General features: G+C 68.9%; 59 protein-coding genes and 3 tRNA genes (2 of these 62 running past the window's edge). 40 read left to right on the top strand and 22 right to left on the bottom strand.

Annotated features, from left to right (window positions below; genetic code table 11):
* A protein-coding gene (locus tag ACVBD7_RS10225; RefSeq protein WP_458097377.1) for a fumarylacetoacetate hydrolase family protein crosses the window boundary here: on the top strand, positions 1-668 show its 3' portion. Its footprint begins 157 nt before the window's first position; only the last 668 of its 825 coding nucleotides appear in the window; its start codon lies off the left edge, out of view; it ends in the stop codon at positions 666-668.
* A gap of 112 nt (positions 669-780) precedes the next feature.
* Here ACVBD7_RS10225 and ACVBD7_RS10220 read toward each other — a convergent pair whose 3' ends face one another.
* The gene (locus ACVBD7_RS10220) at positions 781-2,373 is read right to left on the bottom strand and encodes an MFS transporter (protein ID WP_458097376.1); all 1,593 of its coding nucleotides are present in this window, start codon (positions 2,371-2,373) and stop codon (positions 781-783) included.
* Between the two features lie 119 nt (positions 2,374-2,492).
* Here ACVBD7_RS10220 and ACVBD7_RS10215 point away from each other — a divergent pair, with 119 nt between their 5' ends.
* Entirely contained in the window at positions 2,493-4,220 is a 1,728-nt protein-coding gene (locus ACVBD7_RS10215) for an ABC transporter ATP-binding protein (RefSeq protein WP_458097375.1), read from the top strand.
* A gap of 34 nt (positions 4,221-4,254) precedes the next feature.
* A complete protein-coding gene (locus ACVBD7_RS10210) occupies positions 4,255-4,584 on the top strand; it encodes an Mpo1-like protein (protein ID WP_458097374.1) in 330 nt (109 codons plus the stop codon).
* A gap of 21 nt (positions 4,585-4,605) precedes the next feature.
* Here the strand turns inward: ACVBD7_RS10210 and ACVBD7_RS10205 are convergent, their stop codons facing one another.
* Positions 4,606-5,994: an NCS2 family permease gene (locus tag ACVBD7_RS10205; RefSeq protein ID WP_458097373.1), complete on the bottom strand. Its 1,389-nt coding sequence runs from the start codon at positions 5,992-5,994 to the stop codon at positions 4,606-4,608.
* 49 nt (positions 5,995-6,043) lie between these two features.
* Between ACVBD7_RS10205 and araD the strand changes: the two genes are divergently transcribed.
* The 3 genes from araD to ACVBD7_RS10190 all read left to right on the top strand — a co-directional run bounded on the left by araD (position 6,044) and on the right by ACVBD7_RS10190 (position 9,310).
* Entirely contained in the window at positions 6,044-7,849 is a 1,806-nt protein-coding gene (gene araD / locus ACVBD7_RS10200) for an L-arabinonate dehydratase (RefSeq protein ID WP_458097372.1), read from the top strand.
* Between the two features lie 11 nt (positions 7,850-7,860).
* A complete protein-coding gene (locus ACVBD7_RS10195; protein ID WP_458097371.1) occupies positions 7,861-8,577 on the top strand; it encodes a ribonuclease activity regulator RraA in 717 nt (238 codons plus the stop codon).
* Positions 8,578-8,698: 121 nt separating this feature from the next.
* Positions 8,699-9,310: a cysteine hydrolase family protein gene (locus ACVBD7_RS10190; RefSeq protein ID WP_458097370.1), complete on the top strand. Its 612-nt coding sequence runs from the start codon at positions 8,699-8,701 to the stop codon at positions 9,308-9,310.
* Positions 9,311-9,412: 102 nt separating this feature from the next.
* Here ACVBD7_RS10190 and ACVBD7_RS10185 read toward each other — a convergent pair whose 3' ends face one another.
* Complete coding sequence (locus tag ACVBD7_RS10185; protein WP_458097369.1) at positions 9,413-10,963, bottom strand: glycosyltransferase family 4 protein; 1,551 nt, start codon at positions 10,961-10,963, stop codon at positions 9,413-9,415.
* A 199-nt stretch (positions 10,964-11,162) separates the two neighbouring features.
* On the opposite strand from ACVBD7_RS10185, the gene ACVBD7_RS10180 reads away from it, so the two are divergent.
* The 7 genes from ACVBD7_RS10180 (at position 11,163) to ACVBD7_RS10150 (ending at position 14,110) form a co-directional block, all read left to right on the top strand.
* Complete coding sequence (locus tag ACVBD7_RS10180) at positions 11,163-11,495, top strand: hypothetical protein (protein ID WP_458097368.1); 333 nt, start codon at positions 11,163-11,165, stop codon at positions 11,493-11,495.
* A gap of 115 nt (positions 11,496-11,610) precedes the next feature.
* Entirely contained in the window at positions 11,611-11,820 is a 210-nt protein-coding gene (locus ACVBD7_RS10175; RefSeq protein ID WP_458097367.1) for a hypothetical protein, read from the top strand.
* Positions 11,821-12,157: 337 nt separating this feature from the next.
* Entirely contained in the window at positions 12,158-12,430 is a 273-nt protein-coding gene (locus ACVBD7_RS10170; protein ID WP_458097366.1) for a hypothetical protein, read from the top strand.
* Positions 12,431-12,815: 385 nt separating this feature from the next.
* Complete coding sequence (locus tag ACVBD7_RS10165) at positions 12,816-13,061, top strand: hypothetical protein (protein WP_458097365.1); 246 nt, start codon at positions 12,816-12,818, stop codon at positions 13,059-13,061.
* 88 nt (positions 13,062-13,149) lie between these two features.
* The gene (locus ACVBD7_RS10160) at positions 13,150-13,344 is read left to right on the top strand and encodes a hypothetical protein (RefSeq protein WP_458097364.1); all 195 of its coding nucleotides are present in this window, start codon (positions 13,150-13,152) and stop codon (positions 13,342-13,344) included.
* 329 nt (positions 13,345-13,673) lie between these two features.
* On the top strand, positions 13,674-13,889 hold the full coding sequence (locus ACVBD7_RS10155) for a hypothetical protein (RefSeq protein WP_458097363.1): 216 nt from the start codon (positions 13,674-13,676) through the stop codon (positions 13,887-13,889).
* Positions 13,886-14,110, top strand: coding sequence for a nuclease (locus ACVBD7_RS10150; RefSeq protein WP_458097362.1), 225 nt, complete (start codon positions 13,886-13,888; stop codon positions 14,108-14,110). The genes ACVBD7_RS10155 and ACVBD7_RS10150 overlap by 4 nt, the downstream gene beginning before the upstream one ends.
* A gap of 42 nt (positions 14,111-14,152) precedes the next feature.
* Here ACVBD7_RS10150 and ACVBD7_RS10145 read toward each other — a convergent pair whose 3' ends face one another.
* Positions 14,153-14,431: a hypothetical protein gene (locus ACVBD7_RS10145; RefSeq protein WP_458097361.1), complete on the bottom strand. Its 279-nt coding sequence runs from the start codon at positions 14,429-14,431 to the stop codon at positions 14,153-14,155.
* Positions 14,432-14,520: 89 nt separating this feature from the next.
* On the opposite strand from ACVBD7_RS10145, the gene ACVBD7_RS10140 reads away from it, so the two are divergent.
* The 3 genes from ACVBD7_RS10140 to ACVBD7_RS10130 all read left to right on the top strand — a co-directional run bounded on the left by ACVBD7_RS10140 (position 14,521) and on the right by ACVBD7_RS10130 (position 17,424).
* Positions 14,521-15,294: a CatB-related O-acetyltransferase gene (locus ACVBD7_RS10140; protein ID WP_458097360.1), complete on the top strand. Its 774-nt coding sequence runs from the start codon at positions 14,521-14,523 to the stop codon at positions 15,292-15,294.
* 238 nt (positions 15,295-15,532) lie between these two features.
* Positions 15,533-16,123, top strand: a complete 591-nt coding sequence (locus ACVBD7_RS10135) for a GDSL-type esterase/lipase family protein (RefSeq protein WP_458097359.1) — start codon at positions 15,533-15,535, stop codon at positions 16,121-16,123.
* Between the two features lie 239 nt (positions 16,124-16,362).
* A complete protein-coding gene (locus ACVBD7_RS10130) occupies positions 16,363-17,424 on the top strand; it encodes a sialidase family protein (protein ID WP_458097358.1) in 1,062 nt (353 codons plus the stop codon).
* 32 nt (positions 17,425-17,456) lie between these two features.
* Here the strand turns inward: ACVBD7_RS10130 and ACVBD7_RS10125 are convergent, their stop codons facing one another.
* Together ACVBD7_RS10125 and ACVBD7_RS10120 are read right to left on the bottom strand one after the other, a co-directional pair.
* Positions 17,457-17,912, bottom strand: coding sequence for an HD domain-containing protein (locus tag ACVBD7_RS10125; RefSeq protein WP_458097357.1), 456 nt, complete (start codon positions 17,910-17,912; stop codon positions 17,457-17,459).
* 123 nt (positions 17,913-18,035) lie between these two features.
* A complete protein-coding gene (locus ACVBD7_RS10120; protein WP_458097356.1) occupies positions 18,036-18,182 on the bottom strand; it encodes an excalibur calcium-binding domain-containing protein in 147 nt (48 codons plus the stop codon).
* 495 nt (positions 18,183-18,677) lie between these two features.
* Between ACVBD7_RS10120 and ACVBD7_RS10115 the strand changes: the two genes are divergently transcribed.
* Together ACVBD7_RS10115 and ACVBD7_RS10110 are read left to right on the top strand one after the other, a co-directional pair.
* Positions 18,678-18,866 (top strand): type II toxin-antitoxin system HicA family toxin, encoded by a 189-nt coding sequence (locus ACVBD7_RS10115; protein ID WP_458097355.1) that lies wholly within the window; start codon positions 18,678-18,680, stop codon positions 18,864-18,866.
* A 78-nt stretch (positions 18,867-18,944) separates the two neighbouring features.
* A complete protein-coding gene (locus ACVBD7_RS10110) occupies positions 18,945-19,532 on the top strand; it encodes a type II toxin-antitoxin system HicB family antitoxin (protein WP_458097354.1) in 588 nt (195 codons plus the stop codon).
* Positions 19,533-19,536: 4 nt separating this feature from the next.
* Here the strand turns inward: ACVBD7_RS10110 and ACVBD7_RS10105 are convergent, their stop codons facing one another.
* Both ACVBD7_RS10105 and ACVBD7_RS10100 read right to left on the bottom strand, forming a co-directional pair.
* Entirely contained in the window at positions 19,537-19,914 is a 378-nt protein-coding gene (locus tag ACVBD7_RS10105) for a glycoside hydrolase family protein (RefSeq protein ID WP_458097353.1), read from the bottom strand.
* A 182-nt stretch (positions 19,915-20,096) separates the two neighbouring features.
* On the bottom strand, positions 20,097-20,753 hold the full coding sequence (locus tag ACVBD7_RS10100) for a calcium-binding protein (RefSeq protein WP_458097352.1): 657 nt from the start codon (positions 20,751-20,753) through the stop codon (positions 20,097-20,099).
* A 125-nt stretch (positions 20,754-20,878) separates the two neighbouring features.
* Between ACVBD7_RS10100 and ACVBD7_RS10095 the strand changes: the two genes are divergently transcribed.
* Both ACVBD7_RS10095 and ACVBD7_RS10090 read left to right on the top strand, forming a co-directional pair.
* On the top strand, positions 20,879-21,391 hold the full coding sequence (locus tag ACVBD7_RS10095) for a hypothetical protein (RefSeq protein ID WP_458097351.1): 513 nt from the start codon (positions 20,879-20,881) through the stop codon (positions 21,389-21,391).
* Positions 21,388-21,753 (top strand): helix-turn-helix transcriptional regulator, encoded by a 366-nt coding sequence (locus ACVBD7_RS10090; protein WP_458097350.1) that lies wholly within the window; start codon positions 21,388-21,390, stop codon positions 21,751-21,753. Before ACVBD7_RS10095 ends, ACVBD7_RS10090 begins: the two co-directional genes overlap by 4 nt.
* On the opposite strand, the gene ACVBD7_RS10085 is transcribed toward ACVBD7_RS10090, so the two are convergent.
* The 5 genes from ACVBD7_RS10085 to ACVBD7_RS10065 all read right to left on the bottom strand — a co-directional run bounded on the left by ACVBD7_RS10085 (position 21,730) and on the right by ACVBD7_RS10065 (position 25,681).
* Positions 21,730-22,950, bottom strand: coding sequence for a tyrosine-type recombinase/integrase (locus ACVBD7_RS10085; RefSeq protein WP_458097349.1), 1,221 nt, complete (start codon positions 22,948-22,950; stop codon positions 21,730-21,732). The two genes, ACVBD7_RS10090 and ACVBD7_RS10085, sit on opposite strands and share 24 nt — an antisense overlap.
* A 167-nt stretch (positions 22,951-23,117) precedes the next feature.
* A tRNA-Ser gene (locus tag ACVBD7_RS10080) sits at positions 23,118-23,208 on the bottom strand.
* Between the two features lie 46 nt (positions 23,209-23,254).
* Positions 23,255-23,818 (bottom strand): nucleoside 2-deoxyribosyltransferase, encoded by a 564-nt coding sequence (locus ACVBD7_RS10075; protein WP_458097348.1) that lies wholly within the window; start codon positions 23,816-23,818, stop codon positions 23,255-23,257.
* Positions 23,819-24,077: 259 nt separating this feature from the next.
* Positions 24,078-24,734, bottom strand: a complete 657-nt coding sequence (locus ACVBD7_RS10070; RefSeq protein ID WP_458097347.1) for a flavin reductase family protein — start codon at positions 24,732-24,734, stop codon at positions 24,078-24,080.
* 11 nt (positions 24,735-24,745) lie between these two features.
* Positions 24,746-25,681: a 2-hydroxyacid dehydrogenase gene (locus ACVBD7_RS10065; RefSeq protein WP_458097346.1), complete on the bottom strand. Its 936-nt coding sequence runs from the start codon at positions 25,679-25,681 to the stop codon at positions 24,746-24,748.
* Positions 25,682-25,904: 223 nt separating this feature from the next.
* On the opposite strand from ACVBD7_RS10065, the gene ACVBD7_RS10060 reads away from it, so the two are divergent.
* The 5 genes from ACVBD7_RS10060 to ACVBD7_RS10040 all read left to right on the top strand — a co-directional run bounded on the left by ACVBD7_RS10060 (position 25,905) and on the right by ACVBD7_RS10040 (position 31,930).
* Entirely contained in the window at positions 25,905-26,693 is a 789-nt protein-coding gene (locus ACVBD7_RS10060; protein WP_458097345.1) for an SDR family oxidoreductase, read from the top strand.
* Between the two features lie 18 nt (positions 26,694-26,711).
* Positions 26,712-28,790 carry a hydantoinase/oxoprolinase family protein gene (locus ACVBD7_RS10055; RefSeq protein WP_458097344.1) on the top strand — a complete coding sequence of 693 codons (2,079 nt, stop codon included), beginning with the start codon at positions 26,712-26,714 and terminating at the stop codon, positions 28,788-28,790.
* Complete coding sequence (locus tag ACVBD7_RS10050) at positions 28,787-30,406, top strand: hydantoinase B/oxoprolinase family protein (protein WP_458097343.1); 1,620 nt, start codon at positions 28,787-28,789, stop codon at positions 30,404-30,406. Before ACVBD7_RS10055 ends, ACVBD7_RS10050 begins: the two co-directional genes overlap by 4 nt.
* A 17-nt stretch (positions 30,407-30,423) precedes the next feature.
* Positions 30,424-30,900 carry a YaiI/YqxD family protein gene (locus tag ACVBD7_RS10045; RefSeq protein ID WP_458097342.1) on the top strand — a complete coding sequence of 159 codons (477 nt, stop codon included), beginning with the start codon at positions 30,424-30,426 and terminating at the stop codon, positions 30,898-30,900.
* Positions 30,901-30,964: 64 nt separating this feature from the next.
* Positions 30,965-31,930, top strand: coding sequence for a Bug family tripartite tricarboxylate transporter substrate binding protein (locus tag ACVBD7_RS10040; RefSeq protein ID WP_458097341.1), 966 nt, complete (start codon positions 30,965-30,967; stop codon positions 31,928-31,930).
* On the opposite strand, the gene ACVBD7_RS10035 is transcribed toward ACVBD7_RS10040, so the two are convergent.
* Together ACVBD7_RS10035 and ACVBD7_RS10030 are read right to left on the bottom strand one after the other, a co-directional pair.
* Positions 31,927-33,093, bottom strand: coding sequence for an SMP-30/gluconolactonase/LRE family protein (locus tag ACVBD7_RS10035; RefSeq protein WP_458097340.1), 1,167 nt, complete (start codon positions 33,091-33,093; stop codon positions 31,927-31,929). The two genes, ACVBD7_RS10040 and ACVBD7_RS10035, sit on opposite strands and share 4 nt — an antisense overlap.
* 61 nt (positions 33,094-33,154) lie before the next feature.
* On the bottom strand, positions 33,155-33,721 hold the full coding sequence (locus ACVBD7_RS10030) for an FUSC family protein (protein WP_458097339.1): 567 nt from the start codon (positions 33,719-33,721) through the stop codon (positions 33,155-33,157).
* 129 nt (positions 33,722-33,850) lie between these two features.
* Here ACVBD7_RS10030 and ACVBD7_RS10025 point away from each other — a divergent pair, with 129 nt between their 5' ends.
* Positions 33,851-34,816 carry a Bug family tripartite tricarboxylate transporter substrate binding protein gene (locus ACVBD7_RS10025; protein ID WP_458097338.1) on the top strand — a complete coding sequence of 322 codons (966 nt, stop codon included), beginning with the start codon at positions 33,851-33,853 and terminating at the stop codon, positions 34,814-34,816.
* Between the two features lie 65 nt (positions 34,817-34,881).
* Complete coding sequence (locus ACVBD7_RS10020; protein ID WP_458097337.1) at positions 34,882-36,333, top strand: N-acyl-D-amino-acid deacylase family protein; 1,452 nt, start codon at positions 34,882-34,884, stop codon at positions 36,331-36,333.
* A 12-nt stretch (positions 36,334-36,345) separates the two neighbouring features.
* Here ACVBD7_RS10020 and ACVBD7_RS10015 read toward each other — a convergent pair whose 3' ends face one another.
* From ACVBD7_RS10015 to ACVBD7_RS10005, 3 genes are all read right to left on the bottom strand, one after another.
* Positions 36,346-37,671, bottom strand: a complete 1,326-nt coding sequence (locus ACVBD7_RS10015; RefSeq protein ID WP_458097336.1) for a cytochrome P450 — start codon at positions 37,669-37,671, stop codon at positions 36,346-36,348.
* Positions 37,672-37,758: 87 nt separating this feature from the next.
* Entirely contained in the window at positions 37,759-38,598 is an 840-nt protein-coding gene (locus tag ACVBD7_RS10010) for a transglycosylase SLT domain-containing protein (RefSeq protein ID WP_458097335.1), read from the bottom strand.
* Between the two features lie 269 nt (positions 38,599-38,867).
* The gene (locus ACVBD7_RS10005) at positions 38,868-39,746 is read right to left on the bottom strand and encodes an N-formylglutamate amidohydrolase (RefSeq protein WP_458097334.1); all 879 of its coding nucleotides are present in this window, start codon (positions 39,744-39,746) and stop codon (positions 38,868-38,870) included.
* A 191-nt stretch (positions 39,747-39,937) separates the two neighbouring features.
* Between ACVBD7_RS10005 and ACVBD7_RS10000 the strand changes: the two genes are divergently transcribed.
* Together ACVBD7_RS10000 and ACVBD7_RS09995 are read left to right on the top strand one after the other, a co-directional pair.
* Positions 39,938-40,012: transfer RNA gene (locus ACVBD7_RS10000), tRNA-Val, on the top strand.
* Between the two features lie 91 nt (positions 40,013-40,103).
* Positions 40,104-41,075, top strand: a complete 972-nt coding sequence (locus ACVBD7_RS09995) for an SAM-dependent methyltransferase (protein WP_458097333.1) — start codon at positions 40,104-40,106, stop codon at positions 41,073-41,075.
* Here ACVBD7_RS09995 and tyrS read toward each other — a convergent pair.
* Entirely contained in the window at positions 41,072-42,307 is a 1,236-nt protein-coding gene (gene tyrS, locus ACVBD7_RS09990; RefSeq protein WP_458097332.1) for a tyrosine--tRNA ligase, read from the bottom strand. The two genes, ACVBD7_RS09995 and tyrS, sit on opposite strands and share 4 nt — an antisense overlap.
* A gap of 53 nt (positions 42,308-42,360) precedes the next feature.
* Between tyrS and ACVBD7_RS09985 the strand changes: the two genes are divergently transcribed.
* On the top strand, positions 42,361-43,467 hold the full coding sequence (locus ACVBD7_RS09985) for an anhydro-N-acetylmuramic acid kinase (protein ID WP_458097674.1): 1,107 nt from the start codon (positions 42,361-42,363) through the stop codon (positions 43,465-43,467).
* On the opposite strand, the gene glsA is transcribed toward ACVBD7_RS09985, so the two are convergent.
* Both glsA and ACVBD7_RS09975 read right to left on the bottom strand, forming a co-directional pair.
* A complete protein-coding gene (glsA, locus tag ACVBD7_RS09980; RefSeq protein ID WP_458097331.1) occupies positions 43,464-44,447 on the bottom strand; it encodes a glutaminase A in 984 nt (327 codons plus the stop codon). The two genes, ACVBD7_RS09985 and glsA, sit on opposite strands and share 4 nt — an antisense overlap.
* A gap of 146 nt (positions 44,448-44,593) precedes the next feature.
* Positions 44,594-45,262: an alpha/beta hydrolase gene (locus ACVBD7_RS09975; RefSeq protein WP_458097330.1), complete on the bottom strand. Its 669-nt coding sequence runs from the start codon at positions 45,260-45,262 to the stop codon at positions 44,594-44,596.
* Positions 45,263-45,699: 437 nt separating this feature from the next.
* Between ACVBD7_RS09975 and ACVBD7_RS09970 the strand changes: the two genes are divergently transcribed.
* The 7 genes from ACVBD7_RS09970 (at position 45,700) to ACVBD7_RS09940 (ending at position 50,771) form a co-directional block, all read left to right on the top strand.
* Complete coding sequence (locus ACVBD7_RS09970) at positions 45,700-46,158, top strand: Rrf2 family transcriptional regulator (protein WP_458097329.1); 459 nt, start codon at positions 45,700-45,702, stop codon at positions 46,156-46,158.
* Positions 46,155-47,240, top strand: a complete 1,086-nt coding sequence (locus tag ACVBD7_RS09965; protein WP_458097328.1) for a cysteine desulfurase family protein — start codon at positions 46,155-46,157, stop codon at positions 47,238-47,240. Before ACVBD7_RS09970 ends, ACVBD7_RS09965 begins: the two co-directional genes overlap by 4 nt.
* An 82-nt stretch (positions 47,241-47,322) precedes the next feature.
* Complete coding sequence (locus tag ACVBD7_RS09960; protein WP_458097327.1) at positions 47,323-48,507, top strand: cysteine desulfurase family protein; 1,185 nt, start codon at positions 47,323-47,325, stop codon at positions 48,505-48,507.
* Between the two features lie 30 nt (positions 48,508-48,537).
* Positions 48,538-48,864, top strand: a complete 327-nt coding sequence (locus ACVBD7_RS09955) for a ferredoxin family 2Fe-2S iron-sulfur cluster binding protein (RefSeq protein ID WP_458097326.1) — start codon at positions 48,538-48,540, stop codon at positions 48,862-48,864.
* Complete coding sequence (gene tenA / locus ACVBD7_RS09950) at positions 48,861-49,568, top strand: thiaminase II (RefSeq protein WP_458097325.1); 708 nt, start codon at positions 48,861-48,863, stop codon at positions 49,566-49,568. Before ACVBD7_RS09955 ends, tenA begins: the two co-directional genes overlap by 4 nt.
* The gene (gene mnmA / locus ACVBD7_RS09945) at positions 49,565-50,665 is read left to right on the top strand and encodes a tRNA 2-thiouridine(34) synthase MnmA (RefSeq protein WP_458097324.1); all 1,101 of its coding nucleotides are present in this window, start codon (positions 49,565-49,567) and stop codon (positions 50,663-50,665) included. Before tenA ends, mnmA begins: the two co-directional genes overlap by 4 nt.
* Positions 50,666-50,694: 29 nt before the next feature.
* Positions 50,695-50,771: transfer RNA gene (locus tag ACVBD7_RS09940), tRNA-Met, on the top strand.
* A 263-nt stretch (positions 50,772-51,034) separates the two neighbouring features.
* On the opposite strand, the gene ACVBD7_RS09935 is transcribed toward ACVBD7_RS09940, so the two are convergent.
* The gene (locus tag ACVBD7_RS09935) at positions 51,035-51,244 is read right to left on the bottom strand and encodes a hypothetical protein (RefSeq protein ID WP_458097323.1); all 210 of its coding nucleotides are present in this window, start codon (positions 51,242-51,244) and stop codon (positions 51,035-51,037) included.
* A gap of 135 nt (positions 51,245-51,379) precedes the next feature.
* Here ACVBD7_RS09935 and ACVBD7_RS09930 point away from each other — a divergent pair, with 135 nt between their 5' ends.
* The 3 genes from ACVBD7_RS09930 to ACVBD7_RS09920 form a co-directional block, all read left to right on the top strand.
* Positions 51,380-52,636, top strand: coding sequence for a D-amino acid dehydrogenase (locus ACVBD7_RS09930; RefSeq protein ID WP_458097322.1), 1,257 nt, complete (start codon positions 51,380-51,382; stop codon positions 52,634-52,636).
* A gap of 155 nt (positions 52,637-52,791) precedes the next feature.
* Positions 52,792-53,430: a peroxiredoxin gene (locus ACVBD7_RS09925; RefSeq protein ID WP_458097321.1), complete on the top strand. Its 639-nt coding sequence runs from the start codon at positions 52,792-52,794 to the stop codon at positions 53,428-53,430.
* Positions 53,431-53,436: 6 nt separating this feature from the next.
* On the top strand, positions 53,437-53,497 hold the 5' end (the start) of the coding sequence (locus ACVBD7_RS09920; protein WP_458097320.1) for a cysteine synthase A. 935 nt of this gene lie beyond the right edge of the window; the window shows 61 of its 996 coding nt (coding positions 1-61); it begins with the start codon at positions 53,437-53,439; the stop codon falls past the right edge of the window.

Genomic DNA, 53,497 nt, shown 5'->3' with positions numbered 1-53,497 from the left:
TGGTGGGCAGCGAGGCCGGCTTTCCCGTGCGCCGGGTCTACTGCATCGGCCGCAACTACGCCGCCCATGCCCGCGAGATGGGGTCGGACCCTACGCGCGAGCCGCCCTTCTTCTTCCAGAAGCCGGCTGACGCCATCCAGTTCGTCGCGCCCGGCACCGTGGCGGACCACCCCTATCCCTCGCTCACCCGCAACTACCACTATGAAGTGGAGCTGGTTGCCGCGCTGAAGTCCGGCGGCCGCAACATCCCGACCGACCGCGCGCTCGAGCACGTCCACTCCTACGCCGTCGGCCTCGACATGACGCGTCGCGACCTGCAGCGCGGCATGGGCGACCAGAAGAAGCCCTGGGAGATCGGGAAGAGCTTCGACATGTCCGCTCCCATCGGCCCGCTGCACCCCGCGGAGCGCACCGGCGCCTTCACCAAGGGCGCCATCTCCCTCGCCGTGAACGGCCAGGTAAAGCAGAACGCGGATCTCTCCCAGATGATCTGGAGCGTGGCCGAGCAGATCTCGAAGCTCTCGGAGGCCTTCGAGCTGAAGGCCGGCGACATCATCTATTCCGGCACGCCCGAGAATGTCGGGCCGGTGGTGCCGGGCGATGTCCTCCTCTGCAAGATCGAGGGCCTGCCGGACCTCTCCGTGCGGATCACGCCCGCGCAGACCTGAGACGGCGCGGATGGCCTCGGGAGGACTGCCTCCCGAGGCCCGTCGCTGCGGACCCGGCATGGCTCGGGACTAAGAAAGTCACCCTCCCTCCCGGGGCCACGCCTTCCGCGTCTCAGACCGGAAGCTGCATGAACCGCTCCGCCTCCGGTGCGGATCCCGGCATTTGAAAACTCGCTGCCGCGGCCAGGATGGCGTGATCCGTCTCTGACATCCGCGCCTGTTCGCGCAGGTGGTCGGTCCAGGACCGGACCGCCCAAAGCTCGATGTAGCGCTCGGGGTGGGCGACATCCTCGTAGAGCCGCCAAACCACCGCGCCCGACCGCAGCCGCACACCGCGCACTTCCGCCATTGCCAGCAGGAACGCAGCACGGGAGGGGGCGGGCACAGCGTAGCGCACGGTTTCCAGCAGCCGCGCATCGTCGTTCCGCAAAGTGGCGAGAAGTTCCGGCGCGGGGGCGTCGGGCACCGGCTCGGCCGGCAGGGGCGCGAGCGGGGCAGGGGAGGTGGCCTCCATCGGCAGGCGCCGCGTGGCGAAGGCGAGGGCGATGCTAGCCAACCCGAAGGCGACGAGCGTGTGCGGAACGCCAAAGGCCGCGCCGCCCACGCCGCCGAGGGCGGAGCCGAGCACCATCGCCCCGAAGGTCGCCACCTGGAACAGCCCGATCGCCCGCGCCCGCACCCAGGGCCGCGCGCCGAGCTGGGCCGAGGCCGAGAGGGTGGAGGTCATCCCCAGCCAGCAGGCGCCGTAGCACAGCATAGCGATCCCGGCCGGCGCCCAATGGGTGGAAAGCCCCAGCAGCACCATCGAGACGCCGACGCCGCTGGAGCAGAGCACGACGGTAGCCGAGCGCGAGAGGCGGGACCGCAGCGCCGGCAGGAAGAAGCCCGCCGCAACCGCGCCGGCTCCCATGGCCCCCAGCATCAACCCGAAGGCGCCGGGGCCAAGGCCCAGCCGGTAGCGCACCAGCACCGGCAGCAGCCCCCAGACCGCCGTGCCCGCGAAGAAGCAGGCGGTGGCGCGCAGGATGATGCCGCGCATGACCGGGCTGGCCAGCACGAAGCGCAGCCCGCTTCCCATCGCATCCAGGAAGCCCTCGCGCGGGGTGGTTTCCTCTGCGGGCGTGCGGCGCCACAGCAGCAGCGCGACGATGAGGATGAGGAAGCAAACCGCGTTCAGCCCGAAGGCCACCTCCGCCCCCGCCCAGCCCAGCACCAGCCCGCCGACCGCGGGGCCGATGGCGCGTGCCAGGTTGAAACCCATGGCGTTCAGCACGATCGCCTGCACCAGGTCCTCGCGCCGGACCAGCTCGGGCGTGGTGGCGCCGAAGGCTGGGAAGTTCGCGGCCGCCCCCATGCCGATGCAGAAGGTCAGCGCCAGCAGCCCCCAGGGCCCGAGCGCGCCTGCGGCGGTGAGGGCGCAGAGGATGAGCGCCGTGGCGAGGATCCAGAGCTGGGTGAGCAGCAGGAAGCGCCGCCGGTCCATGATGTCCGCCAGCGCCCCGGCCGGCAGCGCCAGCAGGAAGACCGGCAGCATGGAGGCCACCTGCACCAGGCTGACCATGACCGGGGAAGGGGAGAGGGAGGTCATCAGCCATCCGGCCCCGGTGGCCTGCACCCATCCCCCGATATTGCTGAAGAGGGTTCCGATCCAGAGCATCCGGAAGGCAGGGTTCCGGAAGGGGAGGAAGGCGGCGGGAGCGGGCATAGGGTGGTGAAAGAACCGGATGAAGGTGGCGGTTTCGTGGTTCGGCGGAACCGCGGCCGTGGCGTGAACGCCGTGTTGTGCGGTGCGAAGCGCGCGCCAGGGTGGTAGAGGCCGGGGCCATGCTCAAGCGCTTCTTCGCCTATTACCGCCCGCACCGGCGGCTTTTCGTACTCGACTTCGGCTGCGCGGTGCTCTCCGGGCTGCTGGAACTCGGCTTTCCGCTCGCCGTGAAGGCCTTCGTGGACCGGCTGCTGCCGGGGCAGGACTGGGGGCTGATCGGGCTGGCCGCGGCCGGGCTGCTGGCGATCTACCTGCTGAATGCCGGGCTCATGGCCGTGGTCACCTATTGGGGTCACATGCTCGGCATCAACATCGAGACGGAGATGCGCCGCCGTGCCTTCGCGCATCTCCAAAAGCTGTCCTTCTCCTATTTCGACAACCACAAGACTGGCCATCTCGTCGGCCGCCTGACCAAGGACCTGGAGGAGATCGGGGAGGTGGCCCATCACGGGCCGGAGGACCTGTTCATCGCGGTGATGACTTTCCTCGGCGCCTTCCTGCTGATGTTCTCGGTCAATGCCGAGCTGGCGCTGATCACGGCGGCCATCGTCCCGCTCACCGGCTGGATCACCGCGCGCTTCGGCGGGCGGATGACGCGCAACTGGCACGCCATCTTCGGGCGCGTGGGCGGCTTCAATGCGCGGATTGAGGAGAATGTCGGCGGCATCCGCGTGGTGCAGGCCTTCGCCAACGAGGAGCACGAGCGCCAGCTCTTCGCCCGCGACAACGAGGGCTACCGCACCACCAAGCTGGAAGCCTACCGCCTGATGGCGGCCAGCGGCTCGCTCTCCTACCTCTCGATGCGGCTGACGCAGATGGTGGTGATGGTGGCTGGCAGCTGGTTCGTGCTGCATGACCAGCTCACCGCCGGCGGCTTCATCGGCTTCCTGCTGCTCGTCGGCGTGTTCTTCCGCCCCGTCGAGAAGATCAATTCAGTCATCGAGACCTACCCCAAGGGCATCGCCGGCTTCCGCCGCTACACCGAGCTGATGGACACCGCGCCCGACATCGCGGACCGCCCGGATGCGCGCCCCGCGCCGGCGCTCCGGGGCGTAATCCGCTACGAGGAGGTGCGCTTCGGCTATGCCGCCCCCGGCATGGAAGCCCGCCCCGTGCTGGACGGCATCGACCTCCATATCCGCCCCGGCGAGACGGTCGCCTTCGTCGGCCCCTCAGGTGCCGGCAAGACCACCCTCTGCTCCCTCCTGCCGCGCTTCTACGAGGTGACCGGCGGGCGCATCACCATCGACGGCATCGACATCCGCGACATGACCCTCGCCTCGCTGCGGGGCCAGATCGGCATCGTGCAGCAGGACGTGTTCCTGTTCGGCGGCACCATCCGCGAGAACATCGCTTATGGCCGCCTGGGCGCCAGCGAGTCCGAAATCGCGGAAGCCGCCCGCCGCGCCCGGCTGGACGGCGTGATTGCCGCCCTGCCAGAGGGGCTGGACACCGTGATCGGCGAGCGCGGCGTGAAGCTCTCCGGCGGGCAGAAGCAGCGCCTGGCCATTGCACGCATCTTTCTGAAGAACCCGCCCATCCTCATCCTGGACGAAGCCACCTCCGCGCTGGATACGGAGACGGAGCGCGCCATCCAGGCCTCCCTGCAGGAGCTGTCGGAAGGCCGCACCAGCCTCGTCATCGCCCACCGCCTCGCCACCATCCGGGATGCCGACCGCATCGTCGTTGTGGAGGACGGCCGTGTGGTGGAACAGGGCCGGCACGGGGAGCTGCTCGGCCAGGGCGGCGTCTATTCCCGGCTGGCGGCGGTTCAACGCGCCAGTTGATCCCGCCCCGCCCGGTTCTGCTACGCTCCCCCCCATGGCGCAGCGCTTCACCACCTATGCCGAGTTCTGGCCCCACTACCTCCGCGAACACGCGGATCCGCTGACGCGGCGCGTGCATGTGCTTGGTACGCTGATCGGGATTGGGCTGTTCCTCGCCGGCCTCCTCACCGGCCGCTGGTGGCTGCTGCTGGCCGGGCTGGTCAGTGGCTACCTCTTTGCCTGGGTCAGCCACATGACCATCGAGCGCAACCGCCCGGCCACCTTCACCCACCCGCTCTGGTCCCTCGGCTCGGACCTGCGAATGGCCTGGCTGTTCCTCACCGGGCGGCTGAAGGCAGAGTTGCGGCGCGCCGGGGTCCGCTAGCTCTTCACCGCATCGTGCCACTCAGGACAGTGCGAGCTGCAGCGCCGAGAGCACGGCCAGCACCCACACCGCCCCATGCACCTCCCGCACCCGCCCCGCGCCCAGCTTGATCAGCGCATAGGCGGTGAAGGCGATCCCGATCCCGGTCCCAATCGAGAAGGTGAAGGGCATTGCCAGCGCGCCGAGGATGGCCGGCAAGTATTCGGTCACATCCTCCCAATCTAGGTCGCGCAGGGACTCCGCCATCAAGCAGGCGACGAAGATAAGGGCAGGGGCGGTGGCGAAACCCGGGATGGCGGTAGCGACCGGGGAGAAGAACAAGGCGAGCAGGAACAGCACTCCGACCGTCAGCGCCGTCAGCCCCGTACGCCCGCCGGCCTGGATGCCCGCCGCACTCTCGATGTAGCTGACGGCCGGCGAGGTCCCCAGCGCCGCGCCGATCATCGCAGCGCCGCTATCCGCGACCAGCGCCCGGCCGAGCCGCGGCACGGAGCCATCCGGGCGCATCAGCCCGGCGCGGCGCGTGGTGCCGATCAGCGTGCCCGCATTGTTCAGCAGGTCGGCGACGAAAAAGGTGAAGACGATGCTCGCCGTGGCCAGTGTGAAGGCACCGGCCAAGTCCATTTGCAGGAAGGTGGGCCCGATGGAGGGCGGCGCGGAGACCACACCCTCGAAGCGCGTCAGCCCGAGCGGAATGCCCGCCAGCGCCGTCGCCAGCACGCCCAGGATGATCGCCCCCGGCACGCGCCGGGCCGAGAGCGCCGCAATCAGGATGAACCCCGCCGACCCCAGCAGCACCGGCGCCGAACCGAGCTTTCCGAGGGTGACGAGGGTGGCCGGATGGTCCACCACCAGCCCGAGATTCTGCATCCCGATCAGCCCGAGCAGCAGCCCGATCCCCGCCGCGATGCCAAGCTTAAGCGAGAGCGGGATGCCGTTGATCAACCATTCTCGGAAGCCCGCGAGCGAGACGATCAGGAAGATCACGCCCGACAGGAACACCGCCCCCAGCGCCACCTGCCAGGACACACCCATCTCGCCCACCACGGAGAAGGCGAAATAGGCGTTCACCCCCATCCCCGGCGCGAGCGCGATCGGAAAGTTGGCCAGCAGCGCCATCAGCGCGCAGCCGATGGCGGCCGCGAGGCAGGTGGCGACAAAGGCCGCCCCGGGGTCGATCCCGGCCGCCGCCAGCACCCGCGGGTTGACGACGATGATGTAGGCCATGGCGAGAAAGGTGGTCAGCCCTGCCACCATCTCCCGCCGCGGGGTGGTCCCGTTCTCCGAAAGCCTGAACAGCCTTTCCAGCAACGCCCCGTTCCCCTGATCCTCGCGGACAGGGAAACAGGCATTGTGCACTGCCGCAACGGCCCTCTCGCCAAAAAGCCCGGCGCGCATGGACTTCCGCACCGCCGCCGATCTGCTATGTCAGGTGGAAGACCACTCCGGAGGATGCGCCATGGCCGATCCGAACCTGCCGCCCCAGCCCCTGAACGCCGAGGCGCTGGAGCCCGGCGACACGAGGGCGGGCCCGGTGCGCAAGACCGCCGCCGAGCTCCGCTCCGCCCGCTGGTTCGGCCCCGCCGACCTCCGCAGCTTCGGCCACCGCTCGCGCGCCATGCAGATGGGCTACAGCCCCGAGGAATGGACGGGCAAGCCGGTCATCGCGATCGTCAACACCTGGTCCGACCTCAATCCCTGCCATGTCCACTTCAAGCAGCGGGTGGAGGATGTGAAGCGCGGCATCCTGATGGCAGGCGGGTTCCCAGTGGAGCTGCCGGCGATCTCGGTGAGCGAGAGCTTCGTCAAGCCGACGACGATGATGTACCGCAACTTCCTGGCCATGGAGACGGAGGAGCTGCTGCGCTCCCACCCAGTGGACGGCGCGGTGCTGATGGGCGGCTGCGACAAGACCACGCCGGGCCTGCTGCTGGGAGCCACCAGCATGAACATCCCCGCCATCTTCCTGCCCGCCGGCCCCATGCTGCGCGGCAACTGGCAGGGCAAGGTGCTCGGCTCCGGCTCTGATTCCTGGAAGTACTGGGACGAGCTGCGCGCCGGCAAGATCACCGACCAGGACTGGCTGGGTGTGGAGGGCGGCATCGCCCGCTCCTACGGCACCTGCATGACCATGGGCACGGCCAGCACCATGACCGCCATCGCGGAATCGGTGGGCATGGTGCTGCCCGGCGGCTCCTCCATCCCGGCCGCCGATGCCGGCCATATTCGCCTGGCCAGCGAGAGCGGGCGCCGGATCGTGGAGATGGTTTGGGAAGATCTCACCCCGCACAAGATCCAGACCAAGCCGGCCTTCGAGAACGCCATCGCGGTTGCGATGGCCATGGGCTGCTCCACCAACGCCATCATCCATTTGATCGCCATGGCGCGCCGCGCGGGCCAGGAGATCGGCCTCGAGGATTTCGAGCGCTACTCCCGCCGCGTGCCGGTCATCGGCAACGTCCGCCCCTCCGGCAACGCCTATCTGATGGAGGACTTCTTCTACGCCGGCGGCATCCGCGGGTTGATGAACAACATCCGCGAGCATCTCGATCTCTCCTGCGTCACCGTCACCGGCAAGACGCTGGGCGAGAACATCGAGGGTGCGAAGGTCTATAACGACGACGTTATCCGCGGCACCGCGAACGCCATCTACGGCGAAGGTTCGCTGGCCGTGCTGAAGGGCAACCTCGCCCCCGATGGCTGCGTCATCAAGCCCGCCGCCATGGACCAGAAGTTCCTCAAGCATTCCGGCCCCGCCGTGGTGTTCGACGACTATCCCTCCATGAAGAAGGCCGTCGAGGACGAGAGCTACCCCTTCACCCCCGACACGGTAATGGTGCTGCGCAATGCCGGCCCCCAGGGGGGGCCTGGCATGCCGGAATGGGGCATGCTGCCCATGCCGAAGAAGCTGCTGAAGATGGGCCTGCGCGACATGATGCGCATGTCGGATGCCCGCATGTCCGGCACCTCCTACGGCGCCTGCGTGCTGCACGTCTCGCCGGAATCCTACATCGGCGGCCCGCTCGCCCTGCTGCGAAACGGCGACATCGTCACGGTGGACGTGGATGCCCGCACCATCAACATGGAAGTGTCCGAGGAGGAGCTCGCCCGCCGCCGCGCCGAGTGGAAGGCGCCCGAGCCGCGCTTCGAGCGGGGCTACGGCTACATGTTCTCCAAGCACATCCAGCAGGCGAATGAGGGCTGCGACTTCGACTTCCTGCGCACCGAGTTCGGCGCGCCGGTCTCCGAACCCGTGATCTACTGAGGAACCCGTCCATGGCCCTGTCCAACGAGACGCGCGACAAGCTGAAGGGCGTCTCCACCGCCACCCTCGCCACCGCCCTGTTCAAGCGCGGGCTGCGCAGCCAGTTCATCCAGAATGTGCACCCGCTGCGCGTGCGCCAGGAAAGCATGGTCGGCGAGGCCTTCACGCTGCGCTACATCCCGGCGCGCGAGGATCTGAACGGCATCGAGGTGTTCAAGGATCCCAACCATCCGCAGCGCAAGGGCGTGGAATCCTGCCCGCCCGGTGCCGTGCTGGTGATGGACAGCCGCAAGGACGCGCGCGCCGCCTCCGCCGGCTCCATCCTCGTCACGCGGCTGATGGTGCGCGGCGTTGCCGGCGTGGTCACCGATGGCGGCTTCCGTGACGCGGTGGAGATCGCGGCGATGGACATCCCCACCTACCACTCCCGCCCCTCCGCGCCGACGAACCTGACGCTGAACCACGCCATCGACCTCAACGTGCCGATCGGCTGCGGCGACGCGCCGGTCTTCCCGGGCGACGTAATCGTGGGCGATGGCGACGGCGTCATCGTCATCCCTGCCGGCATCGCCGAGGAGATCGCGAACGAGGCGGTGGAGATGACCGCCTATGAGGACTTCGTCACCGAGCGCGTGCGCGGCGGCCAGCCCATCATCGGCCTCTACCCCGCTACCGACCCGAAAAATCTCGAGGTCTTCGCCAACTGGCGCAAGGAAAAGGGGCGCTGATCCGCGCCACCACCAAGACAGGTTAAGGCGCGATCGCGCCCGCCGCGCTTTACGGTCGCTCCGGGTCTGACCCCGGCGCGGCCGGAGCGTTCCTGCCGAACGATTTCGGAGGAACCGCCCGATGTCCGATGAGAACGGGCTGCGCTTCGGCCCGCTGACCGAGACCTGCGCGCATCTCTGCATCGACATGCAGAACCTCTTCGCCGAGGGCACCGACTGGCACACGCCCTGGATGAAGCGGGTACTGCCCATGGTCACCCGCATCGCCGAGGCCCATCCCGACCGCACCATCTTCACCCGCTTCATCCCTGCCGAACGTTCGGGGGTAGGGGAGGGCACATGGCGCCACTACTGGGAGCGCTGGAAGAGCATGACGCAGGAAGTGCTGCATCCCTCCATGCTCGAACTGCTGCCGCCACTCGCTCATCTGGCGCCTCCAGCCCTGGTGCTCGACAAGCCGGTCTATTCGCCCTGGCTGGCACCGGATCTCGGCCGCGTGCTGACCGAGCGCGGGATCGACACGCTGGTGATCAGTGGCGCCGAGACGGATGTATGCGTGCTGGCCGCCGTAATCGGCGCCGTGGACCGCGGTTACCGCGTCGTCATTCCGACCGACGCCCTCTGCTCCTCCTCAGACCGCACGCATGACGCGCTTCTCACCCTGTATCGCGAGCGCTACGGACAGCAGGTAGAGACGGTGACCACGGATCAGCTGCTGGAAGCCTGGCGCTAACCGGCCCAGGACCATCACCGCGCTGCCGCCTCAGCGAACCGCCGGCGATGTCCGGCCAGCCTCAAGCTCCCCGGGTGAGGGCTTCAGGGGAGGCGGCCACCCTCAAGAGGTAGGCGCATCCGCGGCTTCGCCCGCCGGCGTCGCCCCCTCGAGCGCTCGTAGCACCGCTGCCGCGGCCGCGTCCCAGGGCACCGACCGGAAGTCGCGCGCCACGCGGGCCTGCCAGTCCCGCAGGCCGTCCGGGTCCTCTACCACCGCGCGGATCACGCGATAGGCCTCGGTCGTGTTCTCCGGGTCGAAGTAACGGGCGAGCGACCCGCCGGCCTCGGGCAGGGAGGTGGTGTTGGAGATGACGGGCGGCTTGCCAAAGGCAAGGCTCTCCGTCACCGGCAGGCCCCAGCCCTCGTAGAAGGAGGGGAAGAGGGTGAACTGCGCGCCCTGGTAGAGGGTGGTCAGCTCGCCATCGGTCGGGTCGCGGAACAGCACGAGCTTGCCGCCGAGATGGTCGGCGTTCTTCAGCTGCTGCATCAGGTCGGACACCATCCAGCCCACACGCCCGGCGAAGACGAGGGCCGGCACCTTCTCCAGCGGCATCTCCTCCAGCATCCGACGCCACACGCGGAACAGCAGCACGTGGTTCTTCCGCGCCTCGATGGTCGAGACGATGAGTGCGTAGCTTCCCGCCGGCGGGTAATCCCGCCCGGGCAGGCGCTGGGCCGGCGCAGGGCTGCCGAAGCCGGTGCCCATGGGAATGGCGATCGGGCGGGACCTCAGCTTCCAATCATGCTCGCGGCCATAGGCGTCCACATCCGCGGCGCTGGCCTCGGATATGGCCATCAGCAGGTCCGCATGGGGCAGCACGGTGCGCAGCCAGTGGCCGAAGATCTCGACCAGCCCCTGGTCGCACCACTCCGGCCGCCGCAGCGGGATGATGTCGTAGAGGAGGACACCGAAGCGAATGCCCTTCTCGGCCTTCGCCTTCGCGATCAGATCCGCATAGCCGCGGTGGAACCAGGGCGAGCCGAGGACGAGAAGGGTGTCACCGGGCCGGGCGGTGTCGAAATCTAGAACCGGCACAGGCACGGCCGCGGCCGAGGCTTCCGCCCCCTCGGAAGATTCCTCGGCGGAAGCGGCCGTCGCGGGAAGGGGCTGCGGCCTGGACAGGGACGGCGCCGGGCGCCGGGGGAGGTAGGTCTCGAGGGCGATGCGGCCTGCATGCGCCGCGCTCTGCACCGCGCTGATCTGATACAGCACCGCATTGCCGAGCGGCTGGCGCAGGTGCTGCGGGAACCGGCGCGCCATCCAGCTGAGCATCCGCCGCCGCAGGCGCCGGCGGGGCGGGGCCGGCATGTCCGGCACGGAGGGCGTCAGCGTCCCGGCCGCAGGCGCCAGGCGGGCCTCGGCACGGGCGGCCGGCGCCTCAGGGGGCGGCGGGGCGTTAAGGCGGACGAACAGCTCCTCTACCGAGGACCAGGGCACGGCGAAGAAGGACATCCCGCCCGGCGCGTGGCGCAGAAAGCGCACCCGTTGCTCGCCCGCTGCAGCCACGAGGCAGCGACAGATCTCGAACTCGACGCGCTGGATCCCGCTCGGGCGGGGATTGGCCCGCGCGTAGTCGAAAAGGTCCTCCACATCGATCCAAATCGTCGTCATGCGTGGGCTTTCTCCGGGCAGTTGACGGTCGTCCCACGACGCGGCCGCAAAAGCTCGGCCGCGCGTCGTCCTGCAGGGGCTGGTCGCTGAAAAACCTCCGCAGATCAAGGCCGCACGCTATGGAACACGCCGGGAACATCACCTAGATTAGGGTGGCCCCCCGGCGATCCTTCCCCGGTCACGGCACCGAGGAGCCACCATGTCCCAGAAATCCCGCCAGTCCCCCGTCCAGCTGGCCTTCAAACGCATCCTGGAAATCCTGGCCCGCGGCGCCGGCCCGGATCGGATGGGCCGCGAGGCAGATGCCATCGTGGCGCAGCTGCGCGAGCAGGGCGATGCCGAGCAGGTGCAGACTTGGCTTGAGGAGCTGCGCGACGGCTTCGCCGAGAATGCCGAGGCTGCCTTCGAGGCGATTGATGAGATCGAGAGCACGCAGAAGGCCGAGCGGCGGCACGCCGAGAACGCGGCGAACGCGATGGTCGCGTGCCGCGATGCCTTCGGCAGCCATCTCCGGGCGCCCGCCCTCACCTGAGAGGACGGCCCGCTCCATGGGGCGGGCCCGCCGGCGCGACACGTCGCCCTCCGGCAGCGTGGATTCGCCAGAAGGGCGATTGTGCGGCGCACAGCCTGCGCCCAAGCTGGGCGGCATGCGCAGACTGTCGCACGGCCAGGTCAAGATCATCAGCGTCCAGAGCATGCTCGACCCCTGGACGGGCGAGCAGCAGGTTGCCGTGCTCTACGAGGATGTTGAGGGCGGCTGTGTCGTGATGCTGAGCGAGGAGCGCTGCGAGGAGCTCGATCTGCGCCGGGCCGCACGTGAGGGCCGTGCCATCCCGACACCACGCTGGCGGAAGTAGCAGCCAGCCCTGTCGGAAATCGGTCCGGCAGCAGGTTCAGGCAAGATAATGGCGGACAGGTTGTCCGGATAAAAAGCGGCATAAGCATTTGCAGACGCGCGCCTTTTTCTGGGTAGACGCGCTGGATACCCCCAAGGATACCCGCACGAAACATCGTTCGTAAATTATCTCTGATAGCTGAGAGGGAAGGGGGCCCGCCCGAACCTTCCAAATGCAGTAGAACATAAATGGAACGTCGGGTTAAGTTCTTCACCGATTAGCGAAGGACTCGACGGTTGCTAAGACGCCCGCCCGCCCCTCCGTTCAGCAGGAGGTCTCAACCCGTATCACCCGGCTCATGCAGAAGGAGCCGTCCCCTGCCCGCTGCGTGCTGGAGGTGGAGACCATCGTGGTCGGCCTACGCCGCGACGGAGACGTCGAGCAAGTTCAGGGCTGGCTAGAGGAACTGCGCGACGGCTTCGCCGAATCGGTCGAGCAGGCCGCCGAGGCAGTGGACGAGGTCGAGACCAGCCAGAAGGCCGAGCGACGCAAGGCTGAGAACGCCGTGCACTGCCTGCACGCGATCAGCCAAGCGTTTGGCCAGGCAATGGCCCTTCCCGCCCTGACATGAGCCGCTGGCCATCCTTCTGGTCCAGCGCCGTCCGTGAGGCGGTCGGCCGGGCCTACCGCGACGCAGGCGGTCGCGGAGCGGATGAGGACGGCCGGCTCGCCGCAGGTGTCGAAGCCTTCCTGTATGCTGGCGGCGTGGCCGCAGTGCCGCGCGAGACGGTCGAGGCCATCATCCGCGATCTCTCCCGCAATCGCCTGGATTGGCTGCTCGCGCCGGCTGAGGCCTGGGCGCTCCGGCAGCACCGCCGGTACCAGGACGGACGCCTGCGCTGGCGGCGCCGGTTCCGGTGGGAGAACACAGACGTGGGGATGCTGCAGGCAGCCGATCGGTCGCAGTCGGAGGCAGGTGAAAGACGGAGGATCCGCTCACTCCCGCCGACCCGAAGATGCTGCAGCACGCGGTGCTCTACGCCCTGCGCTTCAGCGAGCGCGGCAAGAACCATGGCGTGCGCATGCGCGATGACCCGGAGATGATGGCCGCGGCTGCGGTGAAGCACCTGGCGCAGTCGGGATACAGGATCTTCAAGGGGCCGCCGCTGGGCGCGCACTCGGCGCCATCGTTCCGGCATACCGAGGCCCCCGCCCCGGGGGGTGGGACGGAGGGTACTCTGGGATCGGAATTGCGCGAATAACCCGGCGCGGATGCAACTTAAGATAGGTTCGGCGGGGACGGCAATGCGCTGTGGATGCCGTTGTGAATAACCTGTGGAGGGCCTGAGGATGGATGTGGATGACGTGGCGCGCGGGGATGCGTACCTGGGCCACCGCATCAACGAGAAGGTCGAGGAGCTGAACGATCTCCTCCGCCAGGCGAGCAAGCGGAAGCTGTTCACCCAGGTCGACGTGACCGATCAGGACATGCACGGCGACGAGCCGCCGATCCGCATTGTCGAGGTGCGGCTGGAGAAGGCCTGACCCGGTGCACACCCGCAGGATCATATTGCCGTCGCCCAGGCGCCCCCATTGCGCCACCTGCCGGAAGCCCCTGCGCAACTGGATGGACGGCTTCGGGCTCGAAGGAGAGGGCCGGTTCTGTACTGTCCGGTGCGCCGTGGTGTGGGGCCAGAAGGACGGGCGGGCGTTGCAAGCGGCGAACGAGGAGGCTGGACTTAATTGACACAGCCGACCCAGCGCGCCGAACTATTCCGCGCTCTCATTCGTTTTGCCCTTGACCATCGGCCTGTAATTCCGCATATTGCGGATATGGCGAGGGGTTGGCCCCGCCAGTTCGAGTGGAGACACCGATGAGCGCTTCGACCCTTTCCTCCCTGGACCTGCAAGAGCAGGTGGCTCGCATCGAGCGTGCGCAGGAAGAGACCCGCAAGTTCGCTGCTGAGCAGCACAAGCTGACCGCCGAGGCGGCCAAGCTGAACCGGGACCGCTTCTGGGTTCCCATCCTGGCCATCGCCTCCGCCATCGCGGCGTGCCTCAGTCTTCTGAAGAGCTCGGGGGTCTTATGACCCCCACCCGGCTTCGGGAATGCCTTGCCCTGCTGCGCTGGTCACAGCGGGGGCTGGCCGATGCGCTCGGCATGGATGAGGCACGGGTGCGAAAGATGGCTCGCGGCACGTCTGAAGTGCCAGTCGATCTGGCAGCGTGGCTGGAGCGGCGCGCGGTTGCGATGGCGGACGATCCGCCGCCCGCAATAGTAGACGGGCGGCGCCGCGCAGAGGCGGCCTGAACGCAGGAGGGGTGGCCAGTGGGCCTCCCTGCCGGCCGTCCCTTACGGCCTCGGTTTCGCCAACACATACGGCAGCGGCAGCTTTCCGTGATCGAGCCAGATGTCGAGCACGTAAATGATGTGATCCACGCTCCCGATCTCGCCCCAAAGCCCAGGCATGTCCGGCGGGCCGTTGAACAGGCCGTGCAGGGTGCGCTGCTTGTTCGAGTGGATTGTCGCGCCCCGGTAGGAAAATGACGGGCCGCCGTGCAGGCCGGGGTCGGCGGTGACGCGCAGCTCGTGGCGGGTGGAAGCGAGCGTCGGTGGCAGGAGGTCGGGCATTGGGTCGCCTTGGAAGGTAGCCAGGGAACAGATTGGCCGCGTTAAAATCGCGTAATACAGTGGCGGGAACGGCTTTGCGGGAGCAGTGCGTGATCGTCACAGAGGAACTGATCAAAGTGTTCGGCGAGGCGCGAATTTTCCTGTCAGTAAACGGCCAGCAGCGGCTTAGGACGGGCTCGCCTCTGTTTGTCAGTCCCGGCGCGCAGGTAGAATGCTACTCGTCAATTTTGAACGGCGGCACAATTCCGAAGGCCTTCGGCTCCTTCTCTTACACCTGGTCGCCCCTGAAGCAGTATATGACCGTCGGCCGCTACTGCTCTTTGGCGGGAGGCATTTCCTTCATGGGAGCTGACCACCCGCACCATTGGGTTAGCACCTCCCCCTTCGCCTTTCAGCCGGGACCGGCGGTGAACGCGGCCTATAGGGATCATGGCTTCGACATCGCGAGCAGGAAGTCCCCCCCTTACAATGGGAGGAAGAACAAGCTGATCATCGGCAATGATGTCTGGATCGGCGGTAGTGTGCTGCTTCGCGACGGCATCACTATTGGGGACGGTGCGGTTGTCGCTGGCGGGTCGGTGGTAACAAAAGACGTGGCGCCCTACGAGATCGTCGGCGGGGCGCCCGCCAAGCATATCCGCTTCCGCTTCCCTGAACCGATCGTGGAGCGCCTGCGCGCCTCGCGCTGGTGGCGCTTTCATCCCGCCGTGCTGAACAGCATGCAACCGCACAAGGTAGAAGCATTTTTGGAGCGGATCGAAGACGCCTTAGCGCAAGGCACAATCTCCCCCTTCGTCACAGGGCACCTTGTCTTTCCGTCCGCCTCCGGGCTGCCTGAGTACCGCCCGCCGGCTGGCGTCTGAGGTGCTGCGCCTCGAAGCAGGGAATGTCGGCAACGCGTATCCTGTCGGCACAATGTGTTGTTTGTAACGGGGCCACGACTTGCCCAGAGATCCCCGGAGGCAACATAGCGACCTCCGTCTAAGGGTAAACCGAGTGAGACTGCAGATCATCGCAGCCGTAGCCCTCCTGGCATCAGGAGCTGCTGAGGCGTGTGAGCCTCTTGCCGCCGAGGCGCGCCGGTCTGGGTATAGCTCCCGCATGGTCGGCCTAATGGAGCGGCTGGGAGAGGATCGGACCCCCACCATTTTCATGGGGGACAGCCTGGTCGCAGGCTGGCCCGAGGCTGCCCGGCAGCTCGTGTTTCCAAGCGGCTCCATCAACTTCGGGGCGAACGGCGACCGCACCGCTAACCTACTCTGGCGCATCCAACAGGCCATCCCCGACGGTGCGCAGTTCGAGAACGTTGTGCTTCTCGTCGGCACGAATGACCTCGGGGGCAAAACCTCAGAGCAGATTGTGTGTGCGATCGAGAGCCTTGTCCGTGAAGTGCAGCGGCGCTCATCCGGCGCCCGCATCTTCGTCCTGGAAATCCCGCCACGCGGCCCCGGCTTGGCTCGCTTCAGCGAGCGGATCGAGCTGATTAACCGAGCGCTTCCATCTCGACTTGGAGCGCTGGGGGCTAAAGTCGTTCCCATCCATGCCGAGTTGCTCCGCAGGAGCGCCGCCGAGGGGTCAGAGGCTTTCTTCCGGGATCGCCTACATTTCACCCCTGCCGGCTACGATGTGCTTACGCAGGCGCTGCGGGACGCGGTCCAGGCAAGTAAGACTTTAAGTCCATCACCCGGCTGATAAGCCGTCGCATGCGCGCAAACAGGCTACCCCGAAAGTAACTAGCGCGGTACTAGACACGCCGAACTACCAGTCAAGCGTCGAGGACAGGTGAGTGGATGCTGGGTGATAGCTTAACGGACCGGGCCGCCACTCTTGAGCAGCCGGCCGCGCTCCTGCCCCGTCCACTCAACGCCACCCCGCGCCGCGGAGGGACAGAGCCGCCGCTCCTCTCTGCGGATCCTCACTATGCGACCTACGTGTCGCACCAAATCCAAAGCATCGCCCGGGTCGGTCAGCGCATGTGGCGGGCCAACTACGGCCAGAACCACCTCCGGGTCGGCGCCGGCGGCGAAGGAATTGGCGCGTTCGTTCGCGTGCAATACAGCGACCTCCGCCCGGACGGGACGCTCGGGCCTTGGGTCTTTGCCTTCGCCTGCGTGCCGCGCGCGGGCACCAGGTTCAGCGTAATCGACCCCCACCTCTGCGCTATGCCGGATGGCCGGCTGCTCATAACCATGCCGACCTCCGGCGTCGGGCGGGCAGCCTGGGCCTGCGTGCTCGACAACCCGCTGGACGATGCTGAATGGAGGGTCGGCCCCTTCTGCTTCCTAGGGATCGGCTTCGTCGGACGCCCACGGGTCATCGACTTCCGCGTCTACATGACGGTGAACGAGCCGGTAAACGGTATCAAGCCGGTCGATGTTTGGCAGGGCGCCCGCGTTTTCCGGCTCCGCTTCGACGGCGAGATAGTCGTGCCCGAGCACCTCTCCACCATCCCGCCGGTCGAACCCCGCGCTGAGACGAGCACCTTCCAGGAGACGAGCCTCGTCCCGCTGGGCGGGCGTGGCTTCATGGCCTTCTTCCGCACGAAGAAGGGCCAGTTCGTCAGCAAGGACGAGCGCGGCGACGGGGCTTGGAGCGAACCCGAGAGGCTTCCCTTCCGCACCATCCCCTCGCGCTACGACGCCGCGAAAAGCCCGAGTGGTCGCATCGTGTATGCGGGCAATGGTCCGAAATCCCGCGGCCGCGACAACATGTCCGTGCGGCTTTCCGACGATGAGGCCCGTACTTGGCCGGAGAGGAAGGCCAACGTCTTTTTCAAAAGTGTGTGCTCCTATGCCTCGATCGAGTTCGGTGCGGACGCCCGGGGCCTTTACAACGGGCTTATCTATGTGGCCTTCGACCACGGGCGCGGGACAATCAAAGACCCGCGCAACCCGGAACGCTACCTCAACGGGCTGATCACAGCCGTGTTCCGAGAGGAGGAGTTGGCGGCCGGCAAGGCGGAGCCAATCCAGCTCGACAGAGTGAACACTTAAGCAGCGCGTCGCGACGCTCGCGCCCCACGTGCTCAGCCCATCTCCGTCTCACACAGCGTCCGCTCAGCCGCCTCCAGCCGCTCGCGAGCGGGCGCATAGCGCCGAGCCACCATCTCTGGAATAGCTCGGCCATCTGCGGAGTTGTGGGCGTTGTCAGCCATTTTCACCCGGATGGCCCAGAGATCACCCGAGGCGGCCAGAAACGCGATCCAGTCGAGATACACTGCCCCGGGCGGTTTGGTGAGCCGCTCCACCATCTGAACGGCACAGCCCGAGACACCGGCCGCGAGCAACCCTGCAGATGTGGCGGTGGTATCCTCCAGCACATCGTGCAGCCACGCTGCTTCCTCCGCATGGTCAGGCGCATCGGGCCACCGTTCCCGGAGGATCGTAACCACCGCAGTGAGGTGGTCGATGTAAGGCTCCCCGCGCTTGTCAGTCTGCCCAGCGTGAAGCTGGCACGCGAGGGTAGCTGCGGTGATCGTCATAGCAGAGGGGGCCTCCACCATTAACCTATGATGAGGCCGCCGGATGTCTACAGCTCCATTCACCCAGGGCACGCTCTCCCCTCCGACGCTTCACCAGTCCCGGCAGTACAAGTCCGCCGGCTGTCACCCACTGAGGGCGGCCGGCATCGTCCTCGTTGAAGGCCCGGCATACCGACACAGCGCCTCGCACGGCACACCATCACCATCCCCGTCCAGCCGCGCGAACCCGCACTGGCTGGGGTGGGACTGCGCCTCTGCGCACCTTGTCATCTCCCGGCAGTCGCGCTTAGCGCCTAAGCGCCAAGAATACAGTCCCGCAGGAAGACGTAGGAACCTGGGTAAGGGACGGTGTTGATGCAGAGCCGCTGCTGGCTGACGGGCAGACTGCTCCACCCAGCACGCAAGCTGTCGTAGGCCTCCTCCTCCCCATCCATGCACAACCGTCGCTCCGCCATTGTCCCGCCAGCTTGCTCGCAGCCAAGTGCCGGCAGAAAGACCGGGAAAACAGGGCGGGCTTCCGATGCACGCTGGCTAGCTCGGCGCGGCGGTTGGCTTCTCGATGTTGGTGCCCTGCTGGCCTCTACGCGAGGAGACTTTGGGCTGAAATGCCTCGGCGGGGGAGCTTGGACGCATGCCGCGACCGCCAAGGCGCAAAGGGGGAGGTATCGGCGCATGAGACTGACGCTAACCATGAGCGCTTAGCCGCGCCAGCCTTCTAGGGATCCGGCAGCATGGGCGGCGTCCTATCGGCAGAGATCCAGCCTCATGTCGCAGCCTTGCTCAATCGCCGCCATCGAAGCGGACGGGTGGTTCGAGGTAGCTCAGGCAGGCAGCCACAAGCAGTTCAGACACTCAACCAAACCCGGACGAGCCACCGTCTACCATCCAACGAAGGAGCTAGCGATCGGAACCATCAAGAGCATTGAACGACAGACAGGTGTGAAGCTCCGGTGAGAACCGGGGCTTTCACCCTACCGAAGCCGACCGAGGGCAGAACTCTCGATGACACGCTGGACAAGGAGGTCCAAAGTCATGGCCACGCGATACTACACCGCGCTTTTGGAGCGGGTACCGGGCGGGTTCTCCGTCTCCTTCCCTGACCTCGACGGGTGCGTGTCTCACGGCATCACCACCGAGGATGCGGCCCGCCAGGCCGAGCAGGCTCTCGCCCTGCACCTGCGCGGCATGATCGAGGACGGCGATGCCATCCCTGAGCCCACGCCCCTGGAGCAGGTCGAGCGCGACCCCGAGGTGGAGGAGCTTGCCCGTATTCTAGTGCGTGCCGAGCTGCCCGGCCGCGCGGTGCGGGTGAACATCACCATGGAGGAGGGGCTGCTCGCGGCGGTGGACGCCACCGCGCAGCAGCAAGGCAAAGAACCGCTCGGCGTTCCTTGCGGACGCTGCGTGGGCAGCTATTCAGGGAGTGCGGGCAGCATGACCGAGGAGGAGAAGGCGAGCCTTCTATTTCGCCGCCGGCCTGGGCCAACGCAGGCAGAACTAGAGCAGCAGATCCTGGAACTACTCAAAGCTTCCAAAGAAGACGACAGTCCCCGGCCTCTTGAGCCTGGAGAGAAGGCGAGGCGACAGGCGTGGTTTAGAGAAGCGTACGGCCAGGACTAGTGCACTACCGGTCCTGCAATCCCGTCTCACACAGCGCCCGCTCCGCCGCTCGACGCTTTACCAGCCCGGGTAGCACCCAACCGCCTGCCGTCACCCACTGCGGGCGGCCGGTGTCGTCCTCGTTGAAGGCCCGGCACCCGCCCCGCCAGTCGCCGGAATTAAAGCGGCGAGCCGCGGTGGAACGGCAAAATGCACCTGTGCCGATGTTGTACGCGAAGGACACGGCCGCCGCGGTCTGGTTCGTCCGCCCCGCCAGCCCCGCCAGCCCCGGCACGCAGGCCAGCACGGGCGCGGCATGCGCGACCAGCTGCGTCTCGAGCGAGGCTTGGCACTCCGCCTCCGTGTAGCGGTAGCCGACGACGACGTTGGTGGTTTCGCCCATGCACTTCGTCGGGGTGCCGATCGGATCGAGGTAGCCGACCAGCCGCGTGCCTTCAAACTGCGGGACGATGACGACGAGGATCTCCCGCGAGGGGTGGGGGTATGGCGGGCCGTTGCGCGAAGTCGAGGCTGGCGCGCCATCGCTCGCTCAGGAGAAAGCCCATGGCTGACCGACGATCTACCTCACCAAGACGTATGAGGAACGGGCGCCCATTCGACCAAGCAAATTTGCTCGACCTCGGAGAAACGCATCGTCTCGCCCGCGACGTTGAGCGAGCCGCCGAAACTGGCCGCGTTGCCGGCCGCGTCGGTGAAGGACACGACGTTGTCGCTGACGCTCATCGTCAGGCCGCTGCTCTCCGCGTCCAACGCCAGCGAGCTCGCCAGCGTATCGATGCTCATCCCGCCGATGAGCAGGGCGTCATTTCCCGGGCCACCTTGGAAATGGTCGTTCCCGTCCCCGGGCTGCCATCTGTAGCTGTCATCCCCGTCGCCACCACGGGCCGCGTCGGGAGTAGCATCACTCACCCCACCGGTGAGTTCATCGTTCCCCGCTCCGCCCTCGATACTGTCTGCGCCCCATCCGCCGCAGATGACGTCATTCCCGCTCCCACCAAATGCGGTGTCGTTGCCCCCACCGGTGTGGATGCTATCCGACCCGTCCCCGCCATAAACAAGGTCGGCGCCCATGCCAGTGCTGACATGGTCGTCGCCACCCAAGGCGGAGACCACGTCGTTCTCGGAAGTCCCTTGAAGGTGATCGTCGCCCTGAGTTCCTTGCACGAGGACGCCAGCGACGACCTTGTCGAGCGCATCCATGGCGAGGGGCTTGGGAGGCATGGCGGCAATCCAGGCTTGGGTTGGTTCCGGGACCATACCGGAGTGTCAGCCGCTCAGACGAGTCCGTTCATACCTGTTCCTGCCATCGGCAGGGCCTATCGCCATCTGCCGCCGGGACGTGTGGCATGAGCGGGCTCACCACCCTTGCGAAGGCCGACCTCTACGGCCTCCGCCGCCTCGCTATCGCGCAAGCTCGCACCCAAGACGCCTGGGCGAAGGGTGTTGGCGTGTCGGCCAGCTACGTGTCCGAGGTTCAGGCCGCCCGGAAGCCCTTCTCGCCCCGCATGCTGGCCGCGCTTGGCGTTGAGCGGGTGACCATCTACCGGCTCCTGGATCCGGCGACGCAGCCCGGCGATGCCGCTGCCATCACCCGAGGCATGAGCGCGGCGGACCGGCGCACCCTCCTCTGGCTGCCTGCGGATGGCTCACCGCGGAAGCGTCTGGACGCGGTGGCGGGCGATTGGCGGCGGCTGCTTGAGAACCTGAAGCGGCTGCGCGGCATGCGCCTGGCCGAGGAGATCATGGTGGAGAAGGTGTCGCAGGGCTGGGCCGCCACCGAGGCCGGGCTGGTTGCACGCGACGCTCTGCGGGACGCGCTGCATGGGCGAGTGACCGAGCAGGAGGGCGAGACGCGATGAGCAGCATCGGCAACCGGGCAGGTCTCGTCCCAGGCGACACGATGATGTCGCCCATAGCAGGCAGCGTCATCTCGGAGGATGATGTCCTCCTCCGAATCGGGGAGGTGGAGGAGCGGGCCGGCCTCAGCCGCAGCACGATCTACAAGCGAATGGGGGAGGGCACCTTCCCGGCCGCGGTCCAGCTCGGGGGTGGCGTGGTGCGCTGGCGTCGGTCCGAGATCCGCGCCTGGCAGCAAGCGCTCCCTGCCCGGGAAGCTGCGCCGCCGGCTCCCGCGGCGATGCTGCCCGAGGCATCCGCCGGCCCGGCGGTGCGCCGGCGGGGCCGGCCGCGGAAGCCTTTAGCGGCGGGGCATGTTCAGTAGGGAGAGGGCAGGGGGCTTCCCTGCCATCAGGATGTCGCCCCACTCCTGCGCCAGCTCGCGGCGCCACTCCATGTGGAGCGCTTGGTTATAGGCAGCCTCCACCTTGTCCTTCGGGGCATGCGCCAGCATCAGGTCGATGACCGCCCGGTCCTGGCGATGCCGCTCGTTCATGATCGAGGAGAAGGCAGCTCGCCACCCGTGAGGAACGTGCTTGTCCGCGTAGCCGGAGCGCTGGAGCAGCTTGTTGAGCGAGGCCTCGGACATGGGCCGGTGCGCCGACCGGACGTTGTTGAACACGAAGGGGTATCGGCCGGTGAGCGGCCGAATCGCCCTCAGGGTCTCCACCGCCTGACGCGAGAGAGGCACCTGGTGAGGAGCCTTCATTTTCATCCGCTCGGGGGGAATGTCCCAGAGCGGCACGCCGCCATCGAGATCTCGGAACTCAGACCACTGGGCGCCCCGCAGCTCGCCCGGGCGTACCGATGTCAGAGCCAGGAAGCGCAAGGCGAGCTTGGTGGTCGGTTGGGCGGGGATGGACTCGGCGTCGGCCAGAATGCTCCGCGCACCGTCCAGGGTAATGATCGCGGGCTGCCGGCCCCGGTCCACCGGCTGCAGAGCCGCTTTCATCACCGCGGCCGGGTTCTCGGTGCAGATGCCCTCAGCCATGGCATGCAGGAAGATCGCCTCTAGGCGCTGGCGCACCCGGTGGGCCGTCTCGACCGCCGGCCGGGCCTCGATTGTCCGGAGGACGCGCAGCAGGACCGGGGCCGATACCTCGCTGATCGGCAGCGCGCCGATGACCGGGAAGACGTGTCCCTCCAGGCTCCGCATCACGTCCTTCACATGGTGAGGCGTCCAGTGCGGTGACTGCAGCGCGTGCCAGGCTCGCGCCACTGCTTCGAGGGTGTTTGCAGCGCCGGCCGCGCCGCGGACCTTGCGGAGGCGCTTCTCGATGCTGGGATCTCGACCTTCGCGGAGCAGTGCGCGCGCACGGTCGCGCTCCTCGCGGGCAGCCGCGAGTGATATCTCCGGGTAGGCGCCGATCGCCAGCAGCTTTTCGCCACCGCCGAATCGGTAGCGAAAGCGCCAGAGTTTGGCCCCGGTGGTGGAGACCATGAGGTGCAGCCCGTTGGCATCGGGCAGCTTCACGGGCTTCTCGCCCTTCTTGGCTTCCTTGACCTTGCGATCCGTCAGCATGGAGGCCTCCGATACCCGCACTCACCGACGCCGAAACCCGCAAGGATACCCGCGAAAGCCGCCGATTTGCGAAGTGAGAACCGGACTGCTTCGGAAAATGGGATGCCCGCCCGAGCCCGCCAATTCAAGGCGTTTCGGTGTTCTTCGGCGGTTCTCGGAAGGCGATATGGCGGACAGGGTGGGATTCGAACCCACGATAGGCTTTTGACCTATACGCACTTTCCAGGCGCGCGCCTTCGACCGCTCGGCCACCTGTCCCGCGGCGGCGGGATATACGGGGACCCCGCCCGGGCCGCAAGACGGGTCAGGCAGATTCCATCAATGCCCGCACCGCGGCCTCGAAGGCGGTCAGGTCGCGCCAGCGATCCTTGGGCAGCACCTCCCGCGTCACGAAGGCCCCGCCGGCCGATCGCAGGCCGCCATCGATCATCAGGTTGTCGTGCAGGCCATGGGCTTCGAGGTGCAGCCCCTCCGCATCCTCCCAGCCGCCCTCGGCCCGCAGCCGTGCCCCATCGCCGAGAAAGGCAAGGGTGCGCTCGGTGAAGGCAACCGTGCTGTTGGAGTAGGCTGCAACCGGCCGGCCGAGGGCGCGCATGAAGCCCAGCTCATAGATCGTGCCCGCATCGGCCGATGGCCCGCGGAACGGGGTCAGGTTGGCGATCAACGCGTCCGAGGCGCGGATATGCGCCTCGTTGCGCAGGTAGATGGCCAGCCAGGTCTCCGGGCAGGCGTCAGCCTCCGGGCAGTGGATGGGATCGGTCGGGAAAATCCCCGTGGCGCCGTGGCGCGCGCAGACCGCGCGCTTGGCGTCGGCCAGCACGCCAGCATCCGGCAGGAAGACCTCCGGGCCCGCAAGATAGATACGCATGCAACGAATATAGGAAACGGTGCCCCGGCTGACACCATTCCGTCGGCATATCCTGTTCCGCGCGGCGCCACGCCCGGCGTGGCTCGCCGCCGCGGCCCCGAACTGCTGACGCGGACGGCAAGCCCTCGGCCTAGGGGAGGGCTCCTTGGCCCTGCAGGAGACAGGCCATCACGGCTGCCAGGGTCAGGGCCAGTGCAGTACCTGTCCCCTCGGCCTGGCGCCGCCCAGCAAAACGCCGCTTACCCCACTGCGCTGCAAACTACTCCGGCCGCTTGATGCCTGCCACCACCTGCTCCGGCGTCACGCGCGGCATGTCGAACCGATCCGTGGTGCGGGAATACCAGCCCCCGCCATGCATGCGCCCCACCAGCCCCAGCTTCGGCGTGTCCACATACAGGCGCGCCGCGTCCAGCATGCAGTCGTCCCGCACATGCACCGCCAGCACCTCGCCCAGTACCAGCCGGTGCGTGCCGATCGGCACGATCTGGAACACCCGGCATTCGAGTGCCACAGGGCTCTCCGCGATGCGCGGCACCCGAATGCGGGCCGAAGGGGCGGTGGTCAGCCCGGCCTGTGCGATCTCGTCCACCCCCGGCGGGAAATCGGCGCCGGTGACGTTCATCGCATCGGCGAGCTCCTCGCTCACCATGCAGACGGTGAACTCGCCCACGGCCTCGATATTGGCCATCGTGTCCTTGAACTCGTCCCGCTCCTCGCCGCCCATCCCGCGCGCACCGACGCCGATCCCCACCACCACGGGGTCGTTGCTGAACACGTTAAAGAAGGAGAAGGGCGCGGCGTTGGTGCGCCCCTGCAGGTCCTGGGTCACCATCCAGGCGATCGGCCGCGGCACGATGGTGGAGACCACCAGCTTGTACCGGTCCTTCTTAGCCAGGGCCTCGAAGTCGAACAGCATGGCGGGTTCCTTCAGGCCGCCCGATGCGGCGGCTCGGTTCCTTGGACCAAGAGGGCATCGAGGTTGTCGAGGCAGCGATACCCCATCGCGTCGCGGGTCTCGATCGTGGCGCTGCCGAGATGCGGCAGCAGCGTGACGTTCGGGGCGGAGTGATACCCTTCGAAGATCGCCGGCTCGCCCGTGAACACGTCCAGCCCCGCCGCGCGCAGATGCCCGGCATGCAGCGCGTCGCACAGCGCCTGATCGTCCACCGTGGTACCGCGTCCTGTGTTCACCACGATGGCGCCCTTCGGCAAGGCGGCGATGCGTGCCGCGTTCAGCCAGCCCTTCGTCGCCGCGCCGCCGGGGATGTGCATCGACAGCACGTCGCAGGAGGCGAGGAAGCCGTCGTCCTCCCCGTGGAAGGTCGCGCCCTCCTCCTCGGCCGGGGAGAGGCGCGCGCGGTTCCGGTAATGGATCACCATGCCCATTCCGCGCGCCATTCGTGCCAGCTCCCGCCCGATGCGCCCCATGCCGAGGATGCCCAGACGCTTGCCCTCCAGCGTCACGCCCATGAGCTGGGTGGGCGCCCAGCCCGTCCATTCCCGCGCCCGCAGCAGCCGCTCCGCCTCGCTTGCCCGGCGCGCGCACATGAGGATAAGCAGCATCGCGATCTCGGCGGTGGCCACGCTCAGCACGTCCGGCGTGTTCGTCACCGCGATCCCGCGCGCCTTCGCGGCATCGAGTGCGATGTGGTCCGTGCCGACGCTGAAGGTGGCGATGATCTTCACGCTGCCGGGCAGGCGCCCGATCGTCTCCGCGTCCAGCGCATCGCCCGCCGCGCACAGGATTCCGTCGCACCCCTCGGCGGCTGCCAGCAGGGCGGCGGAATCGAGCGTCCTGTCCGGCCCCTCCGGCCGGCGGATAGCGTAGTCGCGCGCCGCGCGCGCCTCCACGGCCTGGGGCAAGGTCCGGGTTTGCAGAAGCGTGGGTCGATGCATAGCGGCGAGGATGCCCAACCCCCGCCCGCTTGCCAAACCCCGCTGACCGGAGATGAGACAGGGAACCCGGGCCGGCCCCGATCTTGCCAGCCACTCGGCAGGGGCCTGATCTTGCAACCGCGAGGGCCCCGGTCCAGGGTCCGGCCGCATTTTTGCCGATTCATCTCGATCGGTTCAGGGAGGGTTTGCGATGGAACTCGGTCTTCGCGGCAAGCGCGCGCTCGTCATGGGCGCTTCCAAGGGCCTCGGCCGGGCCATTGCCGAGGCGCTGGCCGCCGATGGCGCCGCGCTCGCCATCTCCGGCCGCGAGGTCGAGCGCCTGCAGCCGGTCTGCGAGGCCCTGAAGGGCATGGGCGCCACCGCCGCCCACCCCTTCGCCGCCGACGTCGCCAAGGGCGAGGACATGGACGCCCTGGCCGCGGGCGCCATTGCCGCGCTCGGCGGGATCGACATCCTCGTCCTCAACCATGGCGGCCCCCCTGCCGGCACCGCCGCCGACCTGACCGAGGAGGCGCTGGAGACCTGGTTCCGCCGCATCGTCCTTTCGCCCATCCGCATGGCGAACAAGGTCCTGCCCGCGATGCGCGCCCAGGGTTACGGCCGCATCATCGCGGTGGGCAGCACGGGCATGGTGCAGCCCCTGCCGAACCTCGCGCTCTCCAACGTGCTGCGCGCCAACATCGTCGGCTGGATGAAGACCCTGGCCGACGAGGTCGGCCCGGACGGCGTGACGGTAAACGTCATCGCGCCCGGCGCCATCCGCACGGACCGCAGCATCGAGCTGGCCGGCGCCGCCGCCACCAAGCAGAACAAGACGCCCGAGCAGATCATCGCCGAGCGCGAGAAGACCATCCCGATGCGCCGCTACGGCACCGCGGAGGAATTCGGCAAGGCCGCCGCCTTCCTGGCCTCGGACGCCGGCTCCTACATCACCGGCACCATCCTGCGCGTCGATGGCGGCGTGGTCCGCGGTTTCTGAGAAGGACTGACTGAACGGATGACTGGCCTGCGGCTGGCCGCCGATATCGGCGGCACCTTCACCGACCTCGCGCTCGAGCGCGCCGACGAGCACCGCGGGTTCGAGCGCTGGACGGCCAAGGTGCTCACCACGCCATCCGCACCCGAACGGGGCGTGCTGGAGGGGATCCGCACCGTGCTGGCGAAAGCCGGCAAGGGCCCCTCCGACATCGCCCTCTTCATCCACGGCACCACCCTGGCCACCAACGCCGTCATCGAGCGCAAGGGCGCGCGCACGGCGCTGCTGACCACCGAGGGCTTCCGAGACGTCCTCGCGCTGGGCAACGAGAGCCGCTACGACCAGTACGACCTAAACATCACCCTGCCGCAGCCCCTCGTCCCCCGCCGCTGGCGCCTGCCGGTGCCGGAGCGCCTGGACAACGAGGGAGTGATGCTGCTGCCGCTCGACGAGGGCGCGGTGCGCGAAGCCGTTGTCTTCATGCGCGCCGAGGGCATCGAAAGCCTCGCCATCGGCTTCCTGCATTCCTTCGTGAACCCCGCGCATGAGCGTCGCGCCGCCGAGATCGTGCGGGAGGAATGGCCGGAACTCCCGGTCTCGCTCTCGAGCGAGGTGAGCCCGGAAATGCGCGAGTGGGAGCGCTTCTCCACCACCGCCGCCAACGCCTATGTCCAGCCGCTGATGATGGGCTACCTGCACCGCCTCAAGGCCGGGCTGGCGGAGGCGGGCTTCACCTGCCCGCTTTATCTGATGCTGTCCGGCGGCGGCCTCACCACCCTCGAAACCGCCGCCCGTTTCCCCATCCGCCTCGTGGAAAGCGGCCCCGCCGGCGGTGCCATCTTCTCCGCCTTCGTCGCCCGCCAGAAGGGCTGGGACCGCGTGCTGTCCTTCGACATGGGCGGCACCACCGCGAAGGTCTGCCTCATCGACAGCTACGCGCCGCAGACCGCCCGCACCTTCGAGGTGGCCCGCATCGGCCGGTTCAAGAAGGGCTCCGGCATGCCGCTGCGCATCCCGGTGATCGAGATGGTGGAGATCGGCGCGGGCGGCGGCTCCATAGCCTCCGTGGACGCGCTCGGCCGCATTCAGGTCGGCCCCGAAAGCGCGGGCGCCGATCCCGGCCCCGCCTGCTACGGCCGCGGCGGCGCCAAGCCCGCCGTCACCGACGCCAACCTCCTCCTGGGCCGCTACGACCCCGCGACCTTCGCCGGCGGCGCCATGACGCTGCACCCGGATGCCTCCGCCGCCGCTATGGGCGCCTCCCTCGGCGCCCTCGGCCTGGAACCCGCCATGGCCGCCCTCGGCGTGGTCGAGGTGGTGGACGAGAACATGGCCAATGCCGCGCGCGTCCACGCCATCGAGAGCGGCAAGGGCTATGACGGCCGCGCCGTGATCGCCTTCGGCGGCGGCGGTCCCGTCCACGGCTACCGCGTGGCCGAGAAGATCGGAGTGAACCGCCTCCTCGTGCCCTCGGGCGCCGGCGTCGGCTCCGCCATCGGCTTCCTGCGCGCGCCGGTCGGCTACGAGGTGGTCCGCAGCCTTTACCAGCGCTTCCGGACCTTCGACGCCGCGGCCGTGAACGCCCTCCTCGCCGACATGTCCGCCGAAGCCCGCCGCGTGGTCTCGGACGGTGCCTTCGGCGCCGCCCTGGTCGAGCGCCGCATCGCCTATATGCGCTATGTCGGCCAGGGCCACGAGATTGCGGTGGAACTGCCCGTGCACGCGCTGGACGACGCCGACGTTGCCACCATCCGCGCCGCCTATGACACCGAATACGCCGGGTACTACGACCGCCCCGTCCCCGGCAGCGACGTGGAAATTCTCTCCTTCGCCGTGACGGTCGCGACCGAAGTGGATGCGCCACCGCCGATCGCCGAGGTGGACACAGCACCCGCGCCCGAGCCCATCCGCCACCTCGCCGTGCGCGACACCGCGAAGGGCGAGGTCTCCGACTGGCCCGTCTATGACCGCGCCGGCTTCGCCCCCGGCGCCCAGGTTCCCGGCCCTTGCATCGTCGCAGAGGCCGAAACCAGCACCCTCGTCGGGCCGGGCTGGACCTGCCGCATGGACGGCCTCGGCTATCTGGAGCTGACACGATGAGCGAAGCCCTCGCCGCCATCCAGCGGCAGATTCAGTGGAACCGCCTGATCGCCGTGGTGGAGGAGCAGGCGCAGATCATGATCCGCACAGCCTTCAGCACCACGGTGCGCGAGGCGGGCGATCTTTCTGCCGGCATCTTCGACCTGCGCGGCCGCATGCTCGCTCAGGCCGTCACCGGCACCCCCGGCCACGTCAATTCCATGATGGAGAGCGTCGGCCACTTCATCGCGAAGTTCCCACCGCAGACGATGAAGCCCGGTGACCACTACATCACAAATGATCCCTGGCTCGGCACCGGCCACCTGCACGACCTCACCGTCGTCACCCCCGCCTTCCGCAACGGAAAGATTGTCGGCCTCTTCGCGAACACCGCCCATGTCATCGATGTCGGCGGCCTCGGCATGGGTCCCGAGGGCCGCTCGGTTTTCGAGGAAGGCCTCTACATCCCCATCGTGAAGTGCTTCAGCGAAGGGGTCGCGAACGACACCTTCTTCGACATCCTCCGCGCCGGCACCCGCACGCCCGCGGAACTTGAAGGTGACGTGTACTCCCTTTGCGCCTGCAACGACGCCGGCGCTCGACGTCTTGTCGAGATGATGGACGAGTTCGACATGGACTCGCTCGACGATCTCGCGGAATCCATCTTCGAAGCCTCCTCCCGCGCCACCCTTGCCGAGATCGCGAAGCTCCCGCGCGGCGAATACGCGGCCCAGATCAGCTCGGACGGCTACGAGGCCCCTGTCACCCTGCGCGCGCGGATGACGATCGCGGAGGACACCATCACGGTGGACTACGCCGGCACCTCGGGCGTCTCCGGCCGCGGCATCAACGTCCCCGCCGCCTACACCCGCGCCTATGCCTGCTTCGGCATCAAATGCGTCGTCGCGCCCGAGGTCCCGAACAACTGGGCCTCGCTGCTGCCCTTCCACATGCAGATCCCCGAGGGCTGCATCCTCAACGCCCCGCGCCCCTTCGCCGTCGCCGTGCGCCACGTCGTCGGCCAGCTCCTGCCGGACCTGATGATGGGCTGCCTGCACCAGGCCGTCCCCGACCGCGTCACGGCGGAGGGCTCCTCCTGCCTCTGGAACCCGCCTCTCCGCGGCGGCGCCCAGGTCAGCGGCGGCGAGGCCGAGCTGCCCGATTTCGAGGTCATCACCTTCAACTCCGGCGGCACCGGCGCCCGCCCGACGCAGGATGGTCTGGACGGCACCGCGTTCCCTTCCGGCGTCCGCACCATGCCCGTTGAGGCCACCGAAAACGTCGCCCCCGTCATCTTCTGGAAGAAGGAACTCCGCCCCGGTTCCGGCGGCCCCGGCCGCACCCGCGGCGGCCTCGGCCAGATCATGGAGATCGGCGCGAAGGGCGACGCCGAATTCGCCGTCAACGCCATCTTCGACCGCGTGGCGAACGCGCCGAAAGGCCGCGACGGCGGCGGGGAAGGGGCCCCCGGCTGGGTCGGCCTCACCGACGGCACCACCCTCCGCACCAAGGGCTACCAGGTCATCCCCCGGGGCAAGCGCCTCCGCCTGATGCTCCCCGGCGGCGGCGGCATGGGAAACCCCGCGCAACGCGACCCCGCGCTGGTCGAGCGCGACATCGCGGACGGCCTGGTCTGACCGCCCCCCACATCTACGTGGACGGCGACGCCTGCCCCGTCCGCGACGAGGTCTTCCGCGTCGCCGAGCGCCACGGATTGCCGGTCACCGTCGTCTCCAACGGCTCCCGCGGCGTGCGCCTGCCCGATGGCGTGCGCCGCGTGATCGTCGCCGAAGGCCCCGACGCCGCCGACGACTGGATCGCGGACTCGATCAGGCCCCACGACATCTGCGTCACCGCCGACATCCCGCTCGCCTCGCGCTGCCTCGCCAATGGCGGCTACGCCGTCGCCCCCAGCGGCAAGACCTGGGACAGCACGAATATCGGCGCCGCCCTCGCCGGCCGCGAAATCTCCCGCCACATGCGGGAGGTAACCGGCGGGCAGACCCGCAACAGCAGCTTCACATCAGACAACCGCTCCCGCTTCCTCCAGGCCCTGGAAGTCGTCGTGCAGCGCGCGATGCGCGGCCCCGAGCCGCCCCCGCCCGCCATGCCGGACTTCTTCTCGGATTAACTCCCAGGACTTGCCTTCCCGCCGCCCGGGCGCTTGAAGGCAAGGAGGACGGAGGAACATCCGAATGAATCGCCGCACCCTGCTCGCCGCCGGCGCCGCCATGGCCGCCTTCCCGGCTGTCGGCCAGTCCGCCTATCCCAGCCGCCCCATTCGCATGCTCGTCGGCTTCCCGCCGGGCGGCGGCGTGGACCTCACCGCCCGCCCGCTGCTGCCGCATCTTCAGCCCCGCCTTGGCCAGCCCGTGGTGGTGGAGAACCGCCCGGGCGCCAACGGCAACCTGGCCGTGGAAGCCGCCTGCAAGGCCCCGCCGGATGGCTACTCCCTCCTCGTCGGCAACACCGGCCCGATGGCCGCCAACCACGCGCTCTACCAGAACCTGCCCTTCGACACGCAGCGGGACCTAACGCCCGTCGCCCAGCTCATCTCCACCCCGCTCGTGCTGGTGGTCCCGCCCTCCCTCGGCGTGAACACCCTGCAGGAACTCCTGGCCATGGCCCGCGCCAAGCCGGGCGACCTCAACATGGGCACGGGGGGCAATGGCGGCTCCCCGCATCTCTGCCTGGAAGCCATCAAGCAGCGCGAACATCTGGACATCGTCCACGTCCCCTATCGCGGCTCCGCCCCCGCCCTGCAGGATCTCATCGGCGGCCGCATCCAGATGATGATCGACACCTACAACCTCTTCCGCGGCTCGCATGAGGCCGGGCAGGTGAAGGTGCTGGCCATCAGCAGCTTGGAGCGTCACCCCTCGCTGCCCGATGTGCCGACCATGAACGAGGCGGGCCTGCCCGGCTTCGAATCCGTCGGCTGGGTCGGCATCTTCGCACCCGCCGCCACGCCCGCGCCCGTGCTGGACAAGCTGCAATCCGCCATCCAGGGCGCGATGACGGAAACCGACCTCCCGGCCACCTATCTCGCCCAGGGTGGCCTGCCCACCTACCGGGACCGCGATGCGTTCCGGAAAGTCGTCACCGAGGACCGCGAGCGCCTTGGCGCCCTGATCCGCTCTGTCGGCGTGCGCCTCGACTAGCGGGCCCTGATCCGCCAGAGGCTGGAGGGCGTCACCGTCGCACCGGGCTTGAACCAGGGGCTGTCCTGGATGCCCGAGCCCGTCACGTAAAGCGTGCCATCCGGCCCCTGGGCGAAACTGTCCGGCCAGCGCAGCCGCTCGTTCCGCACCAGCTCTGACAGGGCCTGCCCGGGCGCCAGGGCCATGTCCACGCCGCCCGTCTCCGGGTTGGTCACGAACAACCGGCCATCGGCGTCCATCCACAGCCCATCCGCCACATGGGTCTGGCCAATACGGCGCATTCCCGCCGCCAGCCGCTCGGCGGAAAGCGTGGCGTCGCGCAGCGCCGCGGTCGGAATGCTGTAGAGCGTCCGCCCCGTCAGCGCTTGCCAGTACAGCGTGCCGCCATCGGGTGAGATGGCGATCCCATCCGCCCCCGTTCGCATCGTGCTCCCATCCGCCCGACGCAGAGGATGCCCGTCCGCCGCCGGCACCACCTCCGGCTCGGGCTGGGTGGAGGGATGTCCATCCAGAACCCGGCGTGCCGTGCCGCTCGCTGTATCCACCACCACCAACGCCCCGCGCCGGCCGCTATCGGTGATGTAGGCGGTCCGTCCGTCCGGGCTGAATCGAACGTCGTTCAGATAGCTGCCGAGCGGCGCGACATCGGGTCCGAAGGCGATCACCTTCTTGATCGTATTCGTATCGAGGTCGATCTGCACGAGCTTCGGCCCGCCCGGCACCGGCCCACCCATGCCCGGCCCTGCGGGATCAAGCACCCAAAGGTCGTCCTGGGCGTCCATCACCACGCTCTGCACGCAGACAAAGCGGCGCCCGGGCTCCTCGGGGCTCGCATTCCGCCACCCGTTCCATGCCTCATCCGGATATGCGCGCAGCTGCCCATCCACCAGCTCCGCCACCGAGACCGGCACATCCTGCGTCCAGCGCGGCAGGTTCACGAAGACCCGCCCGGTGCGGGAGACGGCAACGCCCGTGATCTGCCGATCCGGAAACGCCGCCACCAGCTCCAGCTCCGCTCCGCGGCTGAAATCGGCTGATGGTGGTTTCAAGCTGGAGGGCGCGGGCATGCGCGACTGCGCGGCGCCACGGTCCGGGGTCAGTGCAATGCGGCCGAGGGTGATCGCGGCGGCGGAAACCAGCAGGAAACGGCGATGGGGATTCAAGGACGGCGCTCGTGTGGGTGTCGGCAGACGGAACGGCCCTTCCCGGCGGCAGGTTTCCCGCTCACCTCCGCAACAGCCGCTCCCGCAGCCAGACCAGGCCGACTGCCACCGTCACGCCCCACCCCACCTCGCCGACGCGGGAGACCAGCATGTGCCCGGACGTTCCCGTATGCGGCACGAGAAGAATGATGGTGGCGGTGATCCCCGCCAGCCGGCTGGCCGAGGCGATGTTCAGCGCCCAGCAGACCAGCATTGAGAGCACCACCGCCACCACATAGCCCGCCAGCCTCTGCCCCGCTGCCAGCGCCACCGCCACCCCGACCACCCCGCCGATGGCGGCCCCGGCGAACTGGTCCCGCGCGTTGTTGCGCGTCGCCCCCAGCTCGGTCTGCGTCACCGCGATGGCTGTGATCGCACCCCAGAACCCCTCGCGCAGCCCCAGGGCCTGCGTCGGCAGATACGCCACCAGCGGCGCCAGCACCGAGGTTACGCCCTGTGAAAGCCCGCCCAATAACCGCTGCCCGAGCGGCATCGCTTTGCCGAGCGCGGCGAGCCGGGCGCGCAGCCGCTCCATCCGCCCCTTCAGCCCTGCGGCGTGCCGCACCTCGCCGCCAATGGTATTCGTCATGCCAACAGGCTGCGCCGCGCCACCCGCCCCGGTCCATCGCCTGGGTTGTTGCACCGCCGGGCCGGTGCTCTCCTGCCCGGGAGAAGACATCCGGCCGCATGAGGACCGGATGCGAAACGGGAAACGTCAATGAGCAAGATCGCGCTTCTGGCTGTGGCCGCGCTGGCAACTCTGGCCGCATTCTCGCCGGCCGACGCACAGACACGGCCGCGCGGCACCATCCGCCTCATCGTCCCCTACGCGCCGGGCGGAGTTACGGACGTGCTCTCGCGCCTCATTGCCCCCGCGCTCGGGGAGGGGATGGGGCAGAACGTGGTGGTGGAGAACCGCCCGGGCGGCAACAGCATCATCGGCACGGAAGCCGTGGCGCGCGCCGCACCGGACGGCCAGACGATCGGCATGATCGACCTCGCCTTCCTCGTGAATCCCGCGATGTTCCAGCTGCCCTACGACACGCAGCGGGACTTCACGCCGATCGCGCTGGTGGCTACCGCGCCGCTTGTGATGATGGTGAACCCCCGCACCCCCGTTCGCACCGCGCAGCAGCTGCGGGACTATGTCACGGCCCGCCCCGGCCAGTTCTCCCACGGCTCCGGCGGCGTCGGCACCGCCGTGCATATCGCCGGCGAGCAGCTGGCGATCGCCCTCGGCACGCCGCTGCTGCACGTCTCCTACCGGGGCGGCGCCTTGCCCATCAACGCGGTGGTCGGCGGCGAGGTGAACTCGGCCTTCATCAGCTACATCCAGGCCCGCCCGCTGGTGGAGACGGGCCAGGTGATCGGCTTCGGCATCACCGGCCCGCAGCGCGCCCCCTCCATGCCCGATGTGCCCACCTTCGCCGAGATGGGCCTGCCCGGCGTGGATGCCGGAACCATCAACGGCCTTGTCGCCCCCGCCGGCACCCCGCGCGAGATCGTGGACCGCATGGCCACGCTGGTGGGCGAGGCGCTGCGCCGGCCGGAAATGCGCGCCCGCATGGCCGAGGTCTGCTGCGATCCCGCGGAGAGCAGCCCGGACCACTTCCGCAGCTGGATCGGCACCGAGCTGACGAAATGGGCGGCGCTCGTCCGCACCGCCAACATCAAGCCCGAGTAAGCCGGGCCCTGGATCGCCGGGCCGGGGAGGGGCAGGATAAGCCCCTCTCCGGAAAGGCTGCACTCATGGCCCTGCGCTGCGACACCATCATCCGCGACGCCACCCTGTTCGACGGTACCGGCACCGCCCGCCGCGTCGGCGATATCGGCCTTCGCGGCGACCGGATCGCGGGCATCGGCGACCTCGGCGGCGCGACCGCGGACCGCGAGGTGATCGCGACGGGCAAGGCCGTGGCCCCCGGCTTCATCGACAGCCACACGCATGATGACCGCGCCGTGCTCTGCGGCCCCGCCTGCACCACCTGCAAGACCAGCCAGGGCGTGACCACCGTCGTCGTCGGCAATTGCGGCGTCAGCCTGGCCCCCGCGCGCTTCACCACCCGGCCCGTGCCGCCGCTCGACCTGCTGGGCGACGAGAGCTGGTATACCTTCGAGAGCTTCGGCGACTACGCCCATGCGCTGAAGACGCAGGGGTCGGAGGTGAACACCTACGCCTTCGTCGGCCACCAGACGCTGCGCGCCCGTACCATGGAGAACGACGTCTACCGCCCCGCGCGCGATGCCGAGATCGCCCGCATGCACGACCTCGTCCGCCAGTCGATGGGGGAAGGGGCCAGCGGCTTTTCCACCGGCCTCTACTACCCGCCCAACGCCGAGGCGACGACCGAGGAGGTGATCGCGGTGGCCGAGGCTATCCGCCCCTTCGGCGGCCTCTACTGCACGCATATGCGCGATGAGGCGGACCGCATTCTCGGCTCGATCGAGGAGACCGCGAAGATTGGCAAGCGCGCCGGCATCGCCGTCCACGTCTCCCACCACAAATGCTCGATGCCCGAGAATTACGGCCGCTCGACCCAGACCCTGCCGCTGCTGGCCGAATACGCCCGCACCCAAACCCTTTCCTACGACGTCTATCCGTATCCCGCCGGCTCCACCGTGCTGATGCCGGACAAGCTCCGCGACGACGTGGAGGTGATGGTCACTTGGTCCGTCCCGCATCCCGAGATGGCCGGGAAGTACCTGAAGGACGTCGCCCGCGGCTGGAACACCGACATCAGGACCGCCGCCGCGCGCCTGCTCCCTGCCGGACAGGTCACCTGGCAGATGGACGAGGAGGATGTCCGCCGCATTATGGCGCATCCCATGTCCATCATCGGCTCGGACGGCATCCCGCATGACGAGCACCCGCATCCCCGCCTCTGGGGCACCTTCCCACGCGTGCTGGGCCACTATGTGCGCGACGTGCGCCTGTTCAGCCTGGAAACCGCCATCCACAAGATGACCGGCAAGGCCGCCGAGACCTTCGGCATGACCGACCGCGGCGTCCTGCGCGAAGGCGCCTTCGCCGACATCGTCCTCTTCGATCCGCACACGGTGCGGGACCGCGCGACCTTCGAGAGCCCCAAGCAGATCTCCGAGGGCATCGAGGAGGTGTGGTGCAACGGCATCCCCACCTATGCCGCCGCCAAGGGCGCGACCGGCGAGAGGCCCGGCCGCCTGGTCACCCGCAATCGCTGATTAATCGTCGTCTCAGCGCAGGCGGAAGCGCAGCCCATAGGCGCTGAGCGTGCCCGGAAGCGGCGTCCCCGGCCCCAGGCCGGTGGGCGCCGCGAGAGCGTAGCGGTCGCCGCGCAGCAGCTCCGCCACCATTGCGCTGCAGAGCAGCAGCGCCAGGTTGCGCCCCGGGCATTCCGCCGGCCCGTCGCTGAAGGGCACGATGCCCTTCTCCTCGGGCCGCCCTTCCAGCCAGATTTCCGGGCCGAAGCGATGCGCCTGGGCCAACCGCGTCTCGTCGCGGTGGAAGAAGGGCGCGTAGATGATCAGCCCGGCGCCCTTCGGCAGGGTGCCGTTCTCCCACTCCATCGCCTCGTTCGCCTGACGCAGGATCACCGGCGTCGTCGGCCAGAGCCGCAGCGTGTCGAGCACGCAGGCGCGCAGGAATGGCCGCTCCAGCGGCCCGGAAGCCAGCTCCTCCATTGCCCGCGCCTTCTCCGCAGGATGGGTGTCGAGCATCGCGAGCGTGCGGAAGCTCGCCCGTGCCGGCGCATCCAGCGCGAACAGCCATTGCGGCACCTGGCCAGCCGGGTCCGTGCCTTTGGCCGCCGGCGTGGCCGCCATCACCTCGGCCAGGCTGCCCGGCCCGGCCCGGCCCAGCCGATCGCGCAGCCCCTCCAGGAAGCGCGCCCGCAGCCGGTGGCGTGTGGGCATCAGGAAAGCCCAGTTCGCATCCGCCCGCAGCCGCGCGAGGATGTCGGTCACCTCGTGGTCCTCTGCCGCAGCATCGCCGAAGACCACCCGGCGGGACATGCGCCACCAGCCCCGGGCAAAGACTTCCCAGTCCAGCTCGCCCTTCCGCTCAGCGTCCTCACGGATCGCCGCTGCCTCCTCGGCCACCACGTCCAAGAAACGCCCGGCCAAGCGGTGCATCGCGCGGGGGAAGTCGAGCACCGCCTCGTTATAGGGGCGGCGGATGGCGCGTTCGGCGGTGCCGGAAACCAGCACCCCATGCGGCTCGAAATGGGCAAGTGCCGCGCGCTTCTCGTCGCTCGCCGTCGCAAGCGGCTCGGGCGATCGCGCGAGCGCCCGCGTGACGTGCTCCGGCGAGAGGACCAGTGCGTAGGGACGAAGGGGGAGGGGAAGTAGCACCGGCCCCGGCCCGTGCCGGTCCCGCAGGCGCCGCATCGTCCGCACCGCCCCCGCATCCAGCCCCAGCCGCTCCGCCATCCCAACCACCGGCGGCCGGCGCAGGAGGACGCCTTTGCCCAGAAGCGGCATCACCACCGAAAGCAGGACGTTCAGGGTGTCGCCCGCCCCCAGCCGCGGGAGCGACCCGCGCGCCTCCGTCACCACCGCCATCCGCCGTTCTCCGCCTGCCTGACCGGCCATGCAGCGCGGGCCGGAAGGGCGGGTTTCCGGATTGCCTCCTGGGTTAGGTCCCCACCCTCAGCCGCGGCCGGACATGCCCGGGATCCCCGAAGCGCCCCGCATCAGCACCGGCGCCGTGCGGGAGGCCAGGGGGATCGCCATCGTCCGGTAGGCGTCGAGCCCCCGCCCGCGCTCGCCCTCGCTCGACGCGGGCGCCATGCGATTGATGGTCGGCGGCGGTGAGGAGCGGATGCTCATCCCGGCCAGGCCGCCCATTCCCATCCCCATGCCGCCCATCCCCCCGGGCATCGGCACCGCCGCCGAGGCCAGGGTCGGCCTTGAGGCATTGGACCACCCGGGCTGCCAAGCCGGCGCCGGGCTGGCCGCTGCCATCCGTTGCTCCTCCGGCCAGCGAAGTGCCACCTGAGCACGATACAGCTCGGCCCGGGCCGGCGTGCGGCTGTGATAGTGGCCGGCCGCCGTCATCCAGTCACCGGCCGCATTCTTCAGCTCCGTCAGGAACCGCGCGGCGTAGCGGGCATTGGCCAACGGGTCGAAAGCCTCCTCGAGCGAGGCGAAGGCCTCCGCGTGGTGGTGCAGGTTGATCTGCATGCAGCCCACATCGATGATCCGCATCCCACCGGCGCGAAGCTGCCGCACCTCGGCAACCGCTTCCGCCTTGCCAGAGAAGAATTTGCCGGCTCCCTCCGCATTCATCGTCCAGGGCCAGGGCCCGGTTTCCCCCGTCTCGGGATTCCGCCGCCCCGATTCCACCCGGCCCATGGCGGCGAGAAGGCCCGCCGGAAGCCCGTATTCCCGCTCCGCGCTGGCGATCGCCGCCCGGCAGAGGCCGGTGGCGGAGGGCTGAGCGAGGGCGATCCCGGGAAGCAGGAGGAGGAGCAGAGCAAGGAGGCGCATGCCGCCTCAGGCACAAATGCCGTGCCAACCAGAAACATCGCTAGCTCTCATTCCCGTGATGATGCGCTGCAAAAAACCCCTTGCGGAACGCCGGGGGCGTGCCTAACTTGTGCATCGCAGCAACGCGATGTTGTCGCGTTGTTGTCTTTCTTGGACGTTTCCTCCCTAAACTCGGCGGTGCCTCTGGCACCGCCTCTTTTTTTGCCTGCGCGCTGGCAAGCAGCATTCGTCCGAAACTGCGCGACCCTGTACGTCCTTGAATTCTTTGGTCAGGACCGCAGGAAGGACCAGTCTTCCGCCATAAGCCGGGCCAGCAGCCGGTCCATGTCGGTCCGCAGCGTGGCCAGCCCCGGAAGCCGCTGAATCCGCCGTTCGTCCATGTACAACCCGCGCGCGATCTCAAGCTGGATCACATGCACGCCGTCCCGCGGGCGCCCGTAATGCCGGGTGACATAGCCCCCGGCATAGGGATTGTTCCGGCGGAGACGGTAGCCCAGCGCGGAAAGCGATTCCTCCAGCAGGCGCGTCGCCCGCGGCGCGGCCGCAGTGCCATGGGCGTCGCCGAGGATCATATCGGCCGCGCGACCTCCCTCCGGCGGAAGGGAGGGCATGGAGTGGCAGTCGATCAGCAGGCAGCAGCCAAAGGCGCGCAGGGTCTCGTCGATCAGGGCCGAAAGCGCGGCGTGATAGGGCTCCCACAATGCCCGGATCCGGCACGCCGCCTCATCGAAGGACAGGCGCCGCCGATAGACGGCCTCCCCGCTCGCCACGACACGGGCGATGGTGCCGAGGCCGGCACCGACGCGCGGCGAGGCGCTGTTGACGAAGTCCGGCAGCGGCCCGTCGAACATGCCGGGATCCAGCTCCCAGGCCTCGCGATTGGCGTCGCAGTACACGCGCGGGAAGGTCGCCGCGAGGAGCGGCGCACCGAGATCGGGCGCACCGGCGAAGATTTCCTCCACGAACCCGTCCTCGGAACGCCGCAGTGCCACCGGGTCCAGCCGGCTCTCGGCCAGGAATGCAGCAGGGTAGTGGCGGCCCGAATGCGGCGAGGACAGGATGATCGGCGCCGTTTGGACACGCGGCCGGTGCAGCAGAAAGGGCGGGGGGGAGTCGGCCTCGGCGGTGGCCTGGAGCGAGAGGTCCATCTATCTCCTGAATCACCACAGCCGCGCCCAACTGTCACGCGCGATGCAGCCTTTCCTTACGCTGCGCCACGCTCAATCGCTTTCGCGCCAGCCGTGCTGCCTTCGGGCTTGTCGAGCCGCGGAGGGCGCGCTAAAGGGGCCGCCCCGAAGCGAACGCCTCCCAGGCGGACGCCACCCGGGTCCCGGCGGATGGGCGCATAGCTCAGCGGGAGAGCACCTCCCTGACACGGAGGGGGTCACAGGTTCAATCCCTGTTGCGCCCACCATCCGCCCAACTTACCCGGGCCAGAGTTATTGACCGCGCGGCTGCCGCGCAGCGCGTTCCGTTTGCGGGACGCCTCCGGTAGGGTGCCTCGCATGCTCGACCACGGCCCCATCGCCCAGGACACCACCCCCGTCGCCGAAGCGCAGACGCCGGCCGATGCCCCATCGCCGGACGCGCTGCGCGCAGCGATGGAACGCGATGGCGCCGCGGCCCTGCCCTGGCTGCGGAGCCCACCGGCTTCCCCCGGCATCCCCTGGCAGGACGCGCCGCCCACCCTGGCCAGCCCGACCAGTCAGCTCTGCACTGAGGATCAGCTGCGCGAGCCCGCCTATGCAGGCTGGTGCGCGACCATCGGCGAGGCTCCGCGCATGCACCGCAAGCAATGGGAGTTTTGCTGGATCCTGGCCGTGATGCGCGCGATGGACCTCATCCGCCCGGGCACGCGCATGCTCGGCTTCGGCGTGGGGCAGGAGCCGCTTCCCTCCATGCTGGCCGCCAACGGCGTCTCCGTGCTGGCCACGGACGCACCGCCGGAGGTGGTGGAGGGCGTGGGCTGGGACAGCACCGGCCAGCACGCCGCCGGGCTGATGCAACTCTATCACCCCCGGCTGATCGATGAGGCGACCTTCCGCGAACGCGTTTCCTTCGCGCCTGTGGACATGAACGCGATTCCGCCCGACCTGCACGGCTACGATGCGTGCTGGTCCTCCTGCTGCTTCGAGCATCTCGGCAGCATCGAGCACGGTCTGCGCTTCTTCGAGAACAGTCTCGAGACGCTCCGGCCAGGTGGTATCGCCGTGCACACCACCGAGTTCAATCTTGGCTCCAACGAGGCGACGCTCGAGACCCCAGGCCTCTCCTTTTTCCGCCGGCGCGACATCGAGGGAATGCTGGAGCGCTTGGCCGCGCGAGGCCACGTCGTTTGGCCGCTGAACTTGCACCCCGGCGACGCACCGCTGGACGCCTATGTGGACGCGCCGCCCTATGCGCTGCCCCACCTCAAAATCGAGGCGCTGGGCTACGTCACGACCTCGATCGGCATCGTGGTGCAGCGCGGCCCCTAGGCCGGCCGCACCAGCACGTGGCGCTTGCGGCCGGCGGAGAGCTTCGCCGCGCCGTCGCGGAGATCGGCCGCCGTCACCTCGCGCGCGGCATCCGTCACCACCTCGTCGTTCAGCCGAAGCCCGGACTGCCCGACCAGCCGCCGCGCCTCGCCCTTGCTTGCCGCCAGCCCCGCCGAAACGGCGAGGTCCAGAAGGCCCGCGGGAAGCGCAGCGGTGATGGAGGGCAGCGACTCTGCCGTTTGCCCCTGCTCAAAGGTCACGCGCGCGGTGTCCGCCGCAGCATCGGCGGCAGCGCGGCCATGCAACATCGCGGTCGCCTCGGTCGCCAGCACCTTCTTCGCCTCGTTCACCTCCGAACCCTTGAGCGCGGCAAGGCGCTCGCACTCGGCGAGCGGAAGATCGGTGAACAGGCGCAGGAAGCGGCCGACATCCGCATCCTCGGTGTTCCGCCAGAACTGCCAGTAGTCATAGGGCGAGAGGCGGTCGGCATTCAGCCACACGGCGCCCGACGCCGTCTTGCCCATCTTCGCGCCGGAGGCGGTGGTGAGAAGCGGCGTTGTCAGCCCGAAGGCCTCCTTCGCTTCCATGCGGCGCACCAGGTCGGCGCCCATGATGATGTTGCCCCACTGGTCCGAGCCGCCCATCTGCAGCCCGACGCCGTGGCGGCGGAACAGCTCCAGGAAGTCGTAGCCCTGCAGCAGCATGTAGTTGAACTCGAGGAAGGAGAAGTTCTGCTCCCGCTCCAGCCTCTGCTTCACGCTGTCCATGGAGAGCATGCGGTTCACGCTGAAATACCGGCCGACTTCGCGCAGGAAGGGGATGTAGCGCAGCTCGTCCAGCCACACGGCATTGTCGAGCATCACCGCATCGGTCGGGCCGGCGCCGAACTGCAGGAAAGGCTCGAAGGCCCGGCGGATGCCGGCCTTGTTCACCTCGATCTGCTCGTCCGTCAGCAGCGGCCGCGCCTCGTCCCGAAAGGACGGATCACCCACCTTGCTCGTGCCGCCGCCCATCAGCACCACGGGCTTGTGCCCCGTGCGCTGCAACAGCCGCAGCAGCATGATCGAGACGAGGTGCCCGACATGCAGGCTGTCCGCCGTGCAGTCGAAGCCGATATAGGCGGGCAGCACGCCCTGGCCCATCCGGGCGGAGAGGGCGGCCTCGTCCGTCACCTGATGGACGTAGCCGCGCTCGCGCGCGATCTGCAGGAAGTCGCTGGTGCTGTCGGGCATCGAATTCACTCGGGCTTGCAAAGCGCGCCGGCCGTAGCACAACTGCCGCCATGCTGCGAACCATTGGGCTGATGAGCGGCACCTCGCTGGACGGGGTGGACGCTGCGTATGTCGAAACGGATGGGGAAAGGATCGGCCGGTTCGGGCCATCCGTGACCATTCCCTATCCGCCCGCCCTCCGCCGGGACCTGCGCGCCCTGCTGGACGCTGCGCCCGCCCTGCATGCCGGCGGACGGCTCGCGAACGACCCGGGGATGCTGGACTGCGCCCGCCGCCTGACCGAGCGTCATGCGGAAGCGGTGGAGACACTCGGCCTTCAGGCCGACCTGATCGGCTTCCATGGCCAGACCATTCTGCACCGCCCGGCCACCGGCCCAGGCGAGCGCGGCCACACCTGGCAGATCGGCGAGCCCGCCCTGCTGGCTCGGCTGACGCGGGTGGAGGTGGTGCACGATTTCCGTTCGGCCGATGTCGCCGCCGGCGGCCAGGGCGCGCCGCTGGTGCCGGTCTTCCACCGCGTGCTCGTGGAATCGCTGCCCAAACCCGTCGCCATCCTGAACCTGGGCGGCGTGGGCAACGTCACCTGGATCGGGCCGGATGGCGAGCTGGTGGCCTTCGACACCGGCCCTGCCAATGGCCCGCTGGATGACTGGGCACGCCGCTCCCTCGGCCAGGACTATGATCGGGACGGCCACTTGGCCCTGGCCGGGCAGCCGGACGGGGCGGTGCTAGGGCGGCTCATGGCGCATCCCTATCTCGCGGCGCCTCCGCCCAAATCGCTGGACCGGCTGGATTTCGACCAGGCGCTGCGCGACTCCGGCGCGGGAAGCCTCTCCCCGGCCGATGGCGCGGCCACGCTGGCGGCCTTCTGCGCCGTCTGCGTCGGTGCCGCCGCCCGGCACTTCCCCGATCCACCCGTGCAGTGGCTGGTCGCCGGCGGTGGCCGCCGGAACCCAGCGCTGATGAAGGCGCTGGCGAGCATGCTGGAGGCGCCCGTGCGCCCGGTGGAGGTGGCGGGCTGGGATGGCGACGCGCTGGAGGCCCAAGCCTTCGGCGTTCTGGCCGCCCGGGTTGCCCGAGACCTGCCGCTGACCTTCCCTGGCACGACAGGGGCGCCGCATCCCCTGACCGGCGGGCGGCGCGTCTCGGCTTTCGCCTAGCCCTGCCAGGCCGAGAGGTAACGTGACCCCGCGTTGGTCGCGTCAAAGGCGTGCAGCCCCAGCTCCTCGGCCAGGTCGATGCAGCAGAGCAGGCCGCGGAGCGGGTTTCCCTGGGCGTCCAGCCGCGGCGAGAACACGCCGATCCCGAGCTGGCGGTTGACCACCGCCAGCACCCCGCCGCCCACGCCGCTCTTCGCCGGCACGCCCACCCGGCAGGCCCAGTCACCCGCACCATTGTACATGCCGCAGGTGAACATGACGGAGAGGGTGTCGCGCACGGCATCTGTGCCAAACACCTCCGCCCCCGTGGCGGGGTTAGTGCCGAGATGGCCCAACGTCGCGCCCATCCGCGCGAGGTCGGCCGCGGTCACCAGCACGGCGCATTGCCGGAAGTAGAGCGAGGCGACCTGGTCCGGGTCGATGGAGAAGACGCCCGCCGCCCGGAGCAGATGCGCGATGGCGCGGTTGCGGTGGCCGGTTTCCCTCTCCGAGCGGAACACCGCCTCATCCACCGCAAGGTCCCGGCCGGCGGCGGCGGAGAGCATGGCGAGGATCCGGGGGAAGGCGGCCTCTCCCCAGATCTCCGCCAACCGGCCGGTCACGGCCAGGGCGCCGGCATTCATCATCGGGTTGAAGGGGCGGTTGGTGCGGGGGTCGAGCTCGATGGCATTGAACGCCTCGCTGCTCGCCTGCACGCCCACCGCGGCATAGGTCTCGGCCCGCCCCGCTGTCTCGATCAGCAGGGCGAAGGTGAAGGCCTTTGAAATGGATTGGATGGTAAAGGCGTGTTCGGCATCGCCGACCCGCGCCAGCCGCCCGTCCGTGCCGGCAACGGCCAGGCCCAGCAGGTCCGGCGGCATGCGGGCGAGCTCGGGGATATAGCCCGCGACGGTGCCCCCGAGATTGGCGACATGGCGGCGGTGGATCGCGCCCACCAGCCCGGTCATGCCGTCAGTGGCGTCGTCCCCAAGATGATCCATTGCGGCAGTCCGATCATTGGCGACCGGCGCCCTCCCTGCATCCCGGCCTACTCCAAGGTCCGGCCCTGCACAACGCGGGGAGCCCCACGGAAAAGGGCGGCGCCCTTTCGGACGCCGCCCCCTGGTCCTTCCGGATCGGGAAGGAGTCAGTCCGCGGCCATCGACATGCGCGCGCGGTTCAGCACGGTCATCACATGGTCCTGCGCCGCCTCGGCAACCTTCTCGGTCTGCTCGGGCGTGAACACATGGCTGGCGCCCGGCATCGTCCGGTAATCGATCTTGATACCCTTTTGGGTGTTCAGCTTATCGACCAGCTTCCGCACCGAAGGCTCCGGCACCAGCTCGTCCGCCTCGCCGTGCAGGATGAGGCCGGAGCAAGGGCAGGGGGCCAGGAAGCCGAAATCGTAGTGGCTGGCAGGGGCCGAGATGGAGACGAAACCGCCCATCTCCGGGCGACGCATCAGCACCTGCATGCCGACATAGGCGCCGAAGGAGTAGCCGGCGACCCAGAGCATGGAGGCGGCCGGGTTCACCGCCTGAAGGAAGTCGAGCGCGGCCGTCGCGTCCGAGATCTCACCGATCCCGCCGTCATACCGGCCCTGGCTCTTGCCCACGCCGCGAAAGTTGAAGCGCAGCGTGGAAAAGCCCATCAGGCGAAAACGCTCATACAGCGCGTGCACCACCCGGTTATTCATGGTGCCACCATGCAACGGGTGCGGGTGCAGGATCAGGGCAGTGGGAGCATTGGGCTGCTTGGCGTGGTGGTAGCGACCCTCGAGCCGGCCGTCGGGGCCGGCAAACATTACCTCGGGCATCATCACCTTCCGCCCCGTAGGGCGTTTTTCTGGGGCGGGCCGGCCCCCAATGGCTTGCGCCGGAGGCCGCCCCACCTGTTTCATCCTTCGTGGCATCCCGCCCCGGCGGAACAGGTTCCATCCGCGCCCAACCGGGCCTGCGGGCGGAACCTGTTCCGCCGGGCAGTGCCCCGGGCCTGGACCGGCAAGGTCGCGTCGATCTGCCGGCGCAAGGGGGGACCTCGCGGCGGTTATGACGCGTCCGAACCGGGCTCCGGGGATGCCATGTGCCCCGCGCGGCCTTCCGATCGGCGGGACAGGCGCAATATAGGCAGCGCTGGGCGAGAATCATAACCAAATCATGGCAGGGCCACACCTTTTGGCGCGCATGGCTGCCGGACGCATAGGTCCGGGCATCTCATGTGCGCGCGGTTTCGCAGCGGGCGGGCAGGGCTGAGATGCGCCTTTCCACCCGTGGTCGCTATGCTGTGATGGCGCTGACCGAAATGGCCCGGCGCGGCGCTGGCGGCACAGGACCGTCGATCACGCTCGGCGAGATCGCGCAGGCGCAGATGCTGTCCGTCGCCTATCTGGAACAGCTTTTCGGCCGGCTCCGGCGGGCGGGGCTCGTCCATTCCTCGCGCGGCCCGGGGGGTGGCTACCGCCTGGCCAGGCCCGCTGCGGAGATCACCGTCGCCGAGGTAGTTGACGCGGTGGACGACACGATCGCGGGCGGCGCGGAGGCGGCAGACACGCCCGACAGCCCGCAGGACCAGCGCGACCTCTGGCGCGAGCTGGGGGAGCAGGTGCGGCTGTTCCTGATGGCAATCAGTCTGCAGGACGTGGTGGAGGGGCGCACCCTTGGCCGGGCCGTGCCGGTGCCGCGGGACTACGGCAATGGCGGGGAGCCCTTGTGAGCGCGGGCCTCTACCTCGACGCCAACGCGACCGAGCCTTTGCGCCCGGAGGCGCGCAACGCCACGATCGCGGCCATGGATCTGCTGGGCAATCCTTCCTCGGTTCATACCGAGGGGCGCGCGGCCCGGCGGGTGCTGGAAGAGGCGCGGGCGCGGGTGGCCGCTCGCTTCGGGGCCGCAGCCCGGGACGTGGTCTTCACATCGGGCGGGACGGAGGCGAACGCGCTGGCCATCGCCTCACTGCGGCGGGGGCGCCGTGTGCTGGCGGGGGCCACGGAGCACCCGGCGGTGATGCGGGCCGCAGATGGGGCTGCGATGTTGCCCGTCCTCCCCGACGGCACGCTGGACCTTGCCGCGCTGGAAGCGGCACTGGCGGGCGGGGAGCCGGCCCTGGTCTGCCTGATGGTCGCCAACAACGAGACCGGCGTCATCCACCCCGTGGCCGAGGCGGCCTCCATCTGCCGGCGGCACGGCGCCCTGCTGCATCTCGATGGCGTGCAGGCCGCCGGGCGCATCCCGCTGGATTTTGCAGCGGGCGGCGCGGAGAGCATGGCCGTTTCCGGCCACAAGCTGGGCGGCCCGAAGGGCGCCGGGGCGCTGCTGCTGCGGCCCGGGCTCGACATGGTGCCGTTGCTGGCCGGCGGCGGGCAGGAACGCGGCAGGCGAGGCGGGACGGAGGCGCTGCCAGCCATCGCCGGCCTCGGCGCAGCGGCGGAGATGGCCGATCCGGCGCAGGCGACGCGGCTTGCGGGGTTGCGGGACATGATCGAGGCCGGGCTGGGCCTCCCCGTGGCGGGCGCCGGGGCGCCGCGCCTTCCCAATACGGCCTGCGTCGCTCTGCCTGGCGCCAGCGCAGAAACCCAGGTCATCGCGATGGATCTGGCGGGCATGCGCGTCTCGGCCGGAGCCGCCTGTTCCTCGGGCAAGGTGGGCCGCAGCCCGGTTCTGGCGGCGATGGGGTGGGGCGACCTGGCGGGCCAGGCCATCCGTGTCTCCCTGCCCTGGAATGCGCCGGGCGATATAGCGGAGCGCTTTCTTGCGGCTCATGCGGCGATGCGGGCGCGACTGCTGCGCAGCGGCTGAGTCGCGGACCTGACAGGGGCGCGGGCCGGGTCTGCGCGGGCCGGGCCTCGTCCCGGCGCAGGGGATCGCCCATCTTGGCGGCATGAGGGATGCCGCCAACCGCCCCGCCTATCTCGACAACCACGCGACCACGCCGGCCGATCCGCGCGTGATCGCGGCGATGCGCCCATGGTGGGAGTCGAATTTCGCCAACCCCGCCAGCATCGAGCACGCGATGGGCCGCGAGGCCGAGGCGGCGGTGGAGGAAGCGCGCGGCCATGTCGCGGCACTGATCGGGGCGGAGCCGCGGGAGCTAGTTTTCACCTCCGGCGCGACCGAGGCGAACAACCTGGCCATCAAGGGCGCGGCGCGCTTCGCCGCGGCCCAGGGTTCGGGAAGGCGCAGGATCGTTACCGTCGCCACCGAGCATAAATGCGTGCTGGAAAGCGTGCGGGACCTTGCCGCCGAGGGCTTCGAGCCGGTGATCCTGCCCGTTCTCCCGGACGGGATGCTTGACCCGGAGGTACTGCGCGAGGCTCTGTCCACGCCAACCCTGCTCGTCAGCGTCATGGCCGTGAACAATGAGATCGGCGTGGTGCAGGACATCGCCGCCCTGGCTGGGATGGCCCGCGCGGCCGGCGTGCTGTTCCATACGGATGCTGCCCAGGCGGCCGGTCGCATCCCGCTAGATGTCGGCGCGATGGGAATCGATCTCCTCTCCCTCTCCGCCCACAAGATCTACGGGCCCAAGGGCATCGGTGCCCTCTATGTCCGCCGGCGCCCCCGCGTGCGGCTGGCGCCGCTGCTCTCGGGTGGCGGGCAGGAGCGGGGCCTGCGCTCGGGCACGCTGGCGCCGCCCCTCGTCGTCGGCTTCGGCGAGGCGGCGCGGATCGCGCGGCTGGAGATGGCGCTGGACGAGGGCCGCGTCGCCATGCAGCGGGGCCGGCTCCTGGCGGCGCTCGAATCCGCCATCCCCGGGCTGCGGGTGAACGGGCACCGCGAACGCCGCGTGGCCGGCAACCTCAACCTCACCCTCCCGTCCGGGGTGGATGCGCAGGCGGTGATGGCGGCGGCGCCGGGGGTCTGCGTTTCCACCGGCAGCGCCTGCTCTTCCGCCAGCGTGGAACCCTCCTACGTGCTGCGGGCGCTCGGCTTGCCGGAGGACGAGGCGCGCGCGACCTTGCGGATCGGGATCGGTCGCTTTACCTCGCCCGCCGAGGTGGACCGGGCGGCGGCGGAGCTCGCGCGCGCCTGGAACGGGCTGCGCCAGCGGGCGACCGCGGAATAGGGCGTCTCAGGACGCTGGTAGGAGAGATCGATGCCGAAGATGACCTTCGTCGAGCGGGACGGCACGCGCCGCGAGGTGGAGGCACCGCTGGGGCTCTCCGTGCTGGAGATCGCGCACAAGCACGGCGTGGATATCGAGGGCGCCTGCGAGGGCAGCCTCGCCTGCTCCACCTGCCATGTGATCGTGGATGGCAGCTGGTTCCCGAAGCTGGAGACGCCGACCGAGGACGAGGAGGACATGCTCGACCTCGCCTTCGACCTGCAGGAAACCAGCCGCCTGGGCTGCCAGCTCATCATGACGGCCAAGCTGGACGGGCTGGTGGTGAAGCTGCCCGCCGGCAGCCGCAACGCCGGATGAACGGTCCCGCCGCTCCCTATGGTGCCGAGGGCGGGCTGTTCCGCGCGCTCCGCGCCGGGGCAGCGCGGGAATGGGACGCCTATCTCTGGCATCCCTTCGTGCAGGGGCTGGCGGACGGGACGCTGCCGCTGGCCGCTTTCCGCCGCTACCTCGTGCAGGACTACCTCTTCCTCGTGCAGTTCGCCCGCGCCCAGGCGCTGGCAGTGGTGAAGGCCGAGAGCCTGGACGCGATGCGCGAGAAGGGCAGGGTGGTGCAGGCCATCCTCGACGAGACGAAGCTGCACCTCGTCTACTGCCGGGAATGGGGGCTGGACGAGGCCGCCGTGCTGGCCGAGCCCGAGGCGCCCGAGACGGTCTGCTACACGCGCTGGGTGATGGACCAGGGCTTCCGCGGCGACATCCTCGACCTCGAAGTGGCTCTCGCCCCCTGCACGGTCGGCTATGGCGAGCTGGCCATGCGGATCGAGGCCAGTCCTGGCCGGGTAAGGGAGGGCAACCCCTATGAGAACTGGATTGTCCAGTATGCCGGCGCCGAGTACCAGGCCGTGGCACGGCGCTCGGCCGAGCGGCTGGACCGGCTGGGCGAGACGCATGGCGGCACTGCCCGCCTCGCTTCGCTGACGCGCGTCTTCGCCGAGGCGTCGCGGCTGGAGGCCGACTTCTGGCAGATGGGGTTGAACGCATCGGCGTCCGCTGGGCCATGAGGGTGCTCGTCGCCATGTCCGGAGGCGTGGACAGCAGCGTCGTTGCCGGGCTGCTGGCCGAGCAGGGGCATGACGTCATCGGCGCCACGCTGCAGCTCTACGACCACGGCGCGGCTGTCCAGAAGAAGGGCGCCTGCTGCGCCGGCCAGGACATCCACGACGCGCGCGACGTGGCGGACCGGCTGGGCATCCCCCATTACGTGCTGGACCGCGAGAGCCGTTTCCGCGACGCCGTGATCGGCGACTTCGCCGACAGCTACGCCCGGGGTGAGACGCCGATCCCCTGCGTACGCTGCAACCAGACCGTGAAGTTCCAGGACCTGGTGGCCCTTGCGCGGGACCTGGGCTGCGAGGCGCTGGCCACCGGCCACTACGCCCGACGTGTCGATGGGCCGGGCGGCCCCGAGCTGCGCCGCGCAGCCGACCCGGCACGCGACCAGTCCTACTTCCTGTTTGCTACCACGAGGGACCAGCTCGCCTTCGCCCGCTTCCCGCTCGGCGACATGCCGGACAAGGCGGCGGTGCGGCAGCAGGCCGTTCGGCTGGGCCTCGCAGTGGCCGAGAAGCCGGACAGTCAGGATATCTGCTTCGTCCCCTCCGGCCGCTACCACGACCTTGTCGCGAAGCTGCGGCCCGAGGCTGCGGAGGCCGGAGAGATCGTGGACGAGCACGGGCGTGTGCTGGGCACCCACCAGGGCATGGCACGCTACACGGTCGGCCAGGCGCGCGGCCTGGGGCTTCCCGGGGAAGCCGGGCTTCGGGTGGCCGCGCTCGACTCCAACAAGCGCCGGGTTGTGGTCGCGCATGCGGACCGGATTCCCGTAGCGGAGGTGCCGGTCGGCGAGGTGAACTGGCTGTCGGACCCGCCGCTAGGCCCCTTCCGCGCAGAGGCGAAGTTCCGCGCGCGGGAGGTGCCGCAGCCCGTGACGGCCGAATGGGATGCCCCTTCCGGGCGCCTGCTGGTCCGGCCCGACGCGCCGGTGATTTCGGCACCCGGCCAGGGCTGCGTGATCTATGACGGGGACCGCGTGCTGGGGGGCGGCTTCATCCGCACGACCCGTCGCGGGGCTGTTGACGTGAGGGCACCGGCGGCCTAATTCGCGCGTCCCGGCAGGTGGCAATTCTTGGCGGGGTAGCTCAGCTGGTTAGAGCACGGCACTCATAATGCCGGGGTCACCGGTTCAAGTCCGGTTCCCGCTACCAACTCCTTGCCACCTGCCGGGTCTTCCCGATCCTGAGAGACCCGCGATGGCCGCTTTCCGGTCAGGGCGCCGCGAAGGCGCGCGGGATGGGAACGAGTCGATCCGTTCCATAAGCCTCGAAAATCCGCTGCTCCTCGATCTCCTCGGGGGAGAGCAGGGCCCGGGCCGGCCTCGGTCTCGTATCCCACCATGAACAAGATGCCGCCGTAGCTGTCGCGCTGCGGCCCCGGCCAGATCAGCAGGTTGCGCGCGAGAGGCGCCGCCTCAGTCACGCAGGCTCCCGTCCCGGGCGAAGGATGAGGCTCTGTCCGGCGCGGGCTGCAGCACCTGCTGGGCCGGTGCGGGCGGTGCTGGGGCGTCGTCCCTCAGCTCCCGGATCCCGGTGCGCGGCAGGGTGGGCGGGCCGAGCGAGACGGCCAGCCAGAGGTGCAGGTAACAGCGATTCAGCCGTCCTGCGTCGATGTTCTCGTCCATCCTGGCCGATCTGCCAGCGGCGGCCCGCGGCTGTCGCTAACATGCGATCAATACACGGCTTTCTGCCGCCCGGCTTGGCCTTGCGGCCGGGATGACGCACCCTGCCGGCCGGGTCACGTCAGGCGGGAGTCGCGCATGAAGGTTCTCGTCCTCGGCAGCGGCGTCATCGGCGTGACCACGGCCTGGTACCTCGCCCAGGCCGGGCATGAGGTGGTGGTGATCGACCGGCAGGACGGCGCCGGGAAGGAGACCAGCTTCGCCAATGCGGGGCAGCTCTCCTACGGCTACTCCTCCCCCTGGGCAGGCCCGGGCGTGCCGATGAAGGCGGTGAAGTGGCTGCTGATGCACCATCGCCCCTTCGTCTTCTGGCCGCGTCCGGATTGGCAGATGCTGTCCTGGGTCGCACGCATGGCCGCGAACTGCACGGAGGCCGCTTATCGCCGCAACAAGGGCCGGATGGTGCGCGTGGCCGAGTACAGCCGTGTGGCTCTGGCCGAGCTGCGCGCCGAGACCGGCATCGAGTTCGATCACCGCGCCCGCGGCACGGTGCAGCTCTTCCGCACGCAAAAGCAGCTCGACCATGTGGGCGACGACACCGGCGTGCTGGATGGCTACGGCGTGCCCTGGGAGCTGCTGGACCCGGCGGGCTGCATTGCCGCGGAGCCGGCGCTGGAGCGCGTGCGAGACAAGTTCGTGGGCGGCTTGCGCCTGCCGCAGGATGAGACGGGTGACGCCTTCCTCTTCACCCAGCGCTTGGCGGAGCTGGCGCGGGCGAAGGGGGTGGAGTTCCGCCTGGGCGTCGGCATCGCCTCCATCCACTCCGAGGGTGGCCGCGTGGCGGCGGTGGAGACCGATCACGGCGACTTCACCGCCGATGCCTATGTCGCAGCGCTCGGCAGCCACACGCCGGCCCTTCTGCGCCCGCTCGGCCTGCGCCTGCCGGTCTATCCCATCAAGGGCTACTCGCTGACGCTGCCGGTGACGGAGATGGAGGCGGCGCCCGTCTCCACGGTGATGGACGAGACGTACAAGATCGCCATCACCCGCCTCGGCGACCGCATCCGCGTCGGCGGCACGGCGGAAATTGCGGGGTTCAGCACCAGTCTGCGCAGGCCGCGGCGCGAAACGCTGGAGCACTCGGTGCGAGACCTGTTCCCCGATGGCGGAGACATCGGGGCCGCCCGCTTCTGGACGGGGCTGCGGCCGATGACGCCGGACGGTACGCCCATCATCGGGAAGACCACCCTGTCCAACCTGTTCACCAACACCGGCCACGGCACGTTGGGCTGGACCATGGCCTGCGGCTCCGGCCGCGTGCTGGCGGATATCGTCTCGGGCAAGGTACCGGAGATCGACGTCTCCGATCTCGGCATGGCACACTACGGGGGTTGAGCGCCAGCGCCATGTCCTCGCATCGCGCCTTCATATCACCAGGCGGTCTGCCGACATGCCCATTCCGGCGCCCTTCGTGCAACAGCGGCTGTGGAACCTTGGAACAGCCCGTGTTAGCGTCGTGAAATCGCCAATAAGCCACGGAGGATTGTCGCATGGCGCTTCAGCTCGGGCAGATCGCCCCGGATTTCGAGGCCGAGACAACGCAGGGACGGATTCGCTTCCACGAATGGCTCGGTGATTCCTGGGGCGTCATCTTCAGCCATCCGAAGGACTACACCCCGGTCTGCACGACCGAGCTCGGCTACACCGCCAAGCTGAAGCCGGAGTTCGATCGGCGTGGCGTGAAGGTGGTCGGCCTCTCGGTCGACACGCTGGACCGGCATGAGGGCTGGAACGCCGATATCGAGGAAACCCAGGGCACCGCGGTCAACTTCCCGATGATCTCGGACCCGGACAAGCACGTGGCCGAGCTCTACGGCATGATCCATCCCGAGGCTGATGCGAGCGTGACCGTGCGGACGGTCTTCGTGATCGACCCGAAGAAGAAGATCCGGCTGATGCTGATCTATCCGCCGAGCGCCGGCAGGAACTTCGACGAGGTGCTTCGCGTGATCGACAGCCTGCAGCTCACCGATCGGCACAAGGTGGCCACGCCCGTGAACTGGAAGCCGGGCGATCGCACCATCGTGCTCGCCAGCCTCTCGGACGAAGACGCGAAGAAGCAGTTCCCACAGGGATTCACCACCGAGAAGCCCTATCTGCGCTGGGTCGATCACCTGGAGTGGACCTGACCCCTCATGCCCGCAATCGCCACTGACTTCTGGGACGCGGTCGGAAACACGCCGCTCATCCGGCTCC

The sequence above is a fragment of the Roseomonas sp. WA12 genome (assembly GCF_054165765.1).
Note: the sequence above shows the minus strand (reverse complement) of the source record. Positions and strands in the feature narration are given on the sequence as shown.

Excerpts from the sequence above, each read along its gene's own strand:
- ACVBD7_RS10220 (WP_458097376.1), bottom strand. The coding sequence starts at position 2,373 with ATGCCCGCTCCCGCCGCCTTCCTCCCCTTCCGGAACCCTGCCTTCCGG.
- ACVBD7_RS10215 (WP_458097375.1), top strand. The coding sequence starts at position 2,493 with ATGCTCAAGCGCTTCTTCGCCTATTACCGCCCGCACCGGCGGCTTTTC.
- ACVBD7_RS10210 (WP_458097374.1), top strand. The coding sequence starts at position 4,255 with ATGGCGCAGCGCTTCACCACCTATGCCGAGTTCTGGCCCCACTACCTC.
- araD (WP_458097372.1), top strand. The coding sequence starts at position 6,044 with ATGGCCGATCCGAACCTGCCGCCCCAGCCCCTGAACGCCGAGGCGCTG.
- ACVBD7_RS10195 (WP_458097371.1), top strand. The coding sequence starts at position 7,861 with ATGGCCCTGTCCAACGAGACGCGCGACAAGCTGAAGGGCGTCTCCACC.
- ACVBD7_RS10190 (WP_458097370.1), top strand. The coding sequence starts at position 8,699 with ATGTCCGATGAGAACGGGCTGCGCTTCGGCCCGCTGACCGAGACCTGC.
- ACVBD7_RS10185 (WP_458097369.1), bottom strand. The coding sequence starts at position 10,963 with ATGACGACGATTTGGATCGATGTGGAGGACCTTTTCGACTACGCGCGG.
- ACVBD7_RS10180 (WP_458097368.1), top strand. The coding sequence starts at position 11,163 with ATGTCCCAGAAATCCCGCCAGTCCCCCGTCCAGCTGGCCTTCAAACGC.
- ACVBD7_RS10175 (WP_458097367.1), top strand. The coding sequence starts at position 11,611 with ATGCGCAGACTGTCGCACGGCCAGGTCAAGATCATCAGCGTCCAGAGC.
- ACVBD7_RS10170 (WP_458097366.1), top strand. The coding sequence starts at position 12,158 with ATGCAGAAGGAGCCGTCCCCTGCCCGCTGCGTGCTGGAGGTGGAGACC.
- ACVBD7_RS10165 (WP_458097365.1), top strand. The coding sequence starts at position 12,816 with ATGCTGCAGCACGCGGTGCTCTACGCCCTGCGCTTCAGCGAGCGCGGC.
- ACVBD7_RS10160 (WP_458097364.1), top strand. The coding sequence starts at position 13,150 with ATGGATGTGGATGACGTGGCGCGCGGGGATGCGTACCTGGGCCACCGC.
- ACVBD7_RS10155 (WP_458097363.1), top strand. The coding sequence starts at position 13,674 with ATGAGCGCTTCGACCCTTTCCTCCCTGGACCTGCAAGAGCAGGTGGCT.
- ACVBD7_RS10150 (WP_458097362.1), top strand. The coding sequence starts at position 13,886 with ATGACCCCCACCCGGCTTCGGGAATGCCTTGCCCTGCTGCGCTGGTCA.
- ACVBD7_RS10145 (WP_458097361.1), bottom strand. The coding sequence starts at position 14,431 with ATGCCCGACCTCCTGCCACCGACGCTCGCTTCCACCCGCCACGAGCTG.
- ACVBD7_RS10135 (WP_458097359.1), top strand. The coding sequence starts at position 15,533 with ATGGTCGGCCTAATGGAGCGGCTGGGAGAGGATCGGACCCCCACCATT.
- ACVBD7_RS10125 (WP_458097357.1), bottom strand. The coding sequence starts at position 17,912 with ATGACGATCACCGCAGCTACCCTCGCGTGCCAGCTTCACGCTGGGCAG.
- ACVBD7_RS10120 (WP_458097356.1), bottom strand. The coding sequence starts at position 18,182 with ATGACAAGGTGCGCAGAGGCGCAGTCCCACCCCAGCCAGTGCGGGTTC.
- ACVBD7_RS10115 (WP_458097355.1), top strand. The coding sequence starts at position 18,678 with ATGTCGCAGCCTTGCTCAATCGCCGCCATCGAAGCGGACGGGTGGTTC.
- ACVBD7_RS10110 (WP_458097354.1), top strand. The coding sequence starts at position 18,945 with ATGGCCACGCGATACTACACCGCGCTTTTGGAGCGGGTACCGGGCGGG.
- ACVBD7_RS10105 (WP_458097353.1), bottom strand. The coding sequence starts at position 19,914 with ATGGGCGAAACCACCAACGTCGTCGTCGGCTACCGCTACACGGAGGCG.
- ACVBD7_RS10100 (WP_458097352.1), bottom strand. The coding sequence starts at position 20,753 with ATGCCTCCCAAGCCCCTCGCCATGGATGCGCTCGACAAGGTCGTCGCT.
- ACVBD7_RS10095 (WP_458097351.1), top strand. The coding sequence starts at position 20,879 with ATGAGCGGGCTCACCACCCTTGCGAAGGCCGACCTCTACGGCCTCCGC.
- ACVBD7_RS10090 (WP_458097350.1), top strand. The coding sequence starts at position 21,388 with ATGAGCAGCATCGGCAACCGGGCAGGTCTCGTCCCAGGCGACACGATG.
- ACVBD7_RS10085 (WP_458097349.1), bottom strand. The coding sequence starts at position 22,950 with ATGCTGACGGATCGCAAGGTCAAGGAAGCCAAGAAGGGCGAGAAGCCC.
- ACVBD7_RS10075 (WP_458097348.1), bottom strand. The coding sequence starts at position 23,818 with ATGCGTATCTATCTTGCGGGCCCGGAGGTCTTCCTGCCGGATGCTGGC.
- ACVBD7_RS10070 (WP_458097347.1), bottom strand. The coding sequence starts at position 24,734 with ATGCTGTTCGACTTCGAGGCCCTGGCTAAGAAGGACCGGTACAAGCTG.
- ACVBD7_RS10060 (WP_458097345.1), top strand. The coding sequence starts at position 25,905 with ATGGAACTCGGTCTTCGCGGCAAGCGCGCGCTCGTCATGGGCGCTTCC.
- ACVBD7_RS10055 (WP_458097344.1), top strand. The coding sequence starts at position 26,712 with ATGACTGGCCTGCGGCTGGCCGCCGATATCGGCGGCACCTTCACCGAC.
- ACVBD7_RS10050 (WP_458097343.1), top strand. The coding sequence starts at position 28,787 with ATGAGCGAAGCCCTCGCCGCCATCCAGCGGCAGATTCAGTGGAACCGC.
- ACVBD7_RS10040 (WP_458097341.1), top strand. The coding sequence starts at position 30,965 with ATGAATCGCCGCACCCTGCTCGCCGCCGGCGCCGCCATGGCCGCCTTC.
- ACVBD7_RS10030 (WP_458097339.1), bottom strand. The coding sequence starts at position 33,721 with ATGACGAATACCATTGGCGGCGAGGTGCGGCACGCCGCAGGGCTGAAG.
- ACVBD7_RS10025 (WP_458097338.1), top strand. The coding sequence starts at position 33,851 with ATGAGCAAGATCGCGCTTCTGGCTGTGGCCGCGCTGGCAACTCTGGCC.
- ACVBD7_RS10020 (WP_458097337.1), top strand. The coding sequence starts at position 34,882 with ATGGCCCTGCGCTGCGACACCATCATCCGCGACGCCACCCTGTTCGAC.
- ACVBD7_RS10015 (WP_458097336.1), bottom strand. The coding sequence starts at position 37,671 with ATGGCGGTGGTGACGGAGGCGCGCGGGTCGCTCCCGCGGCTGGGGGCG.
- ACVBD7_RS10010 (WP_458097335.1), bottom strand. The coding sequence starts at position 38,598 with ATGCGCCTCCTTGCTCTGCTCCTCCTCCTGCTTCCCGGGATCGCCCTC.
- ACVBD7_RS10005 (WP_458097334.1), bottom strand. The coding sequence starts at position 39,746 with ATGGACCTCTCGCTCCAGGCCACCGCCGAGGCCGACTCCCCCCCGCCC.
- ACVBD7_RS09995 (WP_458097333.1), top strand. The coding sequence starts at position 40,104 with ATGCTCGACCACGGCCCCATCGCCCAGGACACCACCCCCGTCGCCGAA.
- tyrS (WP_458097332.1), bottom strand. The coding sequence starts at position 42,307 with ATGCCCGACAGCACCAGCGACTTCCTGCAGATCGCGCGCGAGCGCGGC.
- glsA (WP_458097331.1), bottom strand. The coding sequence starts at position 44,447 with ATGGATCATCTTGGGGACGACGCCACTGACGGCATGACCGGGCTGGTG.
- ACVBD7_RS09975 (WP_458097330.1), bottom strand. The coding sequence starts at position 45,262 with ATGCCCGAGGTAATGTTTGCCGGCCCCGACGGCCGGCTCGAGGGTCGC.
- ACVBD7_RS09970 (WP_458097329.1), top strand. The coding sequence starts at position 45,700 with ATGCGCCTTTCCACCCGTGGTCGCTATGCTGTGATGGCGCTGACCGAA.
- ACVBD7_RS09960 (WP_458097327.1), top strand. The coding sequence starts at position 47,323 with ATGAGGGATGCCGCCAACCGCCCCGCCTATCTCGACAACCACGCGACC.
- ACVBD7_RS09955 (WP_458097326.1), top strand. The coding sequence starts at position 48,538 with ATGCCGAAGATGACCTTCGTCGAGCGGGACGGCACGCGCCGCGAGGTG.
- tenA (WP_458097325.1), top strand. The coding sequence starts at position 48,861 with ATGAACGGTCCCGCCGCTCCCTATGGTGCCGAGGGCGGGCTGTTCCGC.
- mnmA (WP_458097324.1), top strand. The coding sequence starts at position 49,565 with ATGAGGGTGCTCGTCGCCATGTCCGGAGGCGTGGACAGCAGCGTCGTT.
- ACVBD7_RS09935 (WP_458097323.1), bottom strand. The coding sequence starts at position 51,244 with ATGGACGAGAACATCGACGCAGGACGGCTGAATCGCTGTTACCTGCAC.
- ACVBD7_RS09930 (WP_458097322.1), top strand. The coding sequence starts at position 51,380 with ATGAAGGTTCTCGTCCTCGGCAGCGGCGTCATCGGCGTGACCACGGCC.
- ACVBD7_RS09925 (WP_458097321.1), top strand. The coding sequence starts at position 52,792 with ATGGCGCTTCAGCTCGGGCAGATCGCCCCGGATTTCGAGGCCGAGACA.